The following is a 57,671-nucleotide window of genomic DNA, read 5'->3' on the forward strand; positions in this document are numbered from 1 at the left end:
GTCAGGGTTCAGTCTGCCAAATTCCTTAAATTAAGCTTAAATCAAAACTTAAGTAAGGAAACGGGGAAACCATTATTGGGGCTTATTCTTCCGAAAAAGGTAAGAAAGGACATCTCTCAGTCCTAGTCCGTCAGCTAACCTCGTCGGCATTGAGAGGAGATTGAAGAGTAAGCATTTAAACATGATTGCTCTCATCATTTTCCTTAGTTCATAACTGCTCTATACGTTCACACACTGAGGTGGCATAGAAAGATTCTTAGGAATTCTAATGTGTATACCACAGCGATGTTATTTACATAGGAGATCTAGCTCATGTTTGAAATTAAAAGTACGGATAAAACTAAAGCTGTTGAGATTATTGGAATCGCTTTCTAGCTTACCAAGTGACAATAGCAAATAATCATTAAAAGTCCCAAATAATGATACTTATTGCTTATTTATACTCTAATACTTAAATGGTTAAACAGAATTTACTCATAGTTAAACAGGGGAATTATTAACTACTTTCAATCCAAGAACCCTATTGGTTATTTAAGACAGTTAGCGATTCTTAACCTGACTGCTTTTTTTTAAGTATCTTTTTTGATTTGAGTATAAATATTACTGGTTTTTGACAACGCAATAAGTAATTATTAAATATTAATTGGAATTATGGAAATAACCTTGTCTAACCTACCAGCTATAGTGGCAGCAGTTACCTTTACGGCGGTAATTGTTTCTATTTTAACAGAACGATTACATTTAACTGTTGCAGCTTTTCTCGGCGCATTAATTTTAATATTCGCTCATGTCATGACTCTTGGTCAGGCAATTGGCTATATTAACCAGAGTCATGCTACGTTAGCTCTGTTTTTTGGAGTTATGGTCTTAGTGAGAGCTTTTGAGCCAACTAATATTTTTGCTTACTTAGGTACGCAGATGGTGGTAATGGCAAAGGGTGAAGGAAAGCGTTTGGTATTAGCGGTAATTGCTATTACTACACCGATCTGTGCGGTATTGCCCAATGCTACTACAGTAATGTTGCTAGCACCTCTACTTCCGCCCATTGCTCAAGAAATAGGTATAGATTTCGTGCCTTTGCTGATTTTGATGGTTTTTGTGGCTAATAGTGCGGGCTTGTTAACTTTAGTTGGCGATCCTGCTACTTTTATTGTCGGAGATTCGATCAATCTCAGTTTTAACGATTATCTCATGAGGTGTAGTTTAGGTGGGGCAGTTGCTGTAGGTACAATTTTGATTTTAGCTCCTTTTTTGTTTCGTGATATCTGGAACAAGAAACTAGATGACATGAATACTTTGCCCCATCCTAAAATTAATCACCCAAAAGTATTGATGTTGGGTGGATTATTGGTAGCCACAGTTTTACTATTTTTCGTGATTGGTGAAAACTTACCTACTCCTATTCCTCCTGCTTCCGTGGCTTTATTAGGGGCAGCGATAGCTTTATTGCTGGCTAGTCAAAGTAAAATCGATACGGTACATAATATACTTAGAGACGTTGACTGGAGTACTCTGCTATTTTTCATGTCTACCTTCGTCTTGATTGGTGGGTTAGAAAAAACAGGAGTAATTAACAGTATTTCAGGAGTCTTAGCCGTTATTTTAGGTCAAAATATCGCTCTAGGTTCAATTGCCTTGCTATTTTTAGTCGGTTTACTATCTAGCGTTGTTCCCAACATTCCCCTAGTAGTAGCAATGGTGCCTCTACTCAAGCAATATCTAGTGAATGTAGACTTAATTGGGCCGCAATTCCTAGAGCCTGGATTTCAAGGGCAATTTCCGCCAGAAGTTTTACCGTTATTCTACGCCATGATGTTTGGTGCTACTTTAGGTGGGAATGGTACTTTGATGGGTGCATCTTCCAATATTGTGGCAGCTGGGGTAGCAGAAATGCATGGCGGTAATATGTCGTTCAAGACATTTTTAAAGTATGGTATACCCACGATGTTTGCGCAGCTAATAACAGCAGCATTGTTCGTTACGGTTGCTTTTCTTATTTAAGAAGATAACACAGCTAATTTATTCACGGCGATCGCGTAAGTTAAGTATATGCGATCGCTATTTTTTAGCTATGAAAGCTAAACGTAAACTCTATGTTAAATAAATACTGCCATCGAAGATTTAGAAGTAGCATAAAAGCTTGAATTAACAAAATAATTTAATCAAAAAAAATAGGATAAAACAGCTGAAACTAAGACACAATATATGGATAATTGCTTAATAACTAAAAATTAATCATGAGTACTCTGCATATTGTTCCTTATCTTGAAAACGAACAAATGACCCATATGGAATTAAAAATAGATTTAGAGTCAAATACTTTTGCATTATTGGTGACGGAATCAGAGCAACCTGGAACGGTTCTGGTTGAAGCTGGCAACAGTTTTATTCAAGAAGAGTTTTTATCAGAACATTATCGCCATGCCCTCGGTAGAACAATGGATAACAAAGTAATATTTGATGCCGATTATTATTTAAATACAATTATTCCTGACTGTGCGACCTATTTAGGCTGTGAACAAATCAAGCTACCCCAGTAAATTGCTGCCAATCTTTTAGCTGATAACTTCGTAAACGAAATAATAGATGCTATACTGACATATGTCACGCGAAATGGGCGAGTGGCGGAATCGGTAGACGCACCACACTCAAAATGTGGCGAGAAATCGTGAGAGTTCGAGTCTCTCTTCGCCCACTCTTGGTAGATTTTACCTATACTGTCATCTGAATGTGGTTTTATCGCTTATCGCGCTTTAAATGCGATCGCCTGAATAACCAGAAATTATAGCCTTACAAAATTAGCTTAAAACAGTCAGAGCGATCGGCTCGTAGGTAGTAGTTAAAGAATTTCAGCTAGTTGCGATCGCAGTTTGAATAGAGCCGTAAAAAATCCTCCCCAGCCATCTAGACTAAGGAGGATAATTTTTGTTCGTATTTAAAGTTAAAAACTAAACGCCTCTTTTAAGAGAAATTTCCACTTGCTTAAATTCTTGATCTAAACGATTTTTAAGCTTCTCGGGCAAAGGGCGATTACCGTAAGAACTATAGTATCCTGCGATCGCATTTAACGCAGTTTGCATGGTAGTAAATGATCTTAAACCAGCAGTTTCACTGTTACGACGATAGCGAGAAGCATAATCGCTAATTTGTTTACGAGCGAGACTAACAACATCTTTTTTGTTAGTGGCATTATCAGGTAATTCAATCGCCGTTCTTAAGTTACTCAAGACAGCAATAGTATCTTCGCGATAATTTCCTGACAGTCCTGAAGGATTAGAACCACAGCCCATTAAACTAATAGAAACTACTAACACCAGAGCTAGTAGACGAGATAAGTATTTTTTGGCAAACATAAATTTTATCAGTAACGATCCCAGATTGCCCTCATATTATCAAGAAACCGTCCCTGATATTTGGCAAAGTTTAATTCATTATTTCATAATTAATTACGCCTACCTACTTATCTAACTATATTGCTCTGGCTAAAATTAACCAAAGCGACCACTGACATACTGTTGGGTTGCTTCTTCTTGAGGATTTTGGAAAATTTGTTCGGTTGGAGCAAATTCAGCTAAATAACCCTGACGATTTCCGCCAGCTACTTCCGTAACGTTAAAGAAGCCAGTATAGTCTGCCACCCGTGATGCCTGCTGCATATTATGGGTTACGATCACGATGGTATATTTTTCTTTGAGCTGATGAATTAATTCTTCTACTTTCAGAGTCGAGATCGGATCGAGAGCAGAACAGGGTTCATCCATCAAGACAACATCAGGCTGAAGGGCAATGGTTCTAGCAATACAGAGCCTTTGCTGTTGACCACCACTCAAAGCCAAACCGCTTTGTTTAAGCTTGTCTTTTACTTCATCCCAAAGTGCTGCACTACGGAGCGATCGCTCTACTAACTCGTCCATGTTGCCTTTATAACCATTGATTCGAGCGCCAAAGGCAATATTGTCATAAATCGACTTAGGGAAAGGATTAGGTCTTTGGAAAACCATCCCGACTTTACGCCGTACTTGAACAGGATCGATATCTTTGCCGTAAAGGTTTTGATCGTTGTAGGTAATTAGCCCTTCAAGGCGAAAAATAGGGATCAGATCGTTGAGGCGATTGTAACAGCGAATGAGAGTACTTTTACCGCAACCTGATGGGCCAATAAAGGCTGTCACTTTGTTTTTGGGGACATTTAAATAAATGCCTTTTACGGCTAAAAAATCACCATAATACACATTTACATTTTCCGCCTGTAAAACCGTTTCAGTTTTATTAGCAGTTTGTTGATCGTAAATCATAAAACTTTATTTGCTCTGTATAATTTAAAAGTCGATCTGTTCTCTAATATTGCCCTTTCCCTCAATCTTACTGGTCGAGGGTTATAACTATTTTAACTTTTCGTTAAGAAGTTTTTTAAGAAGTTTTTAATTGTCATTGAATCTAAATATCTTAAGCTAAATTTGCCCAAATAAATCTATTTGCCAAGGGAATATTTTATCGCCTCTACTTAGCAAAATGAATGTTTTACAAATAGCTAAATTTTTGATTGATAACAGTCAAAGTATTTAAAGTCTTTACTGAATTTATTGATGTCTAATTTCAATTATTGAAGCTGGAAGGGGAAAATAGACAAAAAGACAGACAAAAGAAAAAGGTTTCGGGAGTCTTGCCGTGTTTCGACCCCAAAACCCTCTTCTATTACACTTACTCCTCACACACAATTAAAGTTTACGAAGAATATCTAGTTTGATGCTAATTTCTCATGCCACTTTCTTAACTGTCATATTATTGAGGGTGAGTAGATCGCATCAATCATAGCTAACTAACCACAGAAGGTTCTTGATCCTTACTGGCAAAGAAAGCCTTGAGAATACTTTCTGCCATTTGAGGACTGCTTAAATCCAAACTTGCTTTAGATTCATCTGGAGTAGCATGATCTACCAGAATATCTGGTACGCCAAAGCGTTTGACGGGTACAAGCACATTATGCTCTTGAAAAGCTTCCAAGACAGCCGAACCAAATCCACCCATCAGGCAACCTTCCTCAAAGGTAACTACCTTGCCAATTTGTTGAGCTAGAGGCACGATCAAATCCGTATCTAAAGGCTTCACAAAACGAGCATTGATCACCGTAGCTTCTATACCGTGTTCACTGAGGATCTCTGCGACTTGTAGTGCAGGATAAACCTGAGTCCCATAACCGACTAGGAGTAGATCATCACCACTGCGTAAAATTTCCCCTTTGCCGATTTCTAGAGCCTCCCAGCCTTCGTCCATCAAGGGTACGCCGACACCATTTCCACGAGGATAGCGCATGGCGATCGCTCCATCTTGATAATTAACACCCGTAACTACCATCCGCTGTAATTCGGCTTCATCTTTGGGAGCCATGATCGCAATATTGGGGATGCAGCGCAGATAAGCAATATCATACATTCCCTGGTGAGTTGGCCCATCAGCACCGACAATTCCTGCTCGATCTAGGCAGAAAAATACGGGTAATTTTTGAATGCAAATATCATGAATAATCTGATCGTAAGCGCGCTGAAGGAAAGTCGAATAAATTGCTGCCACTGGCTTCATCCCTTGACTGGCCATCCCTGCTGCTAAAGTAATCGCGTGCTGTTCGGCAATACCCACATCAATATACTGCTGAGGTAATTTGCTCTGAAGCTTATCCAAGCCTGTCCCTGTTGCCATCGCAGCGGTAATGCCGACGATTTTAGCATCGTTCTGGGCTAGGGTAGTTAAAGTATCAGCAAACACCTTGCAGTATTGGGGCGGTTTAGGCTTAGTAGCAGGAGCAGATTTGCCTGTCGCTAAATTAAAGGGACTTTGGGCATGATAACCCACTTGATCTTTTTCGGCGATCGCATAGCCTTTACCCTTAACCGTTGCCACATGAACTAATACTGGGCCAGGAACTTTATGCGCCTGTTTGAAGGTAGTAATTAACTCTTCTAGATTATGACCGTCAATAGGGCCAAAATATTTAAAGCCCAACTCTTCAATAACTGCCCCCACCTTGGGTACAGCGAGGCGTTTCATTCCTTCTTTAACTCGTTCCATTTCTGGAGTTAAAGATTCGCCAAAGAAAGGTAGTTGTTTGAACTGCTCTTCCAAATTATCTGATAAAAACTGAACGGGGGCTGATAAACGGACTTTATTCAGATAGCGAGAAATTGCCCCGACATTGGGGGAGATAGACATTTCATTATCGTTTAACACCACCATGAGGTTAGTGTTGGGCATATGTCCTGCGTGGTTGATCGCTTCTAAAGCCATCCCGCCAGTTAGCGCCCCATCGCCAATAATCGCTACACATTTGAAATCTTCCCCTCTGGCATCTCGCGCCATCGCCATGCCCAACGCTGCTGAAATACTCGTGGAAGCGTGTCCTGCACCAAAATGGTCGAATTTACTTTCCCCAAGCTTGAGATAACCAGCGACCCCATCTTTCTGACGCAGAGTATTAAACTTGTTATACCTCCCTGTCAGTAACTTGTGAGGATATGCCTGATGTCCCACATCCCAAACAACCTTATCGCGATCCAAATCTAGAGTTTGATAAAGAGCAATAGTCAATTCCACTACTCCTAAACCTGGGCCTAGATGACCGCCACTAGTGGCAACTGTTTGTAAATGCTTTTCTCTTATTTGGCGGGCGACATCCTCTAGCTGTCGGAGAGTTAAACCGTGTAACTGATTAGGATGAGTAATTTCGCTTAAATGCATACTGCCGTATTCTCTAATAACAGATTATTTATGTTTTCTCTAAGATCAATTATCCTACTTTCTCCGTACCCTCAAGAGAAATTAGCTACTTTTCCCGATCGCCTAATGATTTGCTGCTTTTTAGCCAATTCATCTTCATTTAAAGGTCAAACTTGGTAGGTAATACTATTCATAGTAGATTAATTTAGTAATTACCCTCGATAAATATAAAGCTATATCAAGATGTGTAAGCTTACTCCGCGCTGAAGCGACGGAGCTTTAGCACTTCGCTGTCAGTGGAATATTTCTGTAGCCCTGAATCTATCGGACAAGCCAATAAATCCGAACCTCGGAGAAGGCTTACAACCCCTCCAATAATTGACAAGATATAGCTTGCATTTTTATCAGCATCACCATGCCACGCACAACCAATATTAGTACACTTAAATCTCTTTCCGCTTCTCAAGCCCAGGTGCATACAAGCATGGCAAGTTTGAGAGCTATATCTGGGACTAACGGGCAGTATCTCAACTCCTTCTATCAACCCTTTGTACTCAAGAAAAGTACGCAACTGATAGAAAGCCCAAGAGTTAGAACGCCGTCTCTCGGTTTTACTTCTGGGTTGTTGGTTAGTTCGCTCTCTAATGCCACTCAAATCTTCAATAGCCACAATGCTATTAGATTTTTTGGCATCCAGGACTATGGTTTTGCTGATAACATGATTGATATGGCGTTGAAATCTTTTCTCCTTGCCCGACAGCCGTTGCAACAGTTGCCGACATCTACGTCTACTACTGCGTGTGCCTTTGGGCGCTTTCTTTTGGAGATTAGCGCGAAGTTTAGAGTACTTATCTCTAACATTACGTATTTCTCTGCCAGACCATTTCTGATTGTTGGAGGTAACAGCTATATCAGTCCGTCCAAAATCAACACCGATTACGTTATCAGCTTGGATTGGTTTTGGCGCATCATCCTTAATTTGAATATGAATATAGTAGCCACCATCTTTATGCTTACAAAGCTGTGCCGAAGTTGGTTTAGTATCTTTGAGTTTCCCAATTTGGTAGTTGCTAGGAACAAGTGGAATATGCTCTCTTCCTCCAACCAAAGTCAGGCTAATAGCCCAATCCTGCTCTCGAAAAGCAAATATTCGGGCATCATAATCCGCCGAAGTTGGCTTAAATTCCTTGACTGGGCGTTTCTTTTGCTTGGCAGTTTTTCTCGAGGCACCAACTCTCGCGCAAGCCCTCACAGTCAAGTTAGCCGACAAGCTGTATTTTTCTCTAATAGTCTGATAAACCTGAGATTGAATAGTAACTTTGCTAGTTATACCTGGTTTAACGAACTGGTTGGCATAGTTACAAGCAGCAGCAAACATCTCAAGAGTAGTATCAATCTTTTTGACTACTTTTTTAGATGGGTTAAGCTTGCAAACTATAGTTAGGACTTGCTTCATAAGAGATATAATATCACATGTGAACACATGAAAATACGACGCGAGGCTTCAGACCCAAATATTTGGTGATGGATTATGGAGCAATCGCCCAATTAAAGTAGTATTTTAGCTCTAATTAGATTTTAAGACCTTTGCTAGCTAACCACTCTGGATTATAAAGCCGAGATTGATATCTAGCTCCCCCATCACAAAGCACCGTCACAATAGTGTGACCAGGGCCCATTTGTTTGGCTAGAGCGATCGCTGCTGCAACATTAATCCCAACCGAGCCACCCATAAATAAGCCTTCTTTATTTAGTAGCTGATAGAGGATACGAATACATTCTTGATCGTCTATTTGAATGGCATCATCCATTGGCGCACCTTCCATATTACCTGTAATGCGACTGTTACCGATGCCTTCGGTAATGGAACTGCCTTCTGGCTTTATTTCTCCAGTCTTAACGTAGCTATATAAACCGCTACCCAGAGGATCGGCTACTACACAGCGAATATGAGGATTTTGCTCTTTAAGGTACATGGCAACTCCAGCATAAGTGCCTCCTGTCCCTGTAGATGTTACCCAAGCATCAACTTTGCCCTCAGTTTGCGACCAAATTTCTACCGCCGTAGTTTCGTAATGTGCCTGACGATTAGCTAGATTTTCAAACTGATTTGCCCAAATGGCATTATCTAATTCTGCTGCTACTCTGCCCGATACTTTGACGTAGTTGTTAGGATTGCTATAAGGTACTGCGGGAACTAGACGAACTTCTGCACCTAAAGTTTTCAGAGTATCAATTTTTTCTTGAGACTGAGTTTCAGGGATAATAATCAGGCACTTATAACCTTTGGCATTGCAAATATGAGCCAAACCAATACCTGTATTGCCTGCTGTTCCTTCAACAACTGTCCCACCTGGCTTAAGCAGTCCTTTGCGTTCCGCATCTTCAATAATATATAAAGCTGCTCGATCTTTAACAGAGCCACCAGGATTGAGAAATTCTGCTTTACCCAAAATTTCACAGCCTGTCTCATCGCTAAAACTATTAAGGCGGATTAGTGGGGTGTTGCCCACTGTCGCGACAACACCGTTCTTGATATCCATACTCATCAAAATTAAATAAATCGACTCTCTAGTATTTTAGATTACCTGAATTTTGATTCTGGTTGAATTATTCGTTGACGGTTTCGTGATGTCCTTCGGCAATTAGTTTTGGTTTGACGTAAAGGTTTTCCAGCAGTACACCCATTCCCGCTACCCAAGGCGGAACTATTAAAGCGCCAATAATACCCAACACCTGTGCGCCTCCCAGCACCGCTAGCAATTGATAAAGAGGCGGAACTTTAACCGAGTTACCTACTAATAGAGGATCTAGCACGTAGGTTTCCAGATTCTGCACAATTATAAATAGCAGCAGCACCCAAATAAAGGTGATTCCACCCTGAGCAGTTGCCACAATCAAGGCGGGAACTGCCCCTAAAATTGGGCCAAAAAAGGGAATCAGGTTCGTAAATCCTGCAATCACTCCTAAACCCAAAGCTAATTCTGACAAGCCTAAAAACCTTAAGCTGATACTAATAACTATGCCTAAGATAGCCGATACTAAAATCCTCCCCTGAATATAGCCGCCCATTCTGCTACCGACTGGCTCAATTTGCATCGCCAAGCGTTTATTCCAAGGTTTAGGAAAGAGATTGATAATATCTGCTAGTAGTTGCTTAGAACCCGACAGCATATAGGCTGATAGCAACAATGCGAGCAAGGCACTCAAAACGCCACCAATAATGCCCCTAGTCAGGCTAAAAGAGCGTACCACTAACTGTTGACTAGAACGAATTGCCCAGGCGGTTAATCCCTGAACATCTAACAACTGGTTAATAATATCGGGTGCGCCTGTTTCGTTGATGCCAAAACGGAAAATAAATTCCCCTAACAGCGACTGCAACGCCTCTAGATAGATAGGAAACTTACCAATTAAGATCTCAATCTGCTGTACCACTGTTGGCCCTACAATCAATCCAAACCCCGTCAAGGTAGCAATTAAGCCTGCATAGACTAATAAGACGGCTAAAAATCGAGGAGTTCCCAAATTTTGAGTCATGTTGACTATCGGCGACAAGGTAGCAGCAAGCACTACTGAAATCATCAAGACAACTATCAAACTCCTTAATTGCCATAAAAGAATTAGGAGTAAAGGTAGAGTAATTAATAAAACTAGATTGGTGATGGAGAGAGAAATCTGTCTATTGTTCATGTAGTCTTAGCGATCGCGAATTGGGAAAAATATGATTGCACGTTCCGCTAACTATTAAATTAACAACTGCTGAGATATTTTTGGCACAATAACGAATTCGCGATCGCTCTCAATCCAAAAAAAGGCGCTCAAAGGCGATCGCCTTCCACTTCAATTATTCAATCTACATCTAAGCTATCAGTAGCAGGGGATCGATCTGTTTTTTCACTTTGGCTATCTCTGACCAAAAAGTCGGGACTTTCAGCGATCGGCCGAATACCATCTTCTTCAAAAGTATCTGCTATCTCAATCTCTCCACTAGCGATCGGGCGAATGCCATCTTCTTCAAATGTTTTGTGATCTTGTTGTTTATTCATAATCAAAGATTTTAAGCTGCTATAGATAGGGTAATAGCAACATATCTGTTAATTTTACATAGCGAATCTAACTAAGGTATTAATCATATTTTATCTTTGTCGATGATTATTAGTTATAAATTAATCTAGCAGAATTATCAGTTTTTATTAATAATATTAAAGGCTCGTTAATGAATAAAGTATGGGCAATATTTAAGTAATAAATTTATTGTTCAAATCTACTATCAAGCTTTTGTATCTTGACATATGACTTATAATAAATGGTTAAATTTGTTAACTAAAATGCAGGTTTGTCATGAATAGCGCCGAGAAAAACATATCTGATTTTTACAATACTGTTGGTTGGGAATCAAAAGAAGAAGTATACGAAGATACCAAAAGATTTGAAGATTTAAGAGAATTGGCTCAAGAATATAACGACAAATGCCGACTTAGAGTAGCCAGGCATATTCCTGCTCAGGGAGATAAAATGCTTGATATGGCATCTGGGCCGATTCCCTACAAGGAATACCTAGATTATTCCCAAAATTTTCAGCAACGGTATTGTGTGGACTTATCGGCAAAAGCTTTAGCAGATGCGAAAAAAAAGATTGGTGACAAGGGTGTATTTTTGCATGGTAGTTTTTTTGAGCTTGAACTAGAAGAAAATCTTTTCGATTGTGCGATTAGTCTTCACACTATTTATCATATGGATAAAGAAAAGCAAGAAGAAGCAATCAGAAAGCTAATGACAGTAACTAAACCAGGTCAACCAGTAATTATTGTTTATCGAAATCCTCATACCTTAATTGAATATTTCGTGTCGCCACTGCGGAAGCTGAAGCAAGCATGGAAAAAGTTGAGTAGTAACACCACTAATGAAACTCCACTATATGCCTTTGCTTATCCAATTAACTGGTGGGAAAGGTTTCGTGATGAAGCCGAGGTGGAGATTCTGCCTTGGCGTTCATTTTATGCGCCACATCAAAAAATCTTGATCCCCAACAATCAGCTGGGGTCGAAAATATTTACTCTTCTATACAATCTTGAGGAAAAATTTCCCAATTTCTTTGTTAAACATTTTCAGTATCCGATGATTATCCTCAGAAAAAAAGATAATACTTTAACGTAAAGTGAGTCGTCATCAACAAAATCAACGATTAAGAGAACTCGCCCAGGTATTTTTGCGCCTGGGCGCGATCGCCTTTGGAGGCCCTGCTGCTCACATTGCCATGATGGATGATGAGGTGGTCAAACGTCGGCGGTGGCTGAGTCGAGAGGATTTACTAGATTTAATTGGGATAACTAATTTACTTCCTGGCCCTAACTCCACAGAATTAGCGATTCATATTGGCTATGAACGAGCGGGATGGGCTGGTTTATTGGTAGCGGGAAGTTGCTTTATTTTACCTGCCATGATTTTGGTCTGGTTGTTGGCAATAGTTTATGTCCGCTATCAAACTGTACCCCAAGTAGAATGGTTGCTTTACGGAATTAAACCAGTGATTATGGCGATCGTGCTTCAGGCATTATGGAAGCTGGGTAAAAAAGCCGCCAAAGATACGCCGACTACAGTTGCGGGAATTATGGCGATCGCTGCTTATTTTGCTGGACTTAACGAAATTTTGTTGTTGCTCCTCATCGGAATTGTCGTGATGCTAATTAAAAACTGGCAAAATGGCGAGCGCACAACTAACGGTTTATATTTATTGCCATTGTCAGAAATGCTGGCATTAGGATTAGGAGGAGCGACAACCGCCGTCTCAATTGGCTGGGTCAGTGTCTTTTGGTTTTTTCTCAAAATTGGCAGTATTCTCTATGGCAGTGGTTATGTATTACTTGTATTTTTGCAACGGGATTTAGTCGAACGCAATCATTGGCTAACCTCTCAACAACTTTTAGATGCTGTGGCAATCGGACAGGTTACACCAGGCCCTGTATTAACTACCGCCACTTTTGTGGGCTATCTGCTGGCAGGGAACGCAGGAGCGATCGCGGGAACATTAGGTATATTTTTGCCTGCTTTTGTGCTGGTGGGGATAGTCAATCCTTGGGTGAGGACATTACGTCAATCTCCTTGGACTGGAGGATTTTTAGATGGTGTCAATGCTGCATCCTTGGGATTGATGGTAGGAGTTACTTATACTTTAGGACGTGCTGCAATTGTAGACTGGTTGACTATAATAGTGGCAGTTTTCAGTGCGATCGCCGTATTTCAATTTAAAATCAATTCTGCTTGGTTAGTAATTGCGGGAGGAGCGATCGCGGTTATTTTACATTTATTGGGCTGGATTAGTTAACAAAATTACTAACTTTTGGTCTTTCTAGCCAGTTAATTGCAGCCTAACAACCAACTATCAACATTACTAAAATTAAAAAAGGTATTAAACTGTAGTAATTTATTTTTTCGCCCAAGATTAACATGGAATCCATACTAAGCAATGCCTTTGAAGCATTTAATCAACATAGTGGTTGGATTGTTTGGAACTTATTCTTAGCTTTTATTCCTCTAGCTCTCAGCTTTTGGTTATTTACTAAACCTCAGACAAAGCGTGGCTCTAAACTACATCGGCGATCGCTTCTATGGTGGGCTGGCTTGATTGTTTTTATCGCTTTTTTGCCTAATGCTCCCTATTTGCTCACTGATATCATACATTTAATTGAGGCAATTCGTGCAGGTTATTCAATTTGGATTACTACTTTAATTTTTATTCCCTTACATTTATTTGCCATATTTCTTGGTTGGGAATCCTATGTAATTTCTGTACTGAATCAAAGTCGTTATCTGGAAAAACAAGGTGCCAAAAAATTTGTTTTAATTAGTGAAATTTTGGTTCATGCTCTATCTGCCGTGGGAATTTATCTGGGTAGATTTCTGCGCTTTAATAGTTGGGATTTTGTGACCAAGCCTGATATTGTCTTAGTTTCCACTATCGACAATTTAACTGATAAAAAACCTTTAGTGGTAATAATGATTACCTTTGCTATTTTGACTATACTTTATTGGTTAACCAAACAAGTTACTTTAGGTATTTTGTGGCGAATCCGCAATTATAAATAACGTCTAATGTGAATTAGCTTCGATCTAAATGAACTAAATAGCTAAAATTGTTTACAAACCATGAAAAATCAAGCAACATTAATTCTAGTTCTTTACAATATTTCGGCAAAATTGATTACCTAACTAGCTATGCTGAAGACAAAACAGTCATCAGCAATTTATCTTAGTTGGTCTAAACGCACTTTGCGATCGTGGAGTAGATACGTAAATCTTGAGCAAATTATTAAAGTTTAAATATTTACTTTGTCTTAGCCTCAGCTTAATTGTTTTTATTTCTACTGCTGGTATACCCTTGGCAGGCACGGTTACTAAAGCCACAAGCCAGCCAAACATTATCTTTGTGCTAACAGATGATCTGGATAATGCTGCGGTTGACTATATGCCTCAGGTAAAGTCATTTTTAGTTGATGGGGGAGTTAGCTTTAGCAATTATTTTGTCAATATTTCGCTGTGCTGTCCCTCTAGAGCAACTATTCTGCGGGGTCAATATGCTCATAATACAGGTGTTTATACGAATAAAAAGAGCGATGGCAGCTTTATCTATCTTTATCGCCATGGATTAGAAAAATCGACAATCGCCACTTGGTTACAGCAAAAAGGCTATCGTAATGCCTATATCGGAAAATACTTTAACGGTTATCCTCGTAAAGCACCTAAAAATTATGTACCTGCGGGTTGGGATGAATGGGCTAGTCCCATTTTTGATAGTGGCTATCTGGGCTATAAATATACTCTAAATGAAAACGGCAGTTTTGTTGAATATGGCGATCGCCCTCAAGACTATAGTGCTGATGTCTATACCAATAAAGCTCAAAAGTTTATCAATCAAGCAGCAAACGATAAGCAACCCTTTTTTCTTTATCTTTCCTATTTGGAGCCTCACCAACCAGCAATTCCCGCACCGCGTCACAGTAAACTATTTCCTAATGCTTTTGCGCCACGCACTCCTTCCTTTAATGAGGCAGACGTTGAGGATAAACCCGAATATATTCGCGAACTTCCTTTATTAAGCCCAGCACAAAAAAATCGTATTGACCAACTTTATCAGCAAAGATTGCGATCGCTCCAGGCAGTAGATGAAGGATTGGTGAATCTAGTCAATACCCTAAAGGCTAATAAGCAATTAGATAATACCTATATTATTTTCACCTCAGATAATGGGTTTCACCTCGGACAACACCGACTACCCCCCGAAAAAGAAACGGCTTACGAAGAGGATATTCATTTACCCCTATATATAAGAGGCCCAGATGTTCCTCTGGGTGAAACTAGGGATCAAATTGTTAGCAATATCGATCTAGCTCCTACTTTTGCTGAACTGGCGGGGGTGGATACTCCAAATTTTGTTGATGGACGTTCTCTTGTTCCTTTGTTCCGTCGTAAAGCGCCTTCACCGACTTTGTGGCGACAGGTTCTTTTTCTTCAGCATAGATTAAATCGTAAAACAATTCCTTTAATCCCTGACTATAAAGGTTTAAGAACTTCTAACTGTACTTATGTTCAATATGCGACTGGCGAGCAAGAACTCTATGACCTCAGACAAGATCCCGATCAGCTGCAAAATTTGGCTACAGTAATCAAGCCCAAAGTAATTAAAGAATATGCCCAACGCTTGATTCATTTAGGTAGTTGTCGTGGTCAAACCTGTCGAGAACGAGATATTAAACCTCTGCCTGACTGTAGTATCTCGAATGAGAGACACTTAATCAAAAGATTATTGGAGATTTATCTTAAATTGACCAATGACCAAAACAAATAAATCTAAATCAATATTTCATAATGTTTTGATTTTGGGGTTTGTCAGTCTACTAACAGATATCGGTACTGCCCTTGTTTTTAGTTTCCTCTTTAGGGGCAAGCGCAAATCTTTGGCGATCGCTGGTTATGGATTGTCAACCCTGGTTAAATACTATTTACCAAAGAGAGAGTGATATTCATCACATTTGCTTGAGTCCTGTAGTCACACTTGCTTCATGAAAACTTCATTAAATTGGTTCTGTAAGTTACAGAAATTTCATTTAAAAAATCATGACGGTTATTACAGTTACCAACAGCGCCGACCAAGGAAGTGGATCTCTCAGACAAGCAGTTTACGATGCTCAATCTGGCGACATAATTAAATTTGACTCTAGCCTTAGTAACCAGAAAATTACGATGAGTAGTGGTCTATGGCTGAATAAAAGTTTAACTTTTGATGGTGCGGATGCTCCTAATTTAACAGTTAGTGGTGGCAACAAAACTAATATTTTCTGGATGGGTGGCGTAAATGAAAAACTCAACTTAACTGTCAAAAATTTAACTCTGGCTGATAGCTACTATGATGCAGAAGCAGGGGGCGCAATTTGGGCGCAAGAAAATAGTACTATCGATATTGATAACGTTAATTTTACAGGTAATGTCTCTGATGGAGCAGCTCTACACGCTCAACAAGGCAGCTTTATTACCGTTAATAATAGTAACTTCGCTCATAACGATGGTGCAAGTATTAGTGACAAGGAGTATTCTACAGGTGCAATTAGTTTATTTGCTTTTGGAGAACTAAAAGTAAGCAATAGTACGTTTACTGATAATAAAGGTTTTAATGGTGGTGCAATCCACGTTACTTCTAGTGATCTTTTCGTCGAAAACTCTACCTTTATTGGTAACGACTCCACTCCAGGCAAAGACCGAATCAACTACATTCCTGGTGCGGGTGGGGCAATTTACGCCGATGCAGCTAGTGTACCTAACGATGAAAGATTCTATGGTTCGCTTCCCGAACACGTACTACAAGGAGAAACAGAAGGCGGTGTAATTTCGATCAACAAAAGCCATTTTGAGAACAACAAAGCATCAGGGCAAGGTGGTGCTTTGGCACTTTGGGGCTATTCACAAGACCAGGTAATTGTGACTAATAATACTATCATCAACAACGAAGTCATTAAAAACAAAGACAACATGGCTCAAGGTGGTGGTGTCTGGTTGATGGGCTACGGTACTGTAGAAAACAATACTATTTCTAACAATAAATCCGAAGATCAGGGCGGTGGTTTGTTTCTCTGGGGTGAAGTACCGACTACCGTATCTAACACTACTTTTTCAGGTAACCAAGCAGCAACAGGTGGGGCTATCTACAGCGATCTTTGGGATGCTCAGTTAAACGTCAATAACGTTAATTTTGACTCCAATTCCGCCTCTGCTGAAGGAGGAGTTTTATTTACTAATAAAATTCGTCCCGTTTATATTCAAGGTTCTCAGTTTAGCAATAACACCGCAGGAGACATCGCCGACACTACCTTTGGTAGCAGTATTTCAGAGGTAGTTTATGGTACTGATTCCTCGGATAATCTGGCGGGAACAGACCAAAATAGCTATATGTTTGGCTTGAATAATGATGATACTCTCAATGGTCTTGGTGGTGATGACTACCTTGATGGCGGTATCAATAACGATCTACTGGACGGCGGTGTAGGAAACGATACTTTAGTTGGTGGAGGGCAAAGTAATACCTTAATTGGTGGAGAAGGAAACGATACCTTTATTGGTGACAAAGGACAAGACATCATTGAAGGCGGTAGTGGTCAAGATAGATTTATCATCGGTGATGAAACTCAAGTTTATTACACCGATCAAGATTGGTATGACCATGCAATTATCAAAGACTTTGAGACTGGACAAGATGTGATTCAGCTTAAAGGACAGGCTAGCGACTATACAGTCCAGACTGCCAACAGCGAGGGTTTCAATGGTGCGGGTATTTTTTACCAAGGTGGCATGGTAGCTTTAGTGGCAAATATTTCAGCCGATAGTTTTAGTTTGGATGCAGGGGCGGGATTTATTACTTATGGTAGTGCTATGGAGAGTCCTGTTACTCCTCAACCTGAAACTCCTGTAGAGAGTCCTGCTATTCCTGAGCCACCTTTAAGTTCTTCTGGATTGCAGTTAACTCCAGATAGTCTGTTTTCTGGTAAGCCCAACTATGTTCCTGCTGACAATAATGGCTTGTTTGTTTGGCATACTGATAACACTTGGAACATTGAAGGAACAGGGGATTGGGATGGTTCACATTTCAGAGGTAAGTTGGTTGCCGATCGCCCCATTGAAAATCTCTCTAGCTTTGATTTTGAGAATAATGATTTCGTCAGGTTTACAGATGATTCTCATCAAGTTGTTGAGTTCTCGATGATCATTGGTAACCAATGGACAGATGGAATCTCATTTCAAACTCCTGATAACGCTTCTGTCTTCCTAGAATTAGAAGAAAGCGATCGCGTTTCAGTTGTAGCAGGAACTTCAATGCAAGAGATTAATTTAGTTTAGAGTAAAAATAAATTGAGTAAAGATCTGCATTAATAAGGAGTGAAGGAAAGTGCAACTCATTATGCTTGACTAACTCCTTTCATTACTAATTCGACTAACTCATTAACAAATTTCTCCGTCAAAGGTTGATGTTTTAGTAATAAGCGATAAAAAAGCGGGCTGTATAACGCATCGATCGCCACTTCTACATCAATATCTTCTCTCAACTCACCTCTGGCTACTCCCCGTTGAAATATTCGTTTTGCATCTTCTCTTCTGGGAGTTAGCCAGTTATCTCGAAAGGCGGCAATTAATTCTTCATCTGCTTGCCCGCAACCGATTACATTAGCTAGCACCTCTCCTCTAGGACTGTTCATTAGCTTGACTATCTTGTACATCTGGTCTCGAAAATCTTCAATTACCGAACCAGTATCGGGAAAAGCAATTTCAGGCGTTACCGCTTCTAAGAAAGCGTCCATTGCTAATGCAGATTTAGTTTGCCAACGTCGATAAATAGTTGGTTTGCCTACTTCTGCTCGTGCTGCTACTCCTTCAATGGTTAAATCCATAAATCCTACTTCATTCAACATTTCATAAGCTGCTTTGAGAATTTTCTCACGGGTTTCAGGCGATCGCGGTCTGCCACGTCCAGCTTTTACAAGGGTTTGAGCTTTTTTTATTTTAGGGGTTGACATATCAGTTTTCTTATTAAAGCGATCGCTCTGTTATTTCTTTTTGAATATACTATATTGAGATTGATAAATAATAAGCGTGAGGAGTTGATTTTGAAACTGTTAGATATTATTTATTGCGACTCCAAAAGAATTGAGAATTATTTGACACAAATACAGTTGCGTAAATTTTTAAATAAATTTCCAAATTGGTTATCAGAGGTACAAATACCTGGAGTTGCAAAAATCGGTCTCAAAAACTATCTTAGGATAGGCGAACGTAGTGATTTTGAAAAGAGCTTTGAACTAATTAAATTTTTAACTGATACCAATACATTAGGAATTGGTAGACCAAATAAGCAAGGAAAATATACACCAGATTTTTATTTTGAAAGCTGTACAGCAACGAGAATGTTTTTTGAACATTCTTGTTATCCAAATCTGGGATTTAGTTATTGGATTTCAGAATATGAACAATCACAATTAGAAAATATTAATAAATATATACCATTTGATTTTAAAAGTGAAAAGTATTCAAGAGAAGAAGATTATGGAGAACCAGGAAAATTATTTCTTCTCGAAAATTTTGAACAACAAGATAAGACTTATCTAAAAAGAATGAGTTCTCCTAATTCCCTTCTGTGGGCATTAGAATACAATAAACTATTAGAAAGAGAATTTTCGCAAGTACAAGCTAAGGAACTAGCAAAAAATCCTATTTATGCTCTTGAACAAATAGGATTTAAGACTACGCTAGAAAGAAAAGTAACTGTACTATATAAAATTCGTAATTTATTTCCCGAAAATTTTGCCAGTGGCTATCAGTTTATGACAATAGGATATCCAATTGTAATATTTGATAAAGAATTAGAGCTAAAAGACATATTAAAACTCTAAAATTAAATGTCACTTTTGACTATTTTTAGAATTGACATTACCATATTTTAGTCTTTCAACATCTAAAACTACTATTAAGCTACAAGTGCTTATTGGTTGCATAAATTCTTAAAGTTATCGCTTTGTTATCTCTTTTTAATTATTGCTAAAAGCCCAAATTATAAAACTTGAAGGAGCAAAAAATCATAAACAATACAATGGTAATCTCTCAAACCTATATTATTGCCGAAGATTTACCAGTTAACCGTCTTGGTTATGGTGCAATGAGACTGACAGGACAACCAGGTAACTTTGGTGCTTATGCCGATTGGTCAGCAGGAAAACAGCTTTTACGTCGTGCTGTTGAATTGGGAGTTAACTTTATCGATACGGCAGAAGCTTATGGGCCAGGTTTTAATGAGGAAATTATTGCTTCGGCTTTGTATCCTTACCCAGAAGATTTAGTTATCGCTACCAAAGGAGGAATTAATAAACCCGCACCCGATAATATTCAAGCAGATGGTAGACCTGAAAGTCTGAGAAAAAGTGTCGAAGCAAGTTTAAAAAGACTAAAATGCGATCGCATTGATCTTTATCAACTACATCGCCCCGATCCTAAAGTTCCTTTGGCAGAATCTATCGGTGCATTAGCACAACTAAAACAAGAGGGTAAAATTCGTCATCTTGGTATCTCGAATGTAACTCTAAAACAAATTGAAGAGGCGAGAAGTATTGTTGATATTGCTTCAGTGCAGAATCGGTTTAGTATTAGCGATCGCGCTAATCAAGATATATTGGATTACTGTACCCAAAATAACATTGCTTTTATCCCCTATGGTTCACTAGGCGCACATCCCCTAAAACGTGGCGCACCTTTAGCTAATGCCGAAGGAATACTAGCAGATATCGCCCAGAAAAAAGGCGTAAAACCTAATCAAGTCGCTTTAGCGTGGTTACTGCACTATGCACCCAATATTGTTTTGATTCCAGGAACAACAACTATTGCTCACTTAGAAGAAAATATTGCTGTTAATTCAATTCATCTCACCACTGATGAAGTTAATTTGTTAAATCAAATTGAAAATTTTGATTAGGGTTTGTTGCTTTGCTATTCGCTATGGCTAAAGTTTACTCGCTCAAGCATTAGTAAATTGTCATAACATCGTAACTATTAATAATTTGATTTTCAAGGCAATCCTTGGTTATGAAAGTATCAAAGCTGAGTTGATAGAATAAAACCATTGTTCAAGCTGGCTTTAGTTCATGAAAATATCTGTGATTGGCATTGGTAAAGTAGGTTCGACCGTCAGCTTTGTACTAGCCAAAGATGGTTTGGCTTCAGAACTAGTTCTCTACAACCGTACACGAGAGATTGCTCATGCTGAAGCTATCGATATAAGTCAAGCAGTAGCACTGACTCCCCATCGGCTTCTGGTTCGAGATGGAGATATAGAAGATACCGCCGAGTCTGACATTATTATTCTTGCCGTCAGTACTCCCATGACCAAGCAGATGACAAGTCGTGATGAACTTTTTTTAAGTAACACTCAGATTATGCAGTCTTTAATTCCTCCTCTCGTCCGATATAGCCCTAATGCCATCTTGATCAATGTCAGTAACCCCGTTGATGCCTTAACTTACCAAATTTGGCAAATTGCCAGTCAACACTCCCAACAGATTAATTGGCAACAAGTAATTGGAACTGGTACTTTAATCGATTCGGCGCGGTTTCGCGACCTTCTAGCTACCCAATTAGGTATCCATCCTGCCGATATTAATGCTTATATTTTAGGAGAACACGGAGACGGGCAATTTGCAGCACTTAGTTCTGCTACGTGTGGCGGTGAATTTATTGATGCTAACCCTTTGCGCCAAAAGATGGTGGAGGATGCCAAGCAGTCTGCATGGACAATTTTTCAAACTAAAGGCTACACTAATTACACGGTATCTTTAGCAGTAGAGATGATTGTAGGAAGTATTGTCGAGGATTTACGGCATACTCTACCAGTGAGTGTTGCGATTGATGGTTATTGCGATGTTTACAACTGCTGCTTGAGTGTTCCCTGTGTTATTGGTCGCCAAGGCATTCATCGTCGTCTTGAAACTCAGCTTAATGAATCAGAAACTCTGGCATTTCAGAACTGCGCTCGTACCATCCAACAACAAATTCAGTCCTGTCAAACACAAATAGCTCTTAAATAGTAATACTCCATCTAGAAATAGGTCACAAGTGAAAGAACCACCAAAGAACACCCTAAATATCGATGCGGGAACGGTAGTTTTAATCGTCTCTGCCCTGATTTTATTACCCTTATTATTGACGGGCTTTATTTCTCACTAGAAAAGAATCTTCAACAAAACGGAGTTTTTATGTCTTCTTCTTTCAATCAGGGAATTCTCGTCACCATTATCTGTGAAGCGGTTTTACAAGATCGTCTAATTAAGTTACTGCAAACATTAAATGTCTCTGGATATACAATTATTCCAGCACAAGGTGCAGGTGGACATGGCAGGCGAATGGGAGATATGGCTGGTTACAACACTAATATCGAAGTTAAAACAATTGTTTCAGCCGAAATATCCGATCGATTACTCGAAGATTTAAAAGACTTTCCTCAAAATCACGCTTTAATTGCCTTTAGGCAAACTGTAGAAGGTTTATTTGATTAGCTAAAATTGATGTTGATCTGATTAATTTTCATTACTATTGCCAATTAAATATAATAATGCCATGCGAGTTGCAACACCACTGGTAACTTGTTTCGAGACTAAACTAAGATTAGGATCGTCCATTAAATCGGAAGTGATCTCGACACCGCGATTAGTGGGGCCAGGATGGAGTATTTTAACGTTAGGATGGCATAATTTAAGGCGATCGCGTGTTACCCCAAACAGTTGATGATATTCTCTTAAACTAGGGATAAAATTAGCCGTCATCCGTTCTTTTTGCAGTCTCAGAGTCATAACAAAATTGGCATCTTGTAGCGCGGGTGCTAATTCCCAATGGATCACTAGTTTTCCTGGAGTATTTTGATTTATCATTGCTAAGAAAGTCTTGGGGAGAAGAGTTGCTGGTGCAGCTAGATGTACCTCTGCTCCTGCGGTAGTGAGACTATAGATATTAGAACGGGCTACTCTAGAATGGAGAATATCGCCGACAATAGCAATTTTCTTACCTTGCAGTAATTCTAAACGAGGATTATCAGGATCTAAGGCAGTAGTCAGGGTAAATAAATCCAGCAAGGCTTGGGAAGGGTGTTGATGTAAGCCATCTCCTGCATTGAGAATTGTTACCCCAGAATTAAGTCGATCCATTTCTTGGGCAATAATTTGGGGTACACCCGCTTCCTGATGGCGGATTACCATAATATCTGTACCCATAGCTAAATAGGTTTTTGCCGTATCTAGAATGGTTTCCCCTTTGCTGAGGGAAGAACTCCCAGGCGAAAAGTTTAAAATATCGGCGGAAAGTCTTTTAGCTGCTAACTCAAAACTACTGCGAGTACGGGTAGATGGTTCAAAAAACATATTGGCAACAACTCTTCCCTGAAGTGCTGGAACTTTTTTTGTTCTACCTGAAAGCACTTTCTGAAAACTAGAGGCAGTTTGTAAAACCGTTTCGTATTCCTCAGTCGTAAAATCGATTAGGGAAAGAATATGTCGTCTTGTCCAAATAGTAGTTGCCATCTCAGTTAACGGATAGAGGCAAGATTAACACCTTGTCCAGATTAATTTGCAAACATCCATCAGGTTACCAGGTTATAGCTATTTCAACAATTTTATCGCGATACGGAGATTAAACAACCCTCACACTTTAGGATTATCTTGTGGTTAAGCTGCGCGATCGCTAACTCTAATAATTTCTCAATTCTCTGTTTTAATCCTTGCTGTTTTTCATTCATTGGTTAAAAGCTTTATATGATTTATAGTGAGATGCGATTGGCGAAGCCACGCCTTCGGCGATTACCCTTCGGGTACCCTAAAGGACTAGCTTCGCGTCCTAAAGGATACCGCTCCGCATATCGCGCTACGCGATCGCAATATAGTTAAAAATATAGATAAAATCAGTAGTTAAAGTGACATGCATTCTGAAATTTCGATTATCATTCCTACATTAAATGAAGAAGATTTTTTGCAGAGGACATTGGCTCATTTGGCTGTATTAAATCCTCCTCCTCAAGAAATTTTGATTGTTGATGGAGGAAGCCAAGATCATACTTTAGAAATTGCTCGCCAAGCAGGTATTTCTCCGTTATTTTCCGAAAAAGCAGGTCGCTCGATCCAAATGAACTTAGGTGCAACAGCAGCTAAGGGTGATATCCTCTGTTTTGTCCATGCTGATACTTTAGTACCTGATGATCTTGCGCTCATAATTGAGAAGACATTAGCCGATCTTACTATTGCTGGAGGCGGTTTTATTTCGTTAATGAGCGGTCAAGATAAAACTCGCTGGGGAGTCTCTCTGCATAATTATTTAAAAACTTACTATGCACCATTGATATTTCGACCTCATTTATTCTTCAAGGGTTTACGAATTTTATTTGGAGATCAAGTAATCTTTTGTCGTCGTAGCGATTTCTGGAATTGTGGTGGTTTTGATGTACAACTACCAATCATGGAAGATGCTGATCTCTGTATTAAACTGCTTGAATACGGAAGAATACATTTAGTTGATCGCGTTGTTCAATCGAGCGATCGCCGTGTAGCTAAATGGGGTTGGCTCAAAGCTAATGCTATATATTTCTACATTGGCTATCTGTGGGGTATTGGGGTTTCTGCAACCTATCTCAAACAATTTTACGAGGATATTCGTTGATTAAGATTCCAGTTGTAATCTAGATATTTAATTGGTACTTGCGCATTTAAAGGAATATCTAAGGATAAATAAGTCTGGATATATTCAGGAATGGAGTTGGACACTTTGAGAAAATCCTGTTTGTACCACTTCATGATTTTGCTACAGTAAAGAACTTGCTGGTTTTGATCGTAATACACCTTATGGGAATTATTGATAAACCGTTTAGCATCCTCGTCCAATTGAGTTTCTAAGCGATCGCCTTCATAGGCTTCATTACGTAATAAAGGACAGCCAATAGCAGCACAAACTAAAGCAAAATGGATACGAGGAGTCGGAAATTTTTGACGCAAAATATCGTGTTCGATGTTATTGAGACTGTAACGACGTTGATTAATTGTATAAACTGAACGAGAAAAAAACCGCCAAAAAGCTAACCAATTAGGCACACCCAGAAATTTAGGTAAAATAGATTTAAGCGGATAGTTTTTTAACACTTGCTCGATCACCAAAGCATTATAGAGATTGAGCCAGAAAGCTAGCTGTTGATTTGGATTTAATAATTCTGGGTTAATTTGAGATAATTCCTGTAGCCAATCAGTTAGTTTCTGAGTTGATTGTATCTTCCAGGCTTGATAATTAACTAATCCTTGCTCGTCAACATATTGATGGAGTAATTCATCCCAAGGTTGAAATGACATAATATTTTAAACGAAATAATGTTTATTAAAATACTAAGCTGTTACGCAAAATTATTTGTATATTTACATCTATAACTCATTTTTGATTGCCTTTACTTCCTATTTCCTATTTCCTATTTTATACTTAACCCAAATAGTAAATTAATTTTGACTAGATACTTAACCTGGCGACTAATAAAATTTTTGATTCAACTGCAATTTCCAGAAATCAAGCAGTTATCAACAGCAGATTTGGCTACTTGGTTATCGGATGACAGCGTATCTAAACCCATAATATTAGATACTAGAACGATTGAGGAATATGAAGTTAGTCATCTTAAAAATGCACAACTTGCTCCCAGTAATCTTGAGGATTTAGTCAAAGCAATCAATTTTTCCACCCCCATAGTTACTTATTGTTCGGTTGGATATCGTTCAGCAGCGATCGCTCGTTGTCTACAATCTCAAGGATATCAAAATGTTTTTAATTTAAGTGGTTCTATTTTTCAATGGGTAAATGAAAATCGTCCAGTTTATCATGCTAGAAAACCAGTTACCAAAGTTCATCCCTATAATAAATTTTGGCAATATTTACTTATTAATTCACATTTTTAAAAATTTCAATAGAAGATAATTATGAAAACACTTTATAAATGGTCAGTTGAAGATTATCATCAAATAATTGCATCTGGAGTACTAGACGGAAAGTCTGTTGAACTGTTAGAAGGTGAAATTATTACTGTAAGTCCTGAAAAGCCTATCCATAGTTCACGGATTGATACTGTAGCTGATTATTTAAGGGATGTCTTGCACAAAAAAGCAAAAGTTAGAGAAGCACATCCTATTACTCTAGATAATTCTGAACCTGAACCAGATATTGCTATAGTTCGATTTAATGAGCATAATTATAGCGATCGCCATCCTTATCCCCAGGATATTTATTGGTTAGTTGAGGTGTCAAATAGTACTTTAAGTAAGGACTTAGAAGAAAAATCTATTATTTATGCCCGTAATGGGATTCCTGAATATTGGGTAATTGATTTACTTTATAATAAGTTGTGGTTGTTCACGAATCCTCAACAAAATAGTTATTTAAATAAACAAGAAATAACTACAGGCAAAATCAATTCTGGATCTTTTCCTCATGTAAGTATTGAAATAGATAAATTGTTGCTCAATAAAATTTGAAGATCACACCGCGTTTTGTTTATGCGCTAAAGAAAGTTATTGTGCGAGGGTTGGGGATTATGAAGCCACAAAAAATAAATGATTTGATTGATTGGTTGGGGACTATTCACAAGGCTTTACCTGAATTGGAGTTAGTTTAAATAGTATGCCAGCAAAAGATATTTTTCACGACAATGTTAAAAATGCTCTGATCAAAGATGGCTGGAATATTACTAACGATCCTTTAAAATTACAGTGGGGGAATAAAGATCTCTATGTGGATCTAGGTGCAGAAAAATTAATTGCAGCCGAAAAAGAAAATCACAAAATAGCAGTAGAGATAAAAAGCTTTGTGGGTAATTCTCAGGTAGCCGATTTACAGCAAGCGTTAGGTCAATATACTTTGTATTTAGATATCATAGAAGAAACCGAACCAGAGCGCATTCTTTATCTGGCAATTAGAGAAACAACCTACGAAGATATATTTATTGAACCTATTGGTCAAATACTTCTAACTAAAAAACGCTTAAAATTGATTGTTTTTGATAGCGATCGCGAGGAAATAATTCAATGGATACTATAAAGGAATATCGAGAAAAAATCAAAAGTATTTTAACTGACTATGTATCGATTCCTTACTCGCGAGGAGATATTGAATCAAAGTTAATTATCAGTAATGACGATAATAATTACTTAGTCATGACTACTGGATGGCAAAACAAAAAAAGAGTGCATGGCTGTATTATTCACTTGGAAATTATTGGTGACAAAATCTGGGTGCATCGTGACGGTACGGAATACGGAATTGCTAATGATTTGTTAGAGGCAGGAATTCCTAAAGATCAAATTGTCCTAGGTTTTTATCCTGCTGATATTAGAGCTTATACTGATTTTGCCGTTAGCTAGATATTGTTGAAAGTTACATAAGTCATAAATTAAACAAATCCAAAGTACAGGTTTTTATTCATTGGTCTAAAGCTTTGTATAGTTCTAAAGTCGCGTTTTGTTTATGCGCCTAAAAAGGTTATTGTGCGTGGTTTGAGGCAAAGGCGCAAAAAAAAGAGATAGTTATGAAACTAGCGGAAAAATTAGAACAAGAAAAAACTGTTTTTCTATTTGGATAAACAAGCTATCAAATTATTACCAACAATAAAGATCGTTCTTACTCTCTTTCTATAGAGCCAGACCCACAACTCCAACCACTATCATTTAAAGCCGGCGGATTTATGTCTGTAGAATATTTTTTAGTTTCACAAGAAATTTTTTCAAACTGTTCAGAGTCATTATCGTAGCTAATGCCTTCTGCAAAACTTTTAATTTTATGCTTTTTCTCCAATGATTTAGCTAAAATTATTGCTTTACTTTCATTTGCTTCAATTATACTTATCTCGTAATATGTAGGGTCTAGACTAATATCTAGCTCGTAAATACTATATGTAAATTTATCGTTTTCAAATCGATACACTTGTTGAGCGCGAGCTAATACACCGATGTAATTTTTTCCCTCCGATTCTCTTTCTCTGGGAAAGATACCTCCAGCCATAATATTAGGCGCAATTATAGCGAATAAGACCATTCCAACGAAACCAGTAGCAAGAAAAACACCTACAGGCTGTTTTTTTGACTCCTCGCTTTCAGATATCGGAATAAATTTTGATACTGCTTCTGGTTTTACTATTTTCGGTTTATTTGTCCAACCACAACCAGAGCATACTTGACGACCACTAGATTTGAATGGTGGTGCTAGTTTCTTTCCGCATTGCGGGCAATTTTCGGGACTCATAAGCACAAATATGACTTTACATCCTTAAAATTCCCTAATCCTTCGCAAAAATATAAAGATATACTGAAATCACTAATAAGAGGTCGTGGTTAATTAATTTAAAGCGATCGCATTACCAAATACACTGTAGCTTTGAAAAACTAAACTTCTGTTATTGTGAATAATTAAATGCTTGACAGCTGATGGCTATTCCGCACCTACCATTTGAGACTCTTGAATCAACTCAACCAAATTACCTTCAGGATCGCGCACTAATGCTAATTTAACTCCCCAGTCGGCGAAATTCCAAGGAGAGGAGACAATGACGACACCTTTGCTTGTCAAATACTTACAAGCTTCATCTATATCTTTAACACCAAAACTCAGAGCGATCGCATCATTTTGAACACCGAAGTTGACAGGAGTGTGAGTGCCAAAATATTCTTTGACTTTGCCACGACACATAATAGTTAATTTAGTTGCACCCTTGGTTAATTCAGCATAGCGATCGACTCCTGAAATAAAACCCACTTCAAGTCCTAAAACATCTCGATAAAATTGCAGACAAGTCTCATAATCATCTACATATAGTCGTGTATTGGCAAAATTAAATTTCATCGGCTAACCCTTAAATAAATGTTGCTGTAATTTTGGATGTAATTATAATTACTTACTTTATGCTATAAGTTTTTAGATATTTAATCTATTTTCAACTGTGAATTGCACGCTGAATTGATGAATTTAATTTTTGTAAAAGACTTATGTTACCTCCCTTCAATCCTAGACGTAGTAAACATTTCATCAACGATCCTTGTCAAGTTAAAAATAGTAAGACTAAGCTCAAAATTAATTTTAATAATGGACGCTTTGAAATTCTTGATGCTTATAGGTGGCAGAGTCATTGGCGAGAACCATATTACCTAATGTTAATGATCCCTTGGTGGGGATTTTTTATCTTAACTGCGATCGCTTATGTAATTATTAACGCGATTTTTGCTGTCGGTTATTTACTGGGAGGAGATTGTATTGCTAGTTCTGAACCTGGCTCTTTTAGTGCTGCCTTTTTCTTTAGTGTCCAGACTATAGCTTCGATTGGTTATGGGGTAATGAACCCGACTACTACCTACGCCAATATTTTAGTAACTATAGAAGCTTTGATCGGTACTGTTGGCATTGCCTTAATGGCAGGTTTGGCATTTGCTAAGTTTTCACAGCCGACAGCACGAGTGATGTTTAGTAAAGCAGCGGTGATTACTGACTACAATGGTGTACCGACTTTGATGCTGAGAGCTGCCAACCGACGGCACAATCAAATTTTAGAAGCGCAAGTACGAGTTTATCTGATGCGAGATGAAATCAGTAGCGAAGGGGAATTTATGCGCCGATTTTATTTACTAAAATTAGTACGCGATCGCACTCCCAGATTTACTCTAAGCTGGACTATTATGCATCCGATTGATGAAACTAGTCCTTTATGGCAAGCTAGTCCTGAATCTTTAGCTAATACTAGATCGATGTTAGCTATCTCCTTAAATGGCATTGACGAAACTGTCTATCATTCTCTTCATGTACCCCATACTTATGGTGCTAATGATATTCTCTGGAATCATCGCTTTATTGATATTTTTCATCAAACCTCTCAAGGGATTCAGTACATAGATTTCAAATATTTCCATGAGGTAGAATCGCTTGATGTCGATTAGATAAATTAACAACTTTACGCGATCGCATTTTATTCATACACCAAAGAAGGTAATTGTTTACGGTTTGGGTATTGTTAAGCCTCAGAAACAATTGAATGATTTAATTGACTGGTTGGGTACTTTTGACAAAGCTTTACCTGAATAGGTAGAATCGCAAAACGGAAGCAAAACAAATAGATGACAAAATATACTCCTCAAGTTTTTCTTAATAAATTTCCTGTCAAAAAACTAAGTAATAGCGAAAAAACAGTACAGGTTTATAGTTATATATTCAATCCATCCCCAGAACCAGGAAAAGAATATTCGGCAATTAATCAAATACCTTGGAAGATAAGAACGCCAGGAGTAAGATTTAAGTCGACAATTATTACCAAGCAACTGATATCAGCAGAATATTTAAAACAAGACAATTGGACGTTAAAATATCAAGGTACGCAACTATTAAATTTAGATATTTCTTATGAAAGAGAAGCTTTAGAACAATTAGAAAGAAAATGGTTGGAACGAGAATTAAGATCTAAATTTGCTAGAAATAGAGTCGATCGTGCTTCCCAAGGAGGATTAATTTGGTGGGATGCAGAAAACATTATTTTGCAAGATCTAGGTTGGGAAGTTCACACAGGGGTTAGTTTAAATATTGAGCTTCATTATTCGGGAGTTATTTTTTTAGAAATCGATCTTCACCATCGTTTTTATAGTTCTTGGACATTAGAGGAATGGTTACAAAACTATAGAGAGATACCAATTAGTTGGGTTCGCAATACTTATGACGATCGCTCCTGGAAATTTATTCGTATTAGTGATGAAGATCCAGAAACTACGATGATTCCTAATTTAGGAAGTTTGGCAAATTATCATCGAAATTTAGACAAAAATAAAGCAACAGAAAAGGAAATTCAAGCTGCTCGTGTGGTATATGTTGGTAGTAAAGGCAAAGAACTGACCCATTTATCTACTAGACTTAGACCCAGTATAACAATGGAGATTTTGAGCGATTTACAAGAGCGAGGTTCGTCAGAAGCAGCTAAAGTATTTAAACAAGTAAAAAAAACAATTCAACAACGTTTCGATAAATCAAAAGAAACTGCTCAATGGTTGAGTAAAAATATTTATAATTCGGATCGGCCAACTAAGCCTCAAACAACTAAGGGAATTGTTCTCAGAAAAAGAGAGCCTTTACTACTAACTAAATCTAAAAAAGTTTATCGAACAATAAATAGTTTAGATGAAGGTTGTTTTCGTACAGGAGAACAACAATTTGGCTGTTTAGATTTAACAGAAAATGGTAAATGGTCAGAATTTATTAAAGATAAACTAGAATATGTGGCGAGAAAAAGTGATGTAGATATCGTATTAGAATCAGCCAAGAATAAGCATGATTTACCTGATGGAGCGTTTACCCGCAAACAGTTTTGGCAAGATTGGGCAGATCGAGGAACTCAAACTATTTTAGTCGTTAGTCCTTGGTTACAAAATTATGAAAAAATACAACTAGAAAAAGAAGCCTTAGAAGCTAATATTGCGCTTCAGTTTATGCAGCCGATGTTTAAGGAAGAAAAATATCGACTGGCTAATATTATCTTGGGTTTATTACTTAAAGCAAAATGGCAACCAGTTGGCTTAGAACCTTTACAAGATGACTATGCAGCAGAAATAGTGATTGGTTTTGATGCGGGGACAAATGGAAATCTTTATTATGGTACGAGTGCTTTTGCTATTTTGGCTAACGGACAAAGTTTAGGTTGGGAACTTCCAGAAGCACAACCTGGAGAAAAAATAAGTTCAGCAGCAATTATACGCACTGTTACGAACATTATTACCAGATTTCAAAGCATAGAAAATAGACTTCCTCGCCGTATATTACTACTTCGAGATGGCATAGTACAATGCGAGGAATTTGACGATGTAGTAGCAGCTTTATTAGCTAATCAGATCGCTGTCGATCTTTTAGGTGTTAGAAAAAGTGGTGCGGGAAGAATGGCAATATTACCAGATAAATCTGAATTTTTAATCGATGCTTTGCCAGGAACAGCAACACTTTCAACTGATGATAAAACGTTTTGTATTGTAACCTCTGAAGCAAAAGCAGGAGGCAGCACACGCCCTTTAAAAGTAGTAAGAGATTTCGGCGATGCACCTTTAGAAACATTAGCCAAACAAATCGATCGCCTGAGTATGCTCAATCCAGCTAGTGCTTATGCTTATAGTCGCTTACCCTATGTCATTCATTTTGCTGACAAAATGGCAAAAAGTATTCAACGTATTGGTGAATTAGGTATTTTACATGGAATAGATCGGCAAAAAAATTTCTTTGTTTAAACTAATTTATTTATAAGCGACCAAAAGGAAACTCGCTGCTTGAATCAAACTTAAATTTGTATACTGAACAAGAAGACTAAGCACATATAACTTTGGAGATTGTCAATGGCAGTTAAATTTAAGCATATTATGCTTATGGTTAAAAATATTCCAGCTACAGTAAAATTCTATAGTGAAGGACTGGGACTTAAAGTAATTACGTCAAGCCCAGGATGGGCAGAGTTAGACGCAGATGGTACGACGATTGCCCTCCACGCTGCCTCAGAGAATGGCCAATCAGGAAGCTCTCCTATTTTGAGTTTCCATGTGGATGATGTTTATGCGACCATTGCTACTCTTGAAGAGGGAGGTGCAACTTTAGAAGGAAATGTTAGAGAGCCTTCTTTTGGTAAGGTAGCAGCAATGCGTACTCCAGATGGAAGTATTATTAGCTTGCTACAACCTAATGCGGTTTCAACTTCATCCCACTGATATTCAATCCAGGCAAATTCTCTCAAACCCCAGTCATCTTAACTCTAACTGGGGCGGATTATTTATCTAGCAGTGGAGCAAATTTATGCTGTTTAATTTTACCTAATAAAGCGATCGCTTTTTTAATTGATGATATGTTTAAGACTTTTAACCATGAATTTATTAGAAATTAATGTTAATGAAAGTATTAAAATAGATAATTAGAAGTATTGTTAACAGCTCTACTTTCAACCAGATATTATTTGACTCACGACGTGAGTAACGAAATCGACAAAATTCTTTTCCAATGTAATCTCCATAGTTTTCCACCATCGCTTGTTAAGATCTAGAGTTCGGACTTGTTCTGCTACTATCGAACCAGTTACTTTTAATCCAGGTGGAAGTTGAATCAAAGTTTTAATCTCAGGTTTGATTGTATTAGTTATCGGCGAAACAATAACTATTCCATTTCGACGTTGATTGAATTTATTATTACTTAGAACCAAACAAGGTCTAGCTTCTCCCTGTTGCTCTCTTCCTTGTGTTGGGTTTAGGTTAATCTTGAGAATCTCTCCCCTTTGAATATTTTTCAAAGTTGTTCTTCTCCGACTGACTCGGTATCGACAAACTCAGTAATGTCTTCTGGGTAACTAAAATTTTGGGGAATACTATCTAATATTTCATCTAAACTAGGTAAAGAAACCACTTTTTCAACAATTAAACGATCGCCATCTATATTCAAACTGACTGAGGAATTTTCTTTCATATTAAGAATTTCTGCAACTTGAGCAGGTATCCTCAAGCCAATGCTGTTACCCCATTTTCTGAGATCGACTACAATTTTCATCGCACATTTTTAAACAATTGCTTTAATTATACAATGTATAATTAGGTGAAGAGGATAACCTCTGAGTTTAAAGCTGATCTCCTGTCAATCAAGTAAGTGCATTGTTCAGCGATCGCTTTTTGTCTATCTATTGAAGAAAGTAATTGTGCGCATAAGTCTAGTCAAGCTTCAAAATAATTAAATAAGAGGTGTAAATTGAAAAAAGTTGAAGCGATTATTCATTCTTATAAACTTGATGATGTTAAAAATAGCCTAATTTCAGCAGGAGTGATCGGCATGTCAATCTCCGAAGTTAAAGCTTTTGGACATAAGAAAGGGATGACAACTCGTTATCGAGGTACGGAACATAAAGTTGATTTGACGACCAAGATCAAATTAGTAGTCATTATTGAAGATGAAATAGTAGATCTAGTAGTGCAGCAAATATCTCTAGCTGCTCGCACTGGAGAAATTGGTGATGGTAAGATTTTTGTCTCAGATGTTAATGAAACAATTAGAATTAGAACCAAAGAAACAGGGGTGAGCGCAATTTAATCTAGGAACAATCATAATTTAAATATTTAATAAAATAGTCTTAATTAATAACTCATAAGCTAGCACCTGTATCCCTGGAGTTAGCTATGTTTTTTGCCAAAACTATTGTCATTGCTTGGTTATTATTACTCGTTGGTGATTTTTTATCTACTTTTGTTTATCATGTTCCAGAACACGTTTTTGGTAAATTTCATACCTTAGTTCATCATGGTAAGAACCGTAACTTTATTCATTATGCAGTTTTAAGTCGTAACCCTTTAGTAATTTTAGATGGCTTGTTAGGAGCTTTACCTTACTTTATTTTTACTCCTCTAACGTGGAATATTTCACCAGCAGGAACTATTTTGGCTTTAATTATGGGAGAGTTACACGTAATTTGGCGACATGTTTCTATTATTAACTGGCAGACTCCCAAAGCGATCGCCTTTTGTTGCCGAATACTATTTATCACCACACCAGAAAGACATCTGCAACATCATCAAAATGCTCAATTAGCCTATGGTGATATTTTTACTTTCTATCATGCTCCTGCGATCGCCTGGATGCAGTTTTTGTTAAATTTAAAGCAGAAATATCGCCAGCTCCCCAACAGTCAATCAGATTGACAGCGCCAAGACTAAAACCCCAAAAAGAAACTTAATATTCACGCAAATAACTACTAGACAAGTAGACTCTAAGCTTAACCCTCTCTTTATTAGATATTTACTTGAACTATCTAAACTAAACGCTAACATGGTTAACAAAGAAAGAATTACTGATTGAATTATGTTATTGAGTCAGACAACCAGCTCCAACTTGAAAGCAAGAGAAACAGAATTGCTCTTACAGCAATATCGTAGAGGAGATGAAATTTCTGTGTTAAATTCAGAAATATGGCAAGTCTACCGTGGCGTAGTGCAGTTGAGCAGGATTCAGCAAGACGGGCGGGAAGTAATCTCTGGCTGGGTTACGGCAAATGGAGTTTTTGGAAATATAGCCGATCACGCCTCAGTTTATCGGGCTGTTGCTCTGGGGGATGTTTATGCCAAACGCTACTTTGCCCATGATGTTGTCAGATATCCAATGCTAGCAAGGCAGTTACTCGCACAGTTTAGCGATCGCCTACTCCAATCTCAACAACTATTAACAATTATCGCCACCACTAAAGTTGAAGATCGCTTAAGAGATTTACTGTTACTGCTCAAACAAGAGATAGGACAATCGGTTGAAAACGGTATTCGTTTGCCAGTCAGGTTTACTCATCAGCATCTGGCAGAAGCTATTCACACTACTAGAGTAACGGTTACCAGAATACTAGGGGATTTTCAAGAGCAGAATTTGGTTTATTTTGATGGCGATCGCCATATGATCATTCAAGGTTGATTAAGAAGTAGGTAGTCCTATCACAACTCAAAACTGATCACTCTGATTTTACGACCTTCAATCACCAGCCTCAGATTTATTAAAGTCTTCAGGCTTTTTTTTGCTATGGTTTGTAGCAATAGCTAATTTTAATCGAGCGGGTAATTGATGAGCAATATCTTGATTAGTAACGATGACGGTATTTTTGCTTTAGGAGTCCGTACTTTAGCCAATACTCTTGCTCAAGCTGGTCATCAGGTAACGGTGGTATGTCCAGATCGTGAGCGTTCGGCGACAGGACATGGTTTAACGCTGCATCAGCCAATTAGAGCCCAAGAAGTTGATTCAGTGTTTGAAGAATCTGTAGTTGCCTGGTCATGTTCGGGGACTCCTGCCGACTGTGTAAAGTTTGCTCTCAGCGCAGTTTTGCCAACCCGTCCCGATTTTGTTTATTCGGGAATTAATCATGGCCCAAATCTAGGTACGGACGTTTTATATTCAGGTACGGTATCCGCAGCGATGGAAGGAGTTCTAGAAGGTATTCCTAGTGTGGCATTTAGTTTAGCCAGCTTTTCCGCTTTCGAGTTTCAGCCTGCTGCTGATTTTGCCTTAAAGTTATTACCTCAGTTGGCTAATAATTATCCTAAACCCCCCTTACTCAGCGTTAATATTCCGCCACTTGCAACTGCTGAAATAGCTGGGGTATTAGTTACCCGTCAAGGTTTGCGTCGCTATATCGAAAAGTTTGAGCGGCGCTTAGATCCCCGTGGCAAAAGTTATTATTGGTTGGAAGGAGAAATAGTTGAAGATATCGAACAGCCAGAAGATCTTAATCTCCCACCGCATATATTAACTGATGTGCAGGCAATTCGCGATCGCTATATTACGATTACTCCCTTGCAATATAATCTAACGGATGCAACTGTGCTGAAGCATCTTTATCAGCAAGAGTTTTTTAATCAATATTAATCAGGCATTTCCCAGGTTGATGAATAAAAGTAGGATATTAAAACGATAAAATGGCAAAGCCTTTTAAATGGACTTACAAAGGCATGGTTACCCTATTAACGAATAGAGATAGTCAGTTTTTTAGCTTCAAGAAAAATTAGTGAAGTATCCTTAGGAAATAGAGGGAGCTACTCAAAAGTTAGGAGACGCGATCAATCGACTAAAACAGAGTAACGTCATCTTCGGAAAATTAGCAGCAGGGATTGACTTTGTTGTTAGCATTCTAGAAACTGTGGCGGGAGTCGTCGTCGTTAGTATTGCTGGTACTATTAGCGAACTCGACAATTTGCTGGTTTAATTTTCTTTTGACATAGAGACAAGGAGCGAAAAATATGACTCACAATCTATATGCACTGCTAGTAGGGATCGATAACTATACTCCTCCTATACCTTCCTTACAAGGTTGTAAAAACGACATTAAAGCCATAGACACCTATCTGCAAACTCAAATTGGCGGAGAATGGACGCTAAAACCACCCAAAATACTTTTAGATCGACAAGCTACTCGTCAGGCAATTATTGATGGTTTTCAACAATACCTAACTCAAGCAGAGAGTGAAGATATCGCCCTATTCTATTATTCAGGACATGGAGGTCAAGAAAAAGCTCCTCAAGAATTCTGGAATCTAGAACCAGACCGCTTAGATGAAACCTTAGTTTGTTACGATAGCCGTACCCCAGGAAATCATGACTTAGCCGACAAAGAATTAAGATATTTACTGACTCAAATAGCAGAGAAAAATCCCCGTGTCATTGTAATTCTCGATTGCTGTCATTCTGGTTCGGGAACTCGCAATATACCCCAAGGAGTACGTCTTGCTCCTGAAGACACGAGAGATCGCGATCTGTCTAGCTTTGTCTTTGCTAGAGATGTAACTTTTAATAATCTTTTATTCGCTTCTGAATTTGAATTGCCCAAGGGAAAACATATTCTTTTAGCAGCTTGTCGTGACTTTCAATATGCGATGGAATATCACGGAGACGATGGTGAAACCAGAGGAGCTTTTTCTTATTTTCTGCTTAAAAGTTTAGCGCAAACTAATGGCGGTTTATCTTATCTAGATTTAGCCAGAAATATCGAAGCTTTGATTAAAGGAAATGTTCGAGATCAAGTACCTCAAGTTGAAGCAACTAACCCAGAAGATTTAAAAGAATTGTTTTTAGGAAATGCAATACCAGAACGTCCTTTTTACTTCACTTTAAACTACAATACACACTCTGACGATCGAGGTTGGGAAATTGATGGTGGAGTAATACAGGGCATTCCTCAATCTACTTCTTCCGATGAAACTACTTTACTTGCCATCTTCCCAGTGGGAAGCAATCCCGATGATTTACAACAAGTAAATCGAGCTATTGGGGAAGCTAAGGTTACTAAAGTTTTGACTCAAAAAAGCAAAGTAGAAATTACTCAGGGTTTAGAAAATCTGCAAGAAGATCGAAGTTATTGGGCAGTTATTACCAGTTTGCCTCTGAAACCTTTAAAAGTTTATATTGAGGGCAACAAAAATGACATGGCATTGGCACAAAAAGTTTTAGAAATAGCCAATTTAACTCAAAATTCTTTGTATGTAAAACCAGTAACCGAACTTGCAGATGCCGATCTTCATTTGTTAGTTCGAGATAGACAATATTGGATTACACAAGCCGAACGTCCTCTTGTCGCTCCCATTGATAATGCCACTGAAGCCATACAAGCGTTAGAAGCGATCGCTCGTTGGCGTAATATTCTCAACTTAAAAAGTCCTCAACGCAGTCAAATTAAATCTTCTGATGTGGAGATGGAAATTAATCTCATCGGTTATGAGGGAGAAGATGGAGAAATTAAAAGCGAACCAGAATCGGATCGATCGTTAACGACAGCTTCCGAATTGCGCCTAGAGTACAAGTATGAAGATGGAGAATGGAAAAAGCCAGTTATCCAAATTAAATTACTCAATCACAGCAACCAGAATTTATATGCCAATGTCATCGATTTAGCAGAAGATTATTCTGTTTCAGTTCCTTTCTTTGACGAAAGAAGTAGTGTGGTACTTCCAGTTCAAACAGTAGAGGAAGCAGGAATTGCCAATGGATTTGATGATATTGTCCTTTCAATTCCAGATGAGTTTTTAGCACAAGGGATTACTGAATATAAGGATGTTTTCAAACTAATTGTCAGTAAAACTGATTTTAATGCCAGTTTACTCGAACAAGATGGGCTAGAACCTCCAAACAGAGGAACGCGAGGCGCAGAACCAGAAAGTAGTCTCGATCGCTTGATGGATCGCATCTATAGCCGTAATGCAGGTCGTTCTGGCAGAAGATACGACGATTGGATTACTAAAGAAATAGCAGTGACTATTGTTAAGCCAAGAGATGCCGAACAGTTGCAAGGCGATCGCTCTGCTCGACTGTTAAATGGTTTGGTTGAAGTGCAACCCCACCCTAGTTTACAAGCAAAAGTAACTTTAACCACTGTTTCCCAAACAACGCGAGATATTGGCAATCTAATTACACCACCTGCACTATGGGATGAAGCAGGAGTGATCGAACCTTTTCAATTTACTTCCAGTCGCGGTAGCGATCCAGGCTTGAGTGCTATAGAACTATTTGAAGTTAACAATTTTCACTCAGTCACTAAAGATACACCTTTAACTTTACTGGTCGATCGACCCTTAGCAACAGATGAATATCTTTTACCTGTAAGTTATGACGGTGAGTTTTCCCTACCTCTCGGTCATGGAGTCAAACAAGACGATCGAATAGAAATTACTCTAGAACGCCTACCTCAACCAACTACAAGTGGTCGTAGCTTGGGCGGTTCGATCAAAATTTTCTTCAAAAAACTTCGTCATCAAAAGCTAGGTCATACTTACGAGTATCCCATCCTTGCAACAGCCGAAGTAGAGCAAATAGACAATAAGTTTCAAGTTATTTACGAAAAAGATTCAACAGCAGTCAAACAAAAAGTTGCTTCCGCTCAAAAAATTGTCCTCTATATTCACGGTATTATTGGCGACACCGAAAGTATGGTTAGCAGCGTTCGACAAGCAAAAGTAGAAGTAAACGGTCAATTACATCCGTTGCGGGAAGCTTATGACCTCGTGTTAACTTTCGATTACGAAAATTTGGACACAACCATTCAAGAAAATGCACGATTACTCAAACAACGGTTGGAATCTGTTGGTTTGGCAGCAAATCATGGTAAGCAGTTACATATTGTCGCTCACTCAATGGGAGGATTAGTTTCGCGCTGGTTTATCGAACGAGAAGGCGGAAATAAAATAGTTCAACATTTGGTGATGTTGGGAACTCCTAATGCTGGTTCTCCTTGGTCAACAGTTCAGGACATGGCTTTTGCCTTACTAGGAATGGGTTTAAATCAAATATCTGGGATGGTATTACCTGCGAAAATTGTCGCCGATTTAGCGGCTAAATCCTTACAATTCGTCGAAAAAATCGATAATGCTCTCGATCAAATGCAACCCAATTCGGAATTTTTAAAAGCGATCGCACTTAACCAAGATCCTCAAGTTCCTTACACTATTATCGCTGGCGATCGCTCTACTCGACTGCAACAACAATCAAACCGCTTACGGCGCTTAATGGCAAAACTATTTACGCCAACTATTAATCATGTGATTGATGGTTTGGTGTTTGGGAGTGAACCTAACGATATTGCGGTGAGTCTTGACAGTATCAAAAGTGTTAGTAGCGATCGATCGCCTCAAGCAAAAGTTCTACCAAATGTAGCTTGCGATCATCTAACCTACTTTACTACTGAAGCGGGTTTGAACGCATTAACGAACGCTCTTAAATAGGGAAAGGTTTAAAACCAATCGCGATCGGCGATCGCTGTGGTGGTTACTCTTAATTTAGCACTCAAGCGATCGCAACTATAGCAAACATTTAAGTATTTCATTTTACCGGGAGAAACCGATGTGTTTGAGATTAACCGAAGTTTAGCAATTATTATTGGCATCAATGAATATAATAAGCCCATTCCTCAACTCAAGAATGCTGCCTTTGATGCTGTTCAATTAGCTAATGTTCTCAAAAATCGTTACGGTTACGAAGTTTTACTTTTACTCAATCGAAGAGCAACTAAAGCAGAACTCGATCGACTTGTAGAGGCTCTTAAAAATAAGACTATTCAGTTTGATCGTCAGCCGATACACGTTAACCAGCGCGATCGCGTTTTATTCTATTTTGCCGGTCATGGATTTGCTGAAGAAGCACAAGACAGCGAAGCTGGTAAACCTGCTGGTTATTTTATGCCTCAAGATGCAGAAGGCAATGACAAAAACACTTGGTTATCGATGCATCAGCTATATGAAGCTTTGAGTGCCTTAGACTCTCATCATCTGTTAATGATTCTAGACTGTTGCTTTGCTGGTAGAATTTCCTGGGTAGGACAGGGTAGAAATGCGGTACGTTCCCGCAAACTGTATCGACAAAGTTACGAGCGCTTCATCAAACACAAAACCGAGCAAATAATTACTTCTGCTGCTCATGATGAAGAAGCACAGGATTTATCTCGTTTTGGACAAAGAGGAGATAAAAATGGCAATTCTCCTTTTGCTCACTTACTGCTAAAAGTACTACAAGGCGACTCCAACAAAGGTAAGGATAAATTCATCGATGCAATTATTGAAGACCGAGTAATTACCGTCCACGAACTTTTTACCTATTTACAAAATCAATTAGGAGAAGTCGCAACAGGACAAACCCCTGGTCTGTCTCAGCCTCGAAAATACGATCGCGACACAGGGGAATACGTTTACCTAAAAGGAGAATATGTTTTTCTTCTGCCTCAATTTAATCCTAAAAGTTTAGAAAAACTCAAATTAGATAAGGATAGCAATCCCTACAAAGGTTTAGCGTCGTTTGAAAAAGGCGATCAAAAGCTATTTTTTGGCAGACATACCCTAAGTCAAGAGCTAGCGAAAAAAGTAATCGAAAAACCACTTACTATCGTTTTAGGTGCTTCGGGTTCGGGTAAATCTAGCTTAGTTAAAGCAGGTTTGATTCCTATCCTAGAATCGGCATCCGATCAACAGTGGCACATTCTCAACCCCATGCGACCTGGCGAATATCCCTTCAAAGAACTAAACAAGATACTGACACGACCGGGATCTGGTTCTTCAATTATCCATCAGACTACCGAAGAACAATCCAAGATTCTTTTGGGAAAAATTAGCCATTTAATAAATCGCAATTCTGAATTTAAATTATTGTTAATAATTGACCAGACTGAAGAATTGGTTACTCTCTCTCGAAATCAGGAAGCACGGGAAAACTTTCTCAATTTATTAGCTAAGTTATTAAGAGAACATCCACAACGCTTACACATAGTACTGACCTTACGCTCTGATTTTGAACCTCAACTTAGAGATGCGATCGAAGACACTTATTGGCGAGAAGCTTGGCAAAAGTGGCGGTTTATCGTAACTCCGATGAATAGAGAAGAGTTACAAAAAGCGATCGAAGAACCTGCTGCACAACGAACATTATTTTTTGAATCTCCTAAGTTAGTCAACGATTTGATTAATGAAGCGATCGATACACCTGGTGCTTTACCGCTACTTTCTTTTACCTTAAGTAAGCTTTATTTAAAATATCTTAAAGCAGAAGAAAATCACGAAAGAGACGATCGCACAATTACTGAAGCGGACTATCAAGAATTAGGTGGCGTGGCGCGTTCTTTAACTCAAACTGCCGATCGAACCTATAAAAAATTAGTAAAAAAAGAAAAAATCGATTCATCAATTATTCGCAATGTGATGCTACGAATGGTATCTCTTAATAGCGGGGAACTAGCACGCCGAAGAGTACTAAGATCTGAATTAGTCTATCCACAGTCAATTAATGAACAAGTAGACAAATTAATTGATCGCTTTACTGAAGCACGTCTGCTCGTTAAAGGACAAGATCTAGAAGCTCAAGAATATGTAGAACCAGTCCATGATGTTCTAATAACAGGATGGACGCAAATTAAGTATTGGCTTGAGGAAAAAGATGAGAAAGAAAGCTTACTTCTACAACGGCGACTAACTTCGGCGGCTGAGGAGTGGAATAGTGTCAAAAGTAAGGAACAGCCTTCAGGTTTTCAAGCTAAAGCTGAACCTGTCATTGATTGCTTGGATTGCCGACTTTGTACAATTGAAAACATATTCAACAAAATTTTTGTTCAGATTGCTCGACTGTGGCGGCGAGATCGCGCTCGACAAGAGCGAGTAAGGGAGAACCCCGTACAGTTTCTGTGGAATGCGAATCCTTATATTAATGTATTGTCTCAAGAACTCAATTCCGATGACAACTGGTTAAACCAAGTCGAAGCTGAGTTTGTTCAGAAAAGTGTTCTGCAAAAACGTCGCAATATTAGTTGGCGTTGGCGCATTGCTAGCATAGTTACCTTGGGATTGAGTGTATTGACGATCGCAGCTTTGTGGGGGCAGAGAAACGCACAAATAAATCAAATCAGTGCTTCTAGACAATCTTCAGAAGCAAACTTACGCTCAAATCAAGAATTCGATGCGTTGATCGAGAGCTTACGAGCAGGAAAATCCCTTAAGCAACCACTGTTGCAGTTATTCAAACCCAACAATCAGATACAAAATCAATTGAAAGAAACCCTACAGAAAGCGGTTTATCAAGTAAAAGAACGCAACCGTCTGAAAGGAGGAGACCGTGCCAGCGGCGTTATGGTCAGTTTTAGTCCAAAAGATAGTCAACTACTGGCTACCGCAGGAGATGATGGTACTGTTCGCTTGTGGAACTTGCAAGGTAAGCAGTTACAAGAATGGAGTACTAACATACGTCCAGCCTTGAGTTTTAGCTCAGATGGTCAGCAACTCGCTACCGCAGAAACTAACGGTACCGTTCGCTTGTGGGACTTGCAGGGTAACAAGTTGCAAGAATGGAACGCTAAGCAAGAATGGAACGCCAGAGATTGGCTTGCTCCTGTCAGTTTTAGCCCGAATGGTCAGCAACTCGCTACCACAGGTTCTACTGGTATTGTTCGCTTGTGGAACTTGCAGGGTAACAAGTTGCAAGAATGGAACGCTAAGCAAGAATGGAAGGCTGATCGAGGTTGGATATGGAACACCAGTTTTAGACCGCCGGATGGTCGGCAACTCGCTACCGTAGGATTGGATGGCAATCTTCGCTTATGGAACTTACAGAGTAAGCAGTTAACAGGAAGAATGTGGAAAATCTCTCAAGGCTATCTCAGGAACGTCAGTTTTAGCCCAAATGGTCAACTATTAGCTATCACAGGAGATAACGATATAGCCCGCTTGCTCAACTTGCAGGAGAACAAGTTTTATGAATTGAAAAGGGATCACCGGATCGGGAACGTCAGTTTTAGCCCAGATGGTCAGCGACTTGCTACCGTAGGTGAGAACGGCACGGTGGGTTTGCGGAACTTGCAGGGTCAGTTATTAGAACAGTGGAAAGGAAGTCAAAGTCCACTTGGAAGTGTTAGTTTTAGCCTGGACGGTCAACTACTAGCTACTGCCGGAAGTAGCGATACGGTCAGTTTATGGGACTTGCAGGGTCAGCCGTTGACAGAATTGAAAGAGGATTACCCGATCAAAAGCGTTAGTTTTAGCCCAGATGGTCAGCGATTAAATACTATTGGATGGGATGGCACAGTCGGTTTACGGAACTTGCAGGGTAAGCAGTTGGCAAAATTGAAAAGCAACCACAAGATCATCAGCGTCAGTTTTAGTCCAGATGGTCAGCGATTTGCTAGCGTAGGAGAAGACGGTACAGCCCATTTGTGGGACTTACAGGTTAAACAGTTGGCAAAGTTTAAAAGCAATGACCGCAAGATCATCAGTGTCAGGTTTATTCCGAATGGTCAGCAATTGGCTACTATAGAAGAAGATGGCTCTGTCCGCTTATGGAATTCGATGACGGGTCAGTCGCTGGTAAAATTTCCTCGAAAGCTTGCTACTGATAGGTCGAGTCCGGATGATTACATTACTAATGACAGTTTTAGTCCAGATGGTCAGCGATTAGCCACTATAAAAGATTACGACTATGTTCACTTGTGGGACTGGCAAGGTCAGCATGTGGCAGAGACACCTATAGGGCATCGAGGTGGAATTAGTAGCTTCGGGTTTAGCCCAGACACTAAGCTACTTGCTACCGCAGGAAACGATGGCTTTGTTCGCGTTTGGAAATTGAAGGGTCAGAAATTGGAGCCTCTTTCAGAATGGCAGACAACACAAGGATCAATCCTGAACCTCCAATTTAGCCTGGATGGTCAGCAATTCGCTACCGCAGGATATGATGGCACTGTCCGCTTGTGGGACTTACAAGGTCAGCCATTAGCAACATGGAAAGTGGATCAAGGTCAAGTCTTAAGTATCGCTTTTAGCCCAGATAATCGGCTATTGGCTACTGTCGGATCAGATGGAAAAGTTAAGTTGTTGCCGATCGAATCATTCGATGAACTGATGAAGCGGGGCTGTGATTGGGCGCGTGATTATCTCCAGAATAACCCCGATGTGAGTAAGAGCGATCCCCATCTCTGCGACAGTTGAGCTTTTGCAGCAGTAGCCCCGCGCTCTACCCGCTAAACGATAACCAAAATATTTACTTGTCCTCATCTCAGCAATCTTGTCTGCCAATAACTATAAATGCCGATTAGTTTGCCTAAACCTTGCTCTGGGTTCAAGATCGATAGCCTGATCGTGTTCAGACACATCCGCAGATTAGTTAAAACAAAAGTAGCTAAACTACCATGTTTTTCAACATGAATTAGATAGCTTTTAGTTATGTGCTGATATTTAGCAAATAAATTGCGATCGCTAATGGCAGAAGTGTCATGAAAAACTTTGAGTAAGGGGGTTACGGCAATTTTATATCCTTGTTGACCATAGCGGAGGCAAAAATCCAAGTCTTCGTAATACAAAAAATAGCGAGGATCGAAGCTGGGACATTGAGCAAAGTTAGTCAGATTGAGCAGTAAACTACAGCCACTTACCCAGTCGGTCTTAAAATAGTCTGATTTTAAGTCTTGAGGTAATGAATCTAGGGTTGCTAAAGCAGCAGTACCAGGGGTAAATGTTCCCCCCGCTGAGGTAATTTCACCTGCGCGATTGTAGACGATTGTACCAAGAATAGATATTTGAGGATGTTGAGTGAAAAAAGCGATCGCCTGAGTAGCTGGAGATTTAGCTGTATCTGAATCAATTAAGGCTGAATTGAAGTAGGCATCAGGATTGATTAACCAGACAATTGCTCGGTTATTTTGCGTATAAATCCAATTTAAACCCAGATTACAAGCTTTGCCAAAGCCAAGATTATCTTGAGCTGCGATTATTTTTATCGCCTCACTTTTTAGCTTAAAAACTTCTCGATCATCGGGGGAATTGTTAATAATAATTATTTTATATTCCCCAGGAGAATAAACGTCTAATGAAGTCAGTAAACGGCGAATCAACTCGCTAGAGTTATAATTAACTACTAGAAAATAAAGCATAGGCATTTTTGCGTTTTTATAGCTATTTAAGATAGAACAGGCCGTAATTATCGAGACGATTAATAAACTTTTAAGTTACTCTCTTTCTTTTGATAGATGATTAGGATCTGTATTTAGATAGAAGAAGTCTGTGTGGGAAATAGATATATTGTTAATAACAAATTACATACATAAATTATTTAGAAATTTAGGAGCAAGGCATGAATATTTTAGCTTGGGTAGTATTAGGACTAATTGCAGGCGCTTTAGCAAAATTAATTTATCCTGGTAATCAAGGTGGCGGTATTATAGCAACTATCGGTTTGGGTATTTTGGGTGCTTTGGTCGGAGGATATGTTGGTCAGGCCTTGCTGGGAGTCGGTACAACTGCATTTAGTATCCCTGGTATTATTACTGCTGTAGTAGGTGCAATGTTGTTAATCTTTATTTGGGGTTTGTTAACTCGTCGTGCCGTATAGTTAAACAATTATTCGTTAACAATCCAACCAGTGCCTAGTGTGGCAAATATTCTTCACAAATAAATACGCAACGTAGAGATGTTATTAGTAATATCTCTATTTTTTTTTGCCGTTATTTTTCGATTATGTAGAATAATGGGCAAATGTGCTTATATTTAAAATTTTCATTCAAGTTTTGCCTTGTTATGGTGGTATTGCCTTTGATCTTGTCAAATGCTAATGCTCTTGCTCAATCAAAATCAAATCTGGGGAATCAACAATTAGCTGAAGTTAAGACAGATAGTTCTAGTAAGCGACCAAGACGAAATTTTAAAACTCCTATATTTTCTGGACAAAAAGTTAAGGATCGAGCGGTTGTTCCTGTGGGTAATCAAGAAAAGATTACTGATATTGTGGTGTATTTTGTCGATGAAACAGGTAAATTAATTTCAGGCAAAACTAAGCCAAAAATTATTACTCAAGAATTTGAGTTGCAGCCAGGAGATATTTATCGTGCAGACTTGGCTAAAGAAGGTTTAGAAGGGGTTTTAGACTTAACTATTGTCGATCGCGCCAGCCTTAGCCTAGAAAAAGTAGTTAATAAACGAGCAGTTATGGCGATCGCGGTTCAGGAAAATAGTAATCTGTCGATTGGTTTTGATCTCACTCTACCCGCACCAACAGCGTTGCAGGGTTCGGTTCGTCCAACTACAGTTCAGGCACTTTCTGATAGTAGCAGTGGTTTTTCGACTGGAGTTCAAGTCGGGTTGCTTAATCTTGGGGGAAGTAATCAGGGTGTTAGTTTAGGGTTGGAAGGTGGTACAGAGGCATTTGGCTTTAATTTAGGCTACCGAAAATTTCTCAGACACGATCGCGGTTTTGGTCTGAACTTATATAATCGTCGGGGAATCGAGGCGGAATACGATGAAGGAAACCCTAATATTAATCTAGATAATGGCAGAGATCCTGTGGTGCATCGTCTCGGTGGTGGAGTAGAGTACTTTTTGCCTCTTAGCCAGGATTGGCAAAGTGCAATGGGAGTATCTTATCAACGAGTATCTGTGAGAGATGGAGCATTTTCGGCTGAGATTGAATCACGGGATGCCTTGGGTAATCGCTTAAGCGTGAGTGATAACGGACAAGACGATTTACTAACCCTTAACTTTGCCACTGTTTTAAATCGAGAAGATAACCCCCGCAATCCAACTCGTGGTTATAAGTTCCAGTTTGGTAGCGATCAATATTTGCCGATTGGAGATGCCAATGTTCTGGCTAATCGTTTGGCTGCCAACTATACTCATTATCTGCCTCTACCTTTATTTGGCTTTACTAAAGGGGCAAAAACTTTAGTCCTCAATCTTCAAGGAGGCACTATTTTGGGAGATGCCCTACCCTACGAATCTTTTATTTTAGGTGGTTCTAGTTTAGTGCGGGGTTACGGCGCTAGCGAGATTAGTACGTCTCGTAGTTTTGTTCAAGGGACGATCGAATACCGTTACCCGATTTTGAGCGTTAATGCTTTTAAAAACCAGATCGATGTTGGGGGAACGTTTTTTGTGGATTATACTACCGACTTAGGTTCAGCAGATGCAGTAATTGGCCAACCTGCTATTGTGCGCGATCGCCCTGGAGATGGTTTCGGTTATGGCTTAGGATTACGTGCCTTGACTCCAATTGGCGCAGTACGGACAGAATTTGCCCTCAACGATGAAGGAGAGACTAAATTTATCTTTGATATTGGCGATCGCTTTTAATATAGCCGTACAAAATTAGATTAGGACATTAATAGTAATTGGCTCGTAAGTAGGAAGTAGGAAGTAGGAAATAGAAAATAGGAAATAGGAAATAGGAAGTAAGTATTTAAACAAAATCAATTGCACATTCTATTTTGCCTTTTCCCCTTTCCCTTTTACCTTTTACCTATTTCAACAGCCGTTGGATAAGTATCATCTATTTTTAACTACTAGAGTGAGCAATCAACGGCACTAACTCTTTATGGCGTTGATTCTGACTGAGGTTGACCAAAGTCAACCTGACTATTATCTTGGTTTAATTTTGTCTCAGTTGTTTTAGAAATATCATCTACCACGTCATCAGGATTTGTCTCAGTTGTTTTAGAAGCATCATCTACCACATCACCAGGATTTTCTGTCTCGGTAGTAATAGGAATATTAATTGAATTTTCAATCGGTTGAGATTCAGATGTAACGGGTTCTGGATTAGTAGGTTGTACTTGAGGAACAGGAACTACTTCTTGAGTTTTTTCTATTGTTCTTTCAATAATAGTAGTCTGCTTCTCAGGTTCCACAGTTTCATTGGAAGTTGAATCATCAAGAACTGTTGTCGGCTCTTCATTTAAAAAAAATAAGCCCGTAATACCTAGAACAGTTAAAATAGCTAAAATTAAACCGATAAATAATCCTATTGAAGTACCTTCTTCTTTAGCAATGATATTTTCAGTTTGTAGATTATTTTCTGTTGCTCTACCTTGATAATATCCATCTCGATAGCTTTTTTCAGATTTAGTGATGGGTCTTGCATTAATACTATCTTCAAATTCGCTTTGATTACGCTCATTTGGAATTGTCATATTTTTTTTGATATCTTTAAATTAATTGAATAAATAAATCTAAATAAAACTAAAACAACGTTTATTTTTTATTCAGTAAATCAAAAATAACATAGCAATAAAAATATTATCTTCTTACTTTAGACTGATAAAAATTTAAAGATTTAGTAAATTTAATTATTTAAATTATCTAGTTAATATAAAGCTAGTTTGATTATTTTTGGAGCTATTTTAAACAAAAAATATATGATTAAATATAATTATTAAGTGGAAGGCTTCCCACATAAAAGCCACCGCCTAAAAGCCGACCTACAAAAAACGCGCCGTACAAAGAGTGACAAAGCGGTCTTAGGGGTTTCCACCCAACTAAGCGGTGCGACACGAAGTTAGTCCTTTAGGGCAAGCCCCATAAGCTATTGTCGCAAGAAGAGTGAATGCTGAACTCGAAGGGCTGATAGCTACCTCTATCGATTAATGTTATTAACCCAAACTGAGATTAATTAGATACTTGTAAACTAGAACCTCGCTCATCTTTATAAACTTCAATCCTGGTTTGAAATGCTTCTTTAAATTGAGGCATATGAGTAACGGTGAGGATACAGGCAAAATCAGCGGCGATCGCATTAATTGCTCCTACCAATCGATTACACCCTTCAGCATCCTGAGTACCAAAGCCTTCATCGACAATTAGCATTTGCAGAGATGTTCCCGATCTGTGGGCTAATAGTTTGGCTAAGGCTAACCGTACCGAGAAGTTAATCCGAAATGCCTCGCCACCAGAATAGGTTTCATAAGGGCGAGTACCACCAGCATCAGCGATGACAATATCTAGGGTATCAATTAGCTTGGTTTTTTTCTGAGATGTTCCTTTTGAGGCTTTTTGGGTGAGAAACTGCACATGAAATTGATTTCCCGTTAATCTAGCCAGGATTTGATTGGTTTCGGCTTCCAACTGGGGCAAAATATTTTCAATCGTTAGTGCCTGAATCCCATTTTTACCGAAGGCTTGAGTTAACGCTTGATAGATGCGATATTGTTTTTCATAGTCTTGGAGTTGTTTGCCTGTATCTTGATACTGAACTTGAAGCTGCTCGATTTGAGTTAAAGACTGTTGTAGCCTGCCACTACGAGAAATTAGTTCGTCTAACTGCTGACGACGCTGCTGAATTTGCTGTTCTAGAGTGTTAATTTCCTGACGATGATCGACAATGGTTTCTTGCTGTGCCAAATGTTCTTGTAGTTGTTCGTAGCTTACTTGTTTACTTGCCAGTCTCGCCTGTAATAGTTGCTCTAATTCTGTTAATTTTGCTTGAATCTGGGGATATTCTTGCTGGGCTTTGTGTAATTCTTGATATTTTAGCTGCCAAGATTGCGCTTGTCTGAGGGAATCTAACAGGTTTTGATGAGTTGTGCGATCGTAGCCTAAATCAGTGATTTGACGATCAAGAGTATTAATTTGCTGTTGAATTGGGGAGTTGATATGGAGCTTTTCTAACTTAGTCTGGAGATCGCTGATTTCCCTTAGAAGTTGGGGTTTTTGCTCGTCTAATTTTGCTTGACGCTTTTTAGCATCTTCCATCTTTGCCTGCTTAATTTCTGCCCAACGCAAGCTATTCACCTCCCCCCTAACTAAAGCATGGGTTTGCTCGTCATAATTAAGGGTGGCTAATTCCTCTGTTAAGCGCTTAATTTCTGCTTGTAACTCTTCAGCATAGTGACCACTTTGTAGCGATCGCTCTAAATTATCTCTTTCTTCTTGAGTCACCCTGAGCTGATCGTAGATGGCTTCTGTAGCTTCTAGTTGGGCTTCTAACTGTCCATACTGTTGCTGTAGCGTATCGTAGCTCGAAATTTCTTGGGATATTTCTTTATGTTCTTGAAGCAGTAACTGTATTTCGCGATCGCAGGTAGATAATTGTTCGCGGATCACCCAAATCTGTTCATGGATGTCTTGCTGTTGTTTTTGCGTCTTATCAACTACCTGATGACGATGATGTTCATCTAATTCACGCTCGCAGAGAGGACAATTCGCCCCTGGGCTATCGAGCATGTGGAGCTTTTGCTGGATTTCATGAATCTGTCGTTCATAGATGCGTTGGTTTTCCTGTAATTTAGACTGAAATGTCCTTCTTTCCGTACCTTTTTCCTTAACGCGATCGCGATAAATCCGCTTTTTTTCGAGTTCGCTAATTTGGGCATCGACGGTTAATAATTGATGACGCTGTTGGGGAACTTTTTCAATATCTGAGGCTAGCTTTTGCACGGCGCTATATAGCTGTTCTAGTTTTGCTGCCAGCTTGGCTTCTTCGCGATTAATCTCGCGTTCTAAATTGTTTTTTTGCTGAATTAAAGGAGAAATATACTGCTGTAGTCGATCTAACTCCGTAAGCTGCTGACGGGCTTTAGTTAGCTTCTCCAGAGCAGATTCGATATCTGCAGATTTGGCTAAAACTTTAGTAATCTCTTGTTCTTGCTGCTCAATACTTTCAATGCGGGTTTGAGTCTGATTGATCTCAAGATTGAGCTGATTTTTCTGCTTTTCTAGCTGTTTTTCGAGCTGCTGTCTCTGTTGTTGCGCTTCTTGATGAAGGTTAAATTTGGCGGATAAATCTTGTTCTGCGGTTTGCCAAGCTAATAGTCGATTATATCCTCGGGTAATTTCGCCTGATTGAGCAATCAAACTATCTAGAGATGCCAGTTGTCTTTTAATCCCTTGAATATCTTTCGTTGCGCGAGCGCAATCTTGAGCTAAATTTTGCTGCTGACTCTGCTGAATGCTCAACTGCTTTGCCCAAGTCTGTCGCTGATATTCTACTCCCTGTAGCTGCTGTAACCAAAGGCGATCGCGATCTTGCTCCTGCTGTAATTTGTCTAACTCTTGCTTTACCTGCTGTAATTCCTTGGCAATCTCTTCTCTTTTAGCCAGTTCGATTTCTAACGGTGCTAAATTCTGCTTTAGCTGTTCCAGCTTGCCCTTATATTCCTTCGCCGTATCCTTCGCCTTCCCCGATAACTGCTCATAGCGATCTAATTTCAATAAATCCGCCAGAATTTGCTTCCTTTCATTAGGGCGACGTAACATAAACTCATCCGCCCTTCCTTGACGCAAATAAGCTGAATTAGTAAAAGTATCGTAGTCCAACCTCAAACAAGCAATAATTTCGTCCTGAGTTGCCCTTAATCCCTTAGCTGTAATCGATCTAAAGTTTCCCGCCTGTGTCTCTATCTGAAATTCCAGCGAACTACTTTTTCCCCTAGTGCGAGATCTGATAATCCGATAAATTTGATTATTGTAGCTAAAGTCAAAATCAACTCGAACATTTTGACCACCACCGTTAATCACATCATCTTCCGTTGCTGCACGGCTTTTACCCCATACTACCCAGGTAATCGCTTCTAATAAAGATGACTTACCTGCACCATTCGCACCGCAGATACAAGCAGTATGCAACCCTTTAAAGTTTAAAGTTGCATCACGATAACTTAGAAAGTTTTTTAAAGTTAACTGCAACGGAATCATATTTTATAACAACTTCCTTGATTTAAATAATGCTTATTAGTATCTTTGCATTAATTTTCAATCTAAGTTTGGATTTTGCAGGATTTCAGGATTTTTTCGCTATTTTTAACAAAAATTTACAAAGTTCGACAATTATAGGTATGATCGAACAAAATTCAGGATCGATACTCAGTGCTATCAGAAATTAATCAAGCCAACGCGTTAGTAGTTGGTGCAAGTCAAGGAATTGGGTTGGGGTTTGTGCGATCGCTTTTACAACAAGGTAATATAGAGCAGATTTTTGCTACCTATCGCAATCGGGATACGGCAAAGGAATTACTAGATTTAGCCAGTCAGTATGGCGATTGCGAAGCTAGCCGAAGGCATCGCCTAAAATGCCTTCAGGTTGATATCACCGTAGAAGCGAACATAGAAGCAGCCGTTAAGCAAATCCAGGCATCAGTAAAGCAATTACACTTAGCCATCTATTGCGTAGGCGTACTTCACGACCAAAATTTGACTCCTGAAAAAAGTCTTAAACAAATTAAAGCCGAAAATTTAATCTATTCTTTTCAGGTTAATAGTATTGGTGCAGTATTACTCGCCAAACACTTAATGCCTCTATTTAACAAAACTGAACGCAGCATCTTTGCCAGTATTTCCGCCAAAGTGGGTAGTATCAGCGATAACCGTTTAGGAGGCTGGTATGGCTATCGCGCTTCTAAAGCAGCTTTAAATATGTTTTTGAAAACTACGGCGATCGAATACAGTCGTCGATGTCCCAAAACTATTGTGGTTGCACTACACCCAGGTACTACTGATACTCAGCTTTCTCAACCCTTCCAAAAAAACGTGCCGACAGATAAACTATTTCCTGTCGAACATACGGTAGATCTTTTATCTCAAGTCATCTCAAACTTATCACTTCAAGACAGTGGTGAATTCTTCTCTTGGGATGGTACTAAATTGCCTTGGTAGGTAATCAGATTAAATCCTGTTGGTATACAACCTTTAAAAGTTGAGCAGAGGTAATGAGTAATGGGTAATGGGTAATGGGTAATGGGTAATGGGTAATGGGTAATGGGTAATGGAGTTTCAGCGGAATTAAACTGCTTACTACAAAGTTATTTTTGAGAATCGGATTTAGTATCATCTAGTTTACTGATACTAATTCTCTATAACAATGCACTAAATTAAATTTAACTCCTTTGCCCCAACAGCGCGATTATTCAAGGCGAAATGAATTCGCCGAATCTCACGCTCAAACTAAGCGGGATAAACGTCTTTGCGTCTTTGCGTCTTGGCGCGAGATTTAAACTTAGAATATTAAGTGCAGCCTCAAGGAGAAATGGTATGAGATCGATTTTAAATCAAACTTGCCAAGATGTTGATTGCTAAAGCTAGGATGACTGTATTAAAGAAAAAGGTCAAAACTTCATGGATTAAAACTAGCCGTCTTAACAAGCGTGAGTTTATGGGGACATCGGAAACTTGGCAAGTCATACCAATTCCTAATGAGAAGTAAAGAAAATCCCAATAATCAGGCTGTTTTTCGGTGGGAAAATCTAAAGCATCTGGCAGACGAGAGGGAGTGCTTTTTGGTTGATAATACAAGTGTGCATAGTGCAAAGCAAACATAGTATGAATCAATAGCCAAGAAGCAACAATCGTCACCAAGGTTAAGATTATATGTAATCTGAGGATCGGCGCAGAAATAGCTTTATTTCCTGAAAGCATAAAGCCAATAGCCAGAAGACTAGCGCAAGCTGCTGCAACCACCACAATTAAAATTGTCCAACGGCTCTCATCTTGACGCTGAGAATAACGCTGCATTTTTTTAGTTGTAGCTTTAATCATCATTAGCCAAACCAAGGTTAAAAAAATAATCACCCCTACGTCCCAAGCAACAATAATCCGAGTCGCTAGATGCATCCATTGAGGAAGTAGCAAATAAATTAATACTGCAACTAAAATAGCAATGACAAGACGTGGTTTGGCGTCTAAATGTTTTAGCAATTGTAGATCGACATGATAAATAGCAAACTATATTAAATAATAAGCGATTGAAAAAAAATCACCGCTCATCTAAGCAGATTAAGTTAAAGCGATCGCTTTGCCCATCGATCTGGTTAAATCTTGATTAATCCAGACTCTTAAAGATAAATTCCTATTATTCTGATAAGTTCATATAATAGGACTTAATGTAACTTAACCTGTTGATCAGCAGTCGCTAGCAATGAACAGCATCTTTTTAGACCGTCTTAATAGCCCTAACCGTCCTGTATTAGTTTTAGATGGTGCGATGGGAACAAACCTTCAAGTTCAAAATCTCACCGCCGAGGATTTTGGTGGAGAGAAATACGAAGGATGTAACGAATATTTAGTCCATACCAAACCTGAAGCAGTCGCCACAGTTCACCGTGGCTTCCTAGAAGCTGGTGCAGATATTATTGAAACTGATACTTTTGGTGGGACATCGATTGTCTTAGCTGAATATGATTTGGGCGACCAAGCCTACTATCTGAATAAAACTGCTGCGGAATTAGCCAAAAAGTTAGCAATCGAGTATTCTACTCCTGAAAAACCCCGATTTGTCGCGGGTTCGATGGGCCCTGGAACTAAATTACCGACCTTGGGACATATTGACTATGATACATTGCTGGTTAATTACAAAGAACAGGCAGAAGGATTATATGACGGTGGAGTAGATTTATTTTTAGTTGAAACCTGTATGGATGTGTTGCAGATTAAAGCAGCACTCAACGGGATTGAAGAAGTATTTAAGGAAAAAGGCGATCGCCGTCCATTGATGGTGTCCGTGACCATGGAACAAATGGGGACAATGCTTTCTGGTTCAACCATGGAATCAGCTTTGGCAATTTTAGAACCATTTCCTATTGATATTTTAGGTCTGAACTGCGCTACAGGGCCAGACCTAATGAAAGAGCATATTAAACATTTGTCGGAACATTCTCCCTTTGTAGTGTCCTGTGTGCCTAATGCTGGTTTACCAGAGAATATTGGCGGACAAGCTCACTATAAATTAACGCCGTTGGAACTGCGTATGGCGTTGATGCACTTCGTGGAAGATTTGGGAGTCCAAATTATTGGCGGCTGTTGTGGCACTCGTTACGACCACATTAAGTCTCTGGCGGAGATGTCAGGGGATTTAACCCCCAAAGAACGGCATCCCCATTACGAACCTTCTGCTGCCTCGATCTATAGCACTCAACCCTATATTCAAGATAATTCCTTCTTGATCGTGGGGGAAAGATTAAATGCCAGTGGTTCTAAAAAATGTCGAGAATTACTCAACGAGGAAGATTGGGATAGTTTAGTCGCTTTAGCTAAGTCTCAGGTCAAAGAAGGCGCTCATATTCTTGATGTCAACGTAGACTATGTGGGACGAGATGGCGAAAAAGACATGAAGGAACTAGCTTCTCGTCTGGTTAATAACGTCACCCTACCTCTGATGCTAGACTCCACAGAATGGACGAAAATGGAAGCAGGGTTAAAGGTTGCTGGTGGTAAATGCATCCTCAACTCCACTAATTATGAAGATGGAGAAGAAAGATTTTATCAAGTATTAGAGCTAGCTAAAAGATATGGCGCTGGCATCGTTATTGGTACTATTGACGAAGATGGGATGGGACGCACTGCGGAGCAAAAATTTGCGATCGCCAAACGTGCTTATAATGCAGCAGTAGAATATGGTATCCGCCCCGAAGAAATATTTTTCGACCCTCTGGCTTTACCGGTATCCACTGGGATTGAAGAAGATCGCGAAAACGGCAAAGCAACGGTAGAAGCTACTAAAAGAATTAGGGCAGAGTTACCAGGCTGTCACGTATTGTTAGGGGTTTCTAATGTTTCCTTTGGTCTAAATCTAGCATCCAGGCAAGTATTAAATTCAGTCTTCCTGCACGAATGTATGCAGGTGGGATTGGATTCGGCAATTGTCAATGCCAGCAAGATTCTACCCCTGTCTAAAATTGATCCTCAGCATCAAAAAATTTGCCATGACTTGATCTATGACAAACGAGAGTTTGACGGCGATATTTGTACCTACGATCCGTTAGGAGAATTAACCACCCTCTTTGCTGGTCAGAAAGTCAAAAAATCTGAAGCAGTAGATAAAAATCTGCCCATTGAGGAACGTCTTAAACAGCACATTATCGATGGTGAACGTATTGGTCTAGACGAAGCTTTAGATGAAGCTTTACAGCAGTATCCACCCTTGGATATTGTTAATACCTTCTTGTTAGATGGCATGAAGGTTGTCGGTGAACTATTTGGTTCGGGACAAATGCAGCTTCCTTTCGTACTGCAATCAGCGCAAACCATGAAGGCTGCTGTAGCACACCTTGAGCCTCACATGGATAAAGAGGAAGCTGACGATAATGGCAAAGGTAAATTTATTATTGCCACAGTTAAGGGTGACGTTCACGATATTGGCAAAAACTTAGTCGATATTATCCTGTCCAACAATGGTTATAAAGTAATCAACCTAGGCATCAAACAGCCAGTAGAAAGTATCATCAAAGCTTACGAAGAACATCAACCAGACTGTATCGCTATGAGCGGTTTACTGGTTAAATCCACCGCCTTTATGAAAGACAACTTGGAAACTTTTAATGAAAAAGGTATTACCATTCCCGTGATTTTAGGTGGTGCAGCCTTAACGCCTAAGTTTGTTAATCAAGATTGCCAGAATACTTATAAAGGCAAGGTTATCTATGGTAAGGATGCATTTGCCGATCTTCATTTCATGGATAAATTGATGCCAGCGAAGGCAGAAAACAATTGGGATGATCTTAAGGGATTTTTAAATGAAGCCGACGATGGTACGGGCGATTCGCGTACGGAAAATGGAAATGAAATTCCGTTCGAGGGAGAGAACCAAGACAAAATCTTTGTGGATGAAGTCAGCAAAAAGCAAGAACCTGCGGTAATTGACACCAGACGTTCTGACGAGGTTAGCTTGGATATCGATCGCCCGACACCTCCTTTCTGGGGTAGCAAGATCCTCGAACCAGCAGATATTCCTCTAGCGGAAGTGTTCCCCTATCTAGACTTACAGGCTTTATTTGTCGGGCAATGGCAATTCCGCAAACCAAAAGATCAATCACGACAAGAATATGATGAATTTCTCGCCAGAAAAGTTAATCCTATCTTAGAGGAATGGCAACAAAGAATTATTGCCGATAATCTTTTGCATCCTACAGTGATATATGGTTACTTCCCTTGTAACGCCGAAGGAAATACCTTATATATATACGATCCCGTAGAGGCTATTCGGGAAACGCCCCTCCCAGAACCCATAACGTCATTTGAATTTCCCCGTCAGAGTTCGGGCAAACGTCTTTGCATCGCCGATTTCTTTGCCAGTAGAGAATCTGGTCAAGTTGATGTCTTTCCCATGCAGGCGGTGACAGTGGGGGAAATTGCCACAGAATACGC

Annotated in this window: 48 protein-coding genes and 1 tRNA gene (1 of these 49 only partly in view); 31 read left to right on the forward strand and 18 right to left on the reverse strand. The window is 39.1% G+C overall.

From position 1 onward, the window contains the following. Positions 1–651 precede the first annotated feature (651 nt). The 3 genes from KME09_24210 (at position 652) to KME09_24220 (ending at position 2,695) form a co-directional block, all read left to right on the forward strand. Positions 652–2,001: a transporter gene (locus KME09_24210; GenBank protein MBW4537042.1), complete on the forward strand. Its 1,350-nt coding sequence runs from the start codon at positions 652–654 to the stop codon at positions 1,999–2,001. Positions 2,002–2,237: 236 nt separating this feature from the next. Then, complete coding sequence (locus KME09_24215; GenBank protein ID MBW4537043.1) at positions 2,238–2,540, forward strand: hypothetical protein; 303 nt, start codon at positions 2,238–2,240, stop codon at positions 2,538–2,540. Positions 2,541–2,615: 75 nt separating this feature from the next. Then, a tRNA-Leu gene (locus KME09_24220) sits at positions 2,616–2,695 on the forward strand. Between the two features lie 253 nt (positions 2,696–2,948). Here KME09_24220 and psb27 read toward each other — a convergent pair. The 7 genes from psb27 to KME09_24255 all read right to left on the reverse strand — a co-directional run bounded on the left by psb27 (position 2,949) and on the right by KME09_24255 (position 10,760). Next, on the reverse strand, positions 2,949–3,353 hold the full coding sequence (gene psb27, locus KME09_24225) for a photosystem II protein Psb27 (GenBank protein MBW4537044.1): 405 nt from the start codon (positions 3,351–3,353) through the stop codon (positions 2,949–2,951). A gap of 135 nt (positions 3,354–3,488) precedes the next feature. Continuing rightward, positions 3,489–4,295 (reverse strand): phosphate ABC transporter ATP-binding protein, encoded by an 807-nt coding sequence (pstB, locus tag KME09_24230; GenBank protein MBW4537045.1) that lies wholly within the window; start codon positions 4,293–4,295, stop codon positions 3,489–3,491. Positions 4,296–4,815: 520 nt separating this feature from the next. Further along, positions 4,816–6,732: a 1-deoxy-D-xylulose-5-phosphate synthase gene (gene dxs / locus KME09_24235; protein MBW4537046.1), complete on the reverse strand. Its 1,917-nt coding sequence runs from the start codon at positions 6,730–6,732 to the stop codon at positions 4,816–4,818. A 232-nt stretch (positions 6,733–6,964) separates the two neighbouring features. Continuing rightward, positions 6,965–8,167, reverse strand: coding sequence for a transposase (locus KME09_24240; GenBank protein ID MBW4537047.1), 1,203 nt, complete (start codon positions 8,165–8,167; stop codon positions 6,965–6,967). A 115-nt stretch (positions 8,168–8,282) separates the two neighbouring features. Continuing rightward, positions 8,283–9,254: a cysteine synthase A gene (locus KME09_24245; protein ID MBW4537048.1), complete on the reverse strand. Its 972-nt coding sequence runs from the start codon at positions 9,252–9,254 to the stop codon at positions 8,283–8,285. A 67-nt stretch (positions 9,255–9,321) separates the two neighbouring features. Further along, positions 9,322–10,404 carry an AI-2E family transporter gene (locus KME09_24250; GenBank protein ID MBW4537049.1) on the reverse strand — a complete coding sequence of 361 codons (1,083 nt, stop codon included), beginning with the start codon at positions 10,402–10,404 and terminating at the stop codon, positions 9,322–9,324. Positions 10,405–10,562: 158 nt separating this feature from the next. Next, entirely contained in the window at positions 10,563–10,760 is a 198-nt protein-coding gene (locus KME09_24255; GenBank protein MBW4537050.1) for a hypothetical protein, read from the reverse strand. A 295-nt stretch (positions 10,761–11,055) separates the two neighbouring features. Between KME09_24255 and KME09_24260 the strand changes: the two genes are divergently transcribed. From KME09_24260 to KME09_24285, 6 genes are all read left to right on the forward strand, one after another. After that, entirely contained in the window at positions 11,056–11,871 is an 816-nt protein-coding gene (locus KME09_24260) for a class I SAM-dependent methyltransferase (protein MBW4537051.1), read from the forward strand. A gap of 1 nt (position 11,872) precedes the next feature. Further along, positions 11,873–13,039 carry a chromate transporter gene (locus KME09_24265; GenBank protein ID MBW4537052.1) on the forward strand — a complete coding sequence of 389 codons (1,167 nt, stop codon included), beginning with the start codon at positions 11,873–11,875 and terminating at the stop codon, positions 13,037–13,039. 122 nt (positions 13,040–13,161) lie between these two features. After that, positions 13,162–13,800 carry a DUF1361 domain-containing protein gene (locus KME09_24270; GenBank protein MBW4537053.1) on the forward strand — a complete coding sequence of 213 codons (639 nt, stop codon included), beginning with the start codon at positions 13,162–13,164 and terminating at the stop codon, positions 13,798–13,800. Between the two features lie 211 nt (positions 13,801–14,011). Beyond that, entirely contained in the window at positions 14,012–15,559 is a 1,548-nt protein-coding gene (locus KME09_24275) for a sulfatase (protein ID MBW4537054.1), read from the forward strand. Then, positions 15,543–15,731, forward strand: a complete 189-nt coding sequence (locus tag KME09_24280) for a hypothetical protein (GenBank protein MBW4537055.1) — start codon at positions 15,543–15,545, stop codon at positions 15,729–15,731. The genes KME09_24275 and KME09_24280 overlap by 17 nt, the downstream gene beginning before the upstream one ends. A gap of 97 nt (positions 15,732–15,828) precedes the next feature. Next, complete coding sequence (locus KME09_24285) at positions 15,829–18,099, forward strand: right-handed parallel beta-helix repeat-containing protein (GenBank protein MBW4537056.1); 2,271 nt, start codon at positions 15,829–15,831, stop codon at positions 18,097–18,099. Positions 18,100–18,158: 59 nt separating this feature from the next. On the opposite strand, the gene KME09_24290 is transcribed toward KME09_24285, so the two are convergent. Next, positions 18,159–18,773 carry a TetR/AcrR family transcriptional regulator gene (locus KME09_24290; protein ID MBW4537057.1) on the reverse strand — a complete coding sequence of 205 codons (615 nt, stop codon included), beginning with the start codon at positions 18,771–18,773 and terminating at the stop codon, positions 18,159–18,161. A 90-nt stretch (positions 18,774–18,863) separates the two neighbouring features. Between KME09_24290 and KME09_24295 the strand changes: the two genes are divergently transcribed. The 4 genes from KME09_24295 (at position 18,864) to KME09_24310 (ending at position 22,295) form a co-directional block, all read left to right on the forward strand. Continuing rightward, on the forward strand, positions 18,864–19,646 hold the full coding sequence (locus KME09_24295; GenBank protein ID MBW4537058.1) for a hypothetical protein: 783 nt from the start codon (positions 18,864–18,866) through the stop codon (positions 19,644–19,646). A 185-nt stretch (positions 19,647–19,831) separates the two neighbouring features. Beyond that, positions 19,832–20,719, forward strand: a complete 888-nt coding sequence (locus KME09_24300; GenBank protein MBW4537059.1) for an aldo/keto reductase — start codon at positions 19,832–19,834, stop codon at positions 20,717–20,719. Positions 20,720–20,888: 169 nt separating this feature from the next. Next, on the forward strand, positions 20,889–21,827 hold the full coding sequence (locus KME09_24305) for a lactate/malate dehydrogenase family protein (GenBank protein MBW4537060.1): 939 nt from the start codon (positions 20,889–20,891) through the stop codon (positions 21,825–21,827). Positions 21,828–21,995: 168 nt separating this feature from the next. Then, a complete protein-coding gene (locus KME09_24310; protein ID MBW4537061.1) occupies positions 21,996–22,295 on the forward strand; it encodes a hypothetical protein in 300 nt (99 codons plus the stop codon). A gap of 21 nt (positions 22,296–22,316) precedes the next feature. Here the strand turns inward: KME09_24310 and KME09_24315 are convergent, their stop codons facing one another. Beyond that, positions 22,317–23,312 (reverse strand): aspartate carbamoyltransferase catalytic subunit, encoded by a 996-nt coding sequence (locus KME09_24315; protein ID MBW4537062.1) that lies wholly within the window; start codon positions 23,310–23,312, stop codon positions 22,317–22,319. Between the two features lie 394 nt (positions 23,313–23,706). Here KME09_24315 and KME09_24320 point away from each other — a divergent pair, with 394 nt between their 5' ends. Beyond that, a complete protein-coding gene (locus KME09_24320) occupies positions 23,707–24,441 on the forward strand; it encodes a TIGR04283 family arsenosugar biosynthesis glycosyltransferase (protein MBW4537063.1) in 735 nt (244 codons plus the stop codon). Here the strand turns inward: KME09_24320 and KME09_24325 are convergent. Next, positions 24,423–25,124 (reverse strand): DUF547 domain-containing protein, encoded by a 702-nt coding sequence (locus tag KME09_24325; GenBank protein ID MBW4537064.1) that lies wholly within the window; start codon positions 25,122–25,124, stop codon positions 24,423–24,425. The two genes, KME09_24320 and KME09_24325, sit on opposite strands and share 19 nt — an antisense overlap. A 141-nt stretch (positions 25,125–25,265) precedes the next feature. Between KME09_24325 and KME09_24330 the strand changes: the two genes are divergently transcribed. The 4 genes from KME09_24330 (at position 25,266) to KME09_24345 (ending at position 27,173) form a co-directional block, all read left to right on the forward strand. After that, positions 25,266–25,715 (forward strand): rhodanese-like domain-containing protein, encoded by a 450-nt coding sequence (locus KME09_24330; GenBank protein ID MBW4537065.1) that lies wholly within the window; start codon positions 25,266–25,268, stop codon positions 25,713–25,715. A gap of 21 nt (positions 25,716–25,736) precedes the next feature. Next, entirely contained in the window at positions 25,737–26,288 is a 552-nt protein-coding gene (locus tag KME09_24335) for a Uma2 family endonuclease (protein MBW4537066.1), read from the forward strand. A 145-nt stretch (positions 26,289–26,433) separates the two neighbouring features. Then, entirely contained in the window at positions 26,434–26,850 is a 417-nt protein-coding gene (locus KME09_24340; GenBank protein ID MBW4537067.1) for a XisH family protein, read from the forward strand. Next, entirely contained in the window at positions 26,838–27,173 is a 336-nt protein-coding gene (locus KME09_24345; GenBank protein ID MBW4537068.1) for a XisI protein, read from the forward strand. The genes KME09_24340 and KME09_24345 overlap by 13 nt, the downstream gene beginning before the upstream one ends. Before the next feature lie 256 nt (positions 27,174–27,429). Here the strand turns inward: KME09_24345 and KME09_24350 are convergent, their stop codons facing one another. Together KME09_24350 and KME09_24355 are read right to left on the reverse strand one after the other, a co-directional pair. Continuing rightward, complete coding sequence (locus KME09_24350) at positions 27,430–28,050, reverse strand: type IV pilin-like G/H family protein (protein MBW4537069.1); 621 nt, start codon at positions 28,048–28,050, stop codon at positions 27,430–27,432. A gap of 186 nt (positions 28,051–28,236) precedes the next feature. Continuing rightward, positions 28,237–28,647 carry a VOC family protein gene (locus KME09_24355; GenBank protein MBW4537070.1) on the reverse strand — a complete coding sequence of 137 codons (411 nt, stop codon included), beginning with the start codon at positions 28,645–28,647 and terminating at the stop codon, positions 28,237–28,239. 143 nt (positions 28,648–28,790) lie between these two features. Here KME09_24355 and KME09_24360 point away from each other — a divergent pair, with 143 nt between their 5' ends. The 3 genes from KME09_24360 to KME09_24370 all read left to right on the forward strand — a co-directional run bounded on the left by KME09_24360 (position 28,791) and on the right by KME09_24370 (position 32,522). Next, positions 28,791–29,732, forward strand: a complete 942-nt coding sequence (locus KME09_24360) for an ATP-sensitive inward rectifier potassium channel 10 (protein ID MBW4537071.1) — start codon at positions 28,791–28,793, stop codon at positions 29,730–29,732. A 177-nt stretch (positions 29,733–29,909) separates the two neighbouring features. Beyond that, on the forward strand, positions 29,910–32,051 hold the full coding sequence (locus KME09_24365) for an argonaute PAZ domain-containing protein (GenBank protein ID MBW4537072.1): 2,142 nt from the start codon (positions 29,910–29,912) through the stop codon (positions 32,049–32,051). Between the two features lie 105 nt (positions 32,052–32,156). Continuing rightward, on the forward strand, positions 32,157–32,522 hold the full coding sequence (locus KME09_24370) for a VOC family protein (protein ID MBW4537073.1): 366 nt from the start codon (positions 32,157–32,159) through the stop codon (positions 32,520–32,522). Between the two features lie 227 nt (positions 32,523–32,749). On the opposite strand, the gene KME09_24375 is transcribed toward KME09_24370, so the two are convergent. Further along, positions 32,750–33,094 (reverse strand): type II toxin-antitoxin system PemK/MazF family toxin, encoded by a 345-nt coding sequence (locus KME09_24375; protein MBW4537074.1) that lies wholly within the window; start codon positions 33,092–33,094, stop codon positions 32,750–32,752. After that, complete coding sequence (locus KME09_24380; GenBank protein ID MBW4537075.1) at positions 33,091–33,342, reverse strand: AbrB/MazE/SpoVT family DNA-binding domain-containing protein; 252 nt, start codon at positions 33,340–33,342, stop codon at positions 33,091–33,093. The genes KME09_24375 and KME09_24380 overlap by 4 nt, the downstream gene beginning before the upstream one ends. A 201-nt stretch (positions 33,343–33,543) precedes the next feature. On the opposite strand from KME09_24380, the gene KME09_24385 reads away from it, so the two are divergent. The 6 genes from KME09_24385 (at position 33,544) to KME09_24410 (ending at position 44,765) form a co-directional block, all read left to right on the forward strand. Next, positions 33,544–33,882, forward strand: coding sequence for a P-II family nitrogen regulator (locus KME09_24385; GenBank protein MBW4537076.1), 339 nt, complete (start codon positions 33,544–33,546; stop codon positions 33,880–33,882). Positions 33,883–33,968: 86 nt separating this feature from the next. Then, positions 33,969–34,487 (forward strand): sterol desaturase, encoded by a 519-nt coding sequence (locus KME09_24390; protein ID MBW4537077.1) that lies wholly within the window; start codon positions 33,969–33,971, stop codon positions 34,485–34,487. Positions 34,488–34,647: 160 nt separating this feature from the next. Next, complete coding sequence (locus tag KME09_24395; protein ID MBW4537078.1) at positions 34,648–35,244, forward strand: Crp/Fnr family transcriptional regulator; 597 nt, start codon at positions 34,648–34,650, stop codon at positions 35,242–35,244. A gap of 147 nt (positions 35,245–35,391) precedes the next feature. Next, positions 35,392–36,192, forward strand: a complete 801-nt coding sequence (surE, locus tag KME09_24400; protein ID MBW4537079.1) for a 5'/3'-nucleotidase SurE — start codon at positions 35,392–35,394, stop codon at positions 36,190–36,192. 371 nt (positions 36,193–36,563) lie between these two features. Further along, positions 36,564–40,034 (forward strand): caspase family protein, encoded by a 3,471-nt coding sequence (locus KME09_24405; protein ID MBW4537080.1) that lies wholly within the window; start codon positions 36,564–36,566, stop codon positions 40,032–40,034. Between the two features lie 120 nt (positions 40,035–40,154). Next, positions 40,155–44,765 (forward strand): caspase family protein, encoded by a 4,611-nt coding sequence (locus KME09_24410; GenBank protein ID MBW4537081.1) that lies wholly within the window; start codon positions 40,155–40,157, stop codon positions 44,763–44,765. A gap of 62 nt (positions 44,766–44,827) precedes the next feature. On the opposite strand, the gene KME09_24415 is transcribed toward KME09_24410, so the two are convergent. Continuing rightward, the gene (locus KME09_24415) at positions 44,828–45,706 is read right to left on the reverse strand and encodes a glycosyltransferase (protein MBW4537082.1); all 879 of its coding nucleotides are present in this window, start codon (positions 45,704–45,706) and stop codon (positions 44,828–44,830) included. 200 nt (positions 45,707–45,906) lie between these two features. On the opposite strand from KME09_24415, the gene KME09_24420 reads away from it, so the two are divergent. Then, entirely contained in the window at positions 45,907–46,164 is a 258-nt protein-coding gene (locus tag KME09_24420) for a GlsB/YeaQ/YmgE family stress response membrane protein (protein MBW4537083.1), read from the forward strand. A 185-nt stretch (positions 46,165–46,349) separates the two neighbouring features. Further along, on the forward strand, positions 46,350–47,897 hold the full coding sequence (locus KME09_24425) for a BamA/TamA family outer membrane protein (GenBank protein ID MBW4537084.1): 1,548 nt from the start codon (positions 46,350–46,352) through the stop codon (positions 47,895–47,897). 239 nt (positions 47,898–48,136) lie between these two features. On the opposite strand, the gene KME09_24430 is transcribed toward KME09_24425, so the two are convergent. Both KME09_24430 and sbcC read right to left on the reverse strand, forming a co-directional pair. After that, positions 48,137–48,733, reverse strand: a complete 597-nt coding sequence (locus KME09_24430) for a hypothetical protein (GenBank protein ID MBW4537085.1) — start codon at positions 48,731–48,733, stop codon at positions 48,137–48,139. A gap of 475 nt (positions 48,734–49,208) precedes the next feature. Then, positions 49,209–52,232: an exonuclease subunit SbcC gene (gene sbcC / locus KME09_24435; protein MBW4537086.1), complete on the reverse strand. Its 3,024-nt coding sequence runs from the start codon at positions 52,230–52,232 to the stop codon at positions 49,209–49,211. A gap of 171 nt (positions 52,233–52,403) precedes the next feature. On the opposite strand from sbcC, the gene KME09_24440 reads away from it, so the two are divergent. Beyond that, entirely contained in the window at positions 52,404–53,189 is a 786-nt protein-coding gene (locus tag KME09_24440) for an SDR family NAD(P)-dependent oxidoreductase (GenBank protein MBW4537087.1), read from the forward strand. Positions 53,190–53,576: 387 nt separating this feature from the next. Here KME09_24440 and KME09_24445 read toward each other — a convergent pair whose 3' ends face one another. Then, complete coding sequence (locus KME09_24445) at positions 53,577–54,227, reverse strand: DUF1345 domain-containing protein (protein ID MBW4537088.1); 651 nt, start codon at positions 54,225–54,227, stop codon at positions 53,577–53,579. A gap of 220 nt (positions 54,228–54,447) precedes the next feature. Here KME09_24445 and metH point away from each other — a divergent pair, with 220 nt between their 5' ends. Next, positions 54,448–57,671, forward strand: the 5' portion of a protein-coding gene (metH, locus tag KME09_24450; protein MBW4537089.1) for a methionine synthase. Its footprint extends 355 nt past the window's final position; 3,224 of the gene's 3,579 nt are visible here — the first part of the coding sequence; it begins with the start codon at positions 54,448–54,450; its stop codon lies off the right edge, out of view.

Source organism: Pleurocapsa minor HA4230-MV1 (genome assembly GCA_019359095.1).
In the GTDB taxonomy this organism is placed as follows: domain Bacteria; phylum Cyanobacteriota; class Cyanobacteriia; order Cyanobacteriales; family Xenococcaceae; genus Waterburya; species Waterburya minor.

Bases quoted from the DNA above. Each gene is read 5' to 3' on its own strand.
- KME09_24210 (MBW4537042.1), top strand. From the start codon at position 652: ATGGAAATAACCTTGTCTAACCTACCAGCTATAGTGGCAGCAGTTACC.
- KME09_24215 (MBW4537043.1), top strand. From the start codon at position 2,238: ATGAGTACTCTGCATATTGTTCCTTATCTTGAAAACGAACAAATGACC.
- psb27 (MBW4537044.1), bottom strand. From the start codon at position 3,353: ATGTTTGCCAAAAAATACTTATCTCGTCTACTAGCTCTGGTGTTAGTA.
- pstB (MBW4537045.1), bottom strand. From the start codon at position 4,295: ATGATTTACGATCAACAAACTGCTAATAAAACTGAAACGGTTTTACAG.
- dxs (MBW4537046.1), bottom strand. From the start codon at position 6,732: ATGCATTTAAGCGAAATTACTCATCCTAATCAGTTACACGGTTTAACT.
- KME09_24240 (MBW4537047.1), bottom strand. From the start codon at position 8,167: ATGAAGCAAGTCCTAACTATAGTTTGCAAGCTTAACCCATCTAAAAAA.
- KME09_24245 (MBW4537048.1), bottom strand. From the start codon at position 9,254: ATGGATATCAAGAACGGTGTTGTCGCGACAGTGGGCAACACCCCACTA.
- KME09_24250 (MBW4537049.1), bottom strand. From the start codon at position 10,404: ATGAACAATAGACAGATTTCTCTCTCCATCACCAATCTAGTTTTATTA.
- KME09_24255 (MBW4537050.1), bottom strand. From the start codon at position 10,760: ATGAATAAACAACAAGATCACAAAACATTTGAAGAAGATGGCATTCGC.
- KME09_24260 (MBW4537051.1), top strand. From the start codon at position 11,056: ATGAATAGCGCCGAGAAAAACATATCTGATTTTTACAATACTGTTGGT.
- KME09_24270 (MBW4537053.1), top strand. From the start codon at position 13,162: ATGGAATCCATACTAAGCAATGCCTTTGAAGCATTTAATCAACATAGT.
- KME09_24280 (MBW4537055.1), top strand. From the start codon at position 15,543: ATGACCAAAACAAATAAATCTAAATCAATATTTCATAATGTTTTGATT.
- KME09_24285 (MBW4537056.1), top strand. From the start codon at position 15,829: ATGACGGTTATTACAGTTACCAACAGCGCCGACCAAGGAAGTGGATCT.
- KME09_24290 (MBW4537057.1), bottom strand. From the start codon at position 18,773: ATGTCAACCCCTAAAATAAAAAAAGCTCAAACCCTTGTAAAAGCTGGA.
- KME09_24305 (MBW4537060.1), top strand. From the start codon at position 20,889: ATGAAAATATCTGTGATTGGCATTGGTAAAGTAGGTTCGACCGTCAGC.
- KME09_24310 (MBW4537061.1), top strand. From the start codon at position 21,996: ATGTCTTCTTCTTTCAATCAGGGAATTCTCGTCACCATTATCTGTGAA.
- KME09_24315 (MBW4537062.1), bottom strand. From the start codon at position 23,312: ATGGCAACTACTATTTGGACAAGACGACATATTCTTTCCCTAATCGAT.
- KME09_24320 (MBW4537063.1), top strand. From the start codon at position 23,707: ATGCATTCTGAAATTTCGATTATCATTCCTACATTAAATGAAGAAGAT.
- KME09_24335 (MBW4537066.1), top strand. From the start codon at position 25,737: ATGAAAACACTTTATAAATGGTCAGTTGAAGATTATCATCAAATAATT.
- KME09_24340 (MBW4537067.1), top strand. From the start codon at position 26,434: ATGCCAGCAAAAGATATTTTTCACGACAATGTTAAAAATGCTCTGATC.
- KME09_24345 (MBW4537068.1), top strand. From the start codon at position 26,838: ATGGATACTATAAAGGAATATCGAGAAAAAATCAAAAGTATTTTAACT.
- KME09_24350 (MBW4537069.1), bottom strand. From the start codon at position 28,050: ATGAGTCCCGAAAATTGCCCGCAATGCGGAAAGAAACTAGCACCACCA.
- KME09_24355 (MBW4537070.1), bottom strand. From the start codon at position 28,647: ATGAAATTTAATTTTGCCAATACACGACTATATGTAGATGATTATGAG.
- KME09_24360 (MBW4537071.1), top strand. From the start codon at position 28,791: ATGTTACCTCCCTTCAATCCTAGACGTAGTAAACATTTCATCAACGAT.
- KME09_24365 (MBW4537072.1), top strand. From the start codon at position 29,910: ATGACAAAATATACTCCTCAAGTTTTTCTTAATAAATTTCCTGTCAAA.
- KME09_24370 (MBW4537073.1), top strand. From the start codon at position 32,157: ATGGCAGTTAAATTTAAGCATATTATGCTTATGGTTAAAAATATTCCA.
- KME09_24390 (MBW4537077.1), top strand. From the start codon at position 33,969: ATGTTTTTTGCCAAAACTATTGTCATTGCTTGGTTATTATTACTCGTT.
- KME09_24395 (MBW4537078.1), top strand. From the start codon at position 34,648: ATGTTATTGAGTCAGACAACCAGCTCCAACTTGAAAGCAAGAGAAACA.
- surE (MBW4537079.1), top strand. From the start codon at position 35,392: ATGAGCAATATCTTGATTAGTAACGATGACGGTATTTTTGCTTTAGGA.
- KME09_24405 (MBW4537080.1), top strand. From the start codon at position 36,564: ATGACTCACAATCTATATGCACTGCTAGTAGGGATCGATAACTATACT.
- KME09_24415 (MBW4537082.1), bottom strand. From the start codon at position 45,706: ATGCTTTATTTTCTAGTAGTTAATTATAACTCTAGCGAGTTGATTCGC.
- KME09_24420 (MBW4537083.1), top strand. From the start codon at position 45,907: ATGAATATTTTAGCTTGGGTAGTATTAGGACTAATTGCAGGCGCTTTA.
- KME09_24425 (MBW4537084.1), top strand. From the start codon at position 46,350: ATGGTGGTATTGCCTTTGATCTTGTCAAATGCTAATGCTCTTGCTCAA.
- KME09_24430 (MBW4537085.1), bottom strand. From the start codon at position 48,733: ATGACAATTCCAAATGAGCGTAATCAAAGCGAATTTGAAGATAGTATT.
- sbcC (MBW4537086.1), bottom strand. From the start codon at position 52,232: ATGATTCCGTTGCAGTTAACTTTAAAAAACTTTCTAAGTTATCGTGAT.